The organism is Rheinheimera lutimaris (assembly GCF_013283795.1).
GTDB lineage: Bacteria > Pseudomonadota > Gammaproteobacteria > Enterobacterales > Alteromonadaceae > Alishewanella > Alishewanella lutimaris.
This window is the reverse complement of sequence record NZ_JABSOD010000008.1, coordinates 57,672-114,759: the sequence shown is the minus strand read 5'-3', so window position 1 is coordinate 114,759 and position 57,088 is coordinate 57,672. Positions and strand designations below refer to the sequence as shown.

The window sequence follows — 57,088 nt, the reverse complement described above, 5'->3', positions numbered from 1 at the left end:
CGTACTAACAACGATTTATCTGTAGCGCTGGAGCGTTTAGGTTCTGGCTTCAAAATTAACTCTGCTAAAGATGATGCTGCCGGTCTGCAAATTGCAAACCGTCTGAACGCCCAGGTGCGTGGTCAGGAAGCGGCTATCTATAACGCGAACAATGCTCAGTCTATGATGCAAACCGCTGAAGGCGCGTTTGAAGAGATGACTAACATTGCTTACCGCATGAAAGAGCTGGCAACGCAAGGCGCCAACGGCACGAACAACACTTCTGAATACACTGCGTTAAGCGGCGAATTCGAAGCACTGTCTGCTGAATTAACCAACATTATGGATAACACTTCTTACGGTTCAGGTACAACGCTGTTAGATGCTGCCGGTAAGTTCGGTGCCGGTGCGGTGACGTTCCAAATCGGTTCTTCAGCTGCTGAAACCTTAGACGTGAATATCTCTGCTGATTTAACTGCAGTAACTACTGCTATTACTGCTTTTGCCGGTGGTTTAGCTGACCAGGCCGGTTCGTCTACTGCGATGGGTGACGTAGATACCCTGATCGATTCTATCGGTGCCGCCCGTGCTAACCTGGGTGCCAGCATGAACCGTTTGGATCACACTATCAACAACGTGACCAACATGGCTGAAAACACTCAGGCTTCTGCTTCTCAGTTAATGGATGCTGATTTCGCTAAAGAAACCTCAAACATGACTAAGCAACAGTTACTGATGAACTCAGGTATTTCTGTACTGAGCGCATCTAACAGCACTACACAAATGATTGGTTCACTGCTGCGTTAATAAACAGCAAGGCAATCGTGTCATAACCCTGCCGGCCTTGGCCGGCAGGGTATTTTCAAAGCGTCATTAACTGGCAGAAGGTAAGCATTATGTCGTCGTATTTAAGTATTGATCCGCAGTATCTGGCCAGCCAATACACGCAAATTGAACGTGCGGGGAAAGATAAATTGTTATCGACTAAAGCCAATCAATTTACCAGCCAGCTTAATGCCATTAAAAAGCTACAAACGTCACTGAAAGACTTTTCTACTCAGATTAAAGATTTCCGTAGCGGCGACAACAGCATTTTGGCTAATACGGCCAGTAGTAGCAGTGAGTCGACGCTCAGCGTTAAAGCCGGCGGCAATGCCGTAGCCGGTAGTTATGAGATTTTTGTTGAACAGTTGGCACAAAGCCATCAGTTGGCCATGTCGTTTGACCCCAATGCTGCGTTGGCTACCGACGGCGAGTTTACTATTGATTTGGCCGGCAACAGTTTTTCTGTTGACATGGCAAGCCTGCCGGCCAATGCCAAATTAAGCGATTTGGCCGCCGCCATTAATAACCACGCTGATAATGACGGTGTTAAAGCCACCTTAATGCGCAGTGGCAGCGAAACCTTCCTGGTAATTTCCAGCGAGGAAAGTGGTGCAGCTAACCAGCTTACACTGGGCTTTACCCCGGGGGGCGATGCAGCCGGTGCTGATATCACTGCCGCCCTGGCCGCAAAGCAAGAGCTTAAAGTTGCTCAGGACGCCATAGTGCGCCTGGGTAGCGATACCGCTATTAGCGTGACCAGCGCCAGCAATACCCTGACCGATGTTATCGAAGGCGTGACTATCGACTTGCTGAAAGTGCAAACCGGCACTGACAGCCCGGTAAGCGTTAAAATTGGCCAGGATGAGCAGGCGATAAAAGACAACCTGAAGAAATTTATTGATGGCTATAACAGTGTGGTGGGCAGCATCAGTAAAGATGCCAACCTGAAAAACGACAGCATGGCGCGCAGTGTGCAAAATCAGTTCCGTGCTGTGTTTCAGGGTACCTTTGAAGGCAGCACCCTGTATAGCGTGGGTATAGAATTCGACCGTAACGGCGTACTGAGCATTAACGACAAACGTTTTGAGCAGGCGTTAGCGGAAGACCCTGCCAAACTCGAAGCGATGTTATCAGGCGATGCCGGTATGCTGGCTAAGCTGGAAACGACTATAGAACCTTACAGCAAAAACTTTGGTTTATTGGGCGATAAGCAAAAAACCATTCAGGCCAGCCTGGATTTAGTCACCGAAAAGCAAAAGCGGCACGATTATTCCATGGAATTAACCTACAAACGTTATCTGGGCCAATTTACCCAGATGCAGGTTACGATAGCGCAGCTTGAAAGTTCTATGGGTCAGTTTTAATTAGTGAGAGACAGCTTATGTTAGATTTTGCCAACGGTTACCAGGCATACCAGAATACGTCAGTGGAAGGCAAAGCCGCCGGTGCCGATATTCATAAACTGGTGCTGATGTTGTTCGACGGTTTTCTTGATGAATTGGCCCGGGTGGAAGGCCATATTCAGGCGAAACGTTTTGATAAGAAAGCCGCCGGTATTGAACGTATGCTAAAGATCCTTGGAGGCTTAGATGCCTCGCTGGACCAGCAAAATGGCGGCGAAGTGGCAGCTAACATGCAAAAGCTGTATCAGCACTGCGGCCAGGCATTACTTAATGCCAGCCTGAAAAATGATTTAAGCGAACTGGACACCGTTCGCGTAATTATGACCAATTTACAAGAAGGCTGGCAGGGCCTGGCGCAACACGCCGCCTGAGTCAGTTGAGTTAAACATGTTCCTGCAATGTTGCATTTGTACCCTGATGTGACCTTTTGCCGCTGCTTTTGCAGCGGCTTTTTTATTTAACCTCCCGGTACCTGTTGGCCGGCCCGGCGTTGCGGGCAGCGGCAAGCGGCACGGCTATCGCTTCCGATCTGCGGAAGTAACACTTCCGCATTTTACTTCCACATCATTAAAAATCCTTATAAATCATAAGTATAATATGTGGCCCGCGATTTGCTAAATCATATTAGTGAACAACGTTAATCAACAAAATTGAACCGGGGCTGAATGTGGCATTAAACCATCTACAGGCAACAGATATCGCAAAACAGTTATCGCTGTTGCAGCACAACTTATTGCTGACGGCGCGGGCTCAGGATTGGCAGCAGCTGCGTGGCCTGGACCGGCAACTGTTGGCTCTGGTGCAGCAACTGGAGCAAGCCGGCGCGAAGGAGCAATTTGCCTCACAGCTTAATGCGTTGCGGCAGAATTATCAGCACGTGTTAAAGCTGGCTAAAAGTGAGCTAAACCGGACTGAAATACAGATGAAACAGTTTAATCAGAAACGTGAGGGTGCAGTGGCATACCGGCAAACCACAGAAGGAAAAACACTGTGACGCAAGCATTGCCGGCTCTTAACAAAGCGCAGCCACAGACAAAAACAGCCGCTGTACAAAGTAATTACGCCGCCACGCCCAATCAGGATGCGGCCGCCGATAGCTATGCCGATTTGCTGGCCGGCGTCACGCAGCAAAGTGAGCAACAAAATGAACAGTCGGCCGCAGTAGATACCACATTGCCGGCAGAGACAGCTGCAATTGAAATCGCACTAACCGAAACCGTACTAAACGGCATCGTTGACGCTGACCTCGCTACTGTGACGTCGCCAATGCAGTTAGCGGACAGCGCCACAGCGCAGCAAAGCCGCAGTGACAGCCAAACCAGTACTGTCGCCGCATTGAATCTGTCTTATAGCTTTGCGGCAGAGCGCAGTGTGTTTTACAGCAATATGCAAACGGACACCGCCACCAACCTGAATGGCGTGGCGCAAAATAACAGTGCAGTGGCGACCGGACAAACCGCAGCTATGGCGGCGCTTGCGGCTTCTGCTGCTGCGGCTACTGCAACAGAAGCACAACGTCAGGCGGCAACAGAACAAACGTTGTTGACGCAACAGGCGCAGCAAAACAGCGCCGCACAGCAAACCGGCTTAAGCCAGCAAACTGCATTACCGCTGCAAGGTACCAGTTTGCAGCAATTTATCCGCCAGGCGCAGGGGGCAGTGCAGCAGCAGGATAGCAGCGCAGCCGTCAGCAACACTGCCGCTGCAACCCCGGCTGGCACGGCCAGCGGTACTGAAGCCGCACTGAGTTTTAAAGCTGATTTAGCCGGGCTGCAAAGCAGCCAATGGGGCCAGAAGTTGGTGCATTTATTGTCAGATAAAATCAACTTACAGCTGGGGCAACAAATTCAACGTGCACAAATCCGCCTTGATCCGCCGCAACTGGGTGTTATTGAACTGAGTGTCAGCGTTGATGGCGATCGCACTACTGTGCAGTTATATGCCGCCAACAGCCAGGTACGTGAAGCAATGCAGCAAAACCTTGATCAGCTGCGCCAGCAATTGGCCCAGCGTCTCGGTTCAGAGCAAAGCCTGCAGCTGGACGTACGCGACCAGACACAGCAACAAAGTAAACAACAAGGTGCAGTTACGCAGCATATTGCTGCGCAATATGCCGATGATGCAGCTGAATTAAGCAGCGCTGCTGCAATGCAGCAGACAACAGGCTGGCTTGACCGGCTGGTATAGGAGAAACAGTACAGATGAAAGCCATAGTAATAATAGTAATAGCTGCGTTGTTAGTTGCTGCCGGTGTTGGGGGTAGTTATTGGTACGGCCAGAAAAACCCACCGGTAGTGGAGCAAGCCAAGCCACTGTTTTATCCGTTAGATCGTTTTGTTATCAGCGTAGACAGCCCGCAGCATTCACGCTATCTGGTATTAGAGCTGACCCTGGTCAGTCATGATCAGATGGTGTTGGCGATGTTGCAGGATGCCGCGCCTTTGTTGCGTAATACCCTGGTGCAGCATTTTTCCAACAGCAACCATGTTGATGTGAAAACCGGCTTTAAAGATATTCCGCAGGTGCAAGAGCAGTTGCTGGAGAAATTTAATCTTACTTTACGCCAGCATAAGTTCAGTCATCAGATTGAGCAGGTGCTGGTGACTAACGTGTTTATTCAGTAGGACCTTGATGATGCTGGCAACCAAACAGTGGGCAGACCCGGAACAACCAGGCAGCTTTAAGCTGACCCCTGCGCAGGAGACCGCTGCGCTAAATCGCTACAGCCATTTGGTAAAACGCGCTGCAGCGCATTTACGCAGCCTGGTCGGCAGTATGGTAGATAAAGACGATTTGCAGCAAATAGGCCTGATGGGCTTGTTAAGTGCGCTACGCCGTTACGGCCGCGAAGCCGATGAGCAGTTTGAGTCTTATGCCTTTAAACGGATTCGCGGTGCCATGCTGGATGAGTTTCGCCGCACCGACTGGCGCCCGCGTCAATTACGTCAACAATCGCATCAGTTGCGTGATAAAACCCGCGAGCTTACGCGGCAGCTGGGGCGTATTCCTACTGATGACGAGTTATGTGAAGCGCTGGATATCGATCTGAAAACCCTGCTGGAGCTGCAATATGTTGGCCAGGCTGAGGCGATGGAAAGCCTGGATCTGATTATGGAGCAGCAGTCCGAGGCGCAACTGGGCAGCAGTAACCTGAGCCAGTTTGAACTGAAATTGTCACTGAAAAAGGCCATGTCGACACTGCCGGATCGCAACAAATTGTTGCTGCAGTTGTATTACAGCCATGAGCTGAATATGAAGGAAATTGCACTGGTACTGGAGCTGACTGAGTCCAGAGTGTGCCAGTTGCATAAACAATCGGTGGAAATGCTCAGCAAAAAGCTGGCGCAATGGTAACGGTACAGGAAGCAGAATAATGCAGAGAATTTTAGGTTTCGCCATAGTGCTGGGCGCAGTGGTTGGCGGTTATATGTTTGCCGGCGGTAATCCCGCTACTTTATGGCAACCGGCTGAGTTTTTGATTATTTTCGGCGCCGGTTTCGGTGCCCTGATAGTGGGTAACTCCGGCTATGTATTAAAAGAAATGTGGGCCCAGGTGCGGTCACAGTTTGTGAAGCAAAAAGACAGCACAGAGCTGTACCGCGAGTTGTTGTTGCTAATGCACACCTTGCTGGATCTTGCCAAAAGCAAAGGCCTGCGCGAGTTGGACGATCATGTGGAAAACCCGCATACCAGTTCGGTGTTTCTGGCTTATCCGCTGGTGCTGGAGCATGAAGCGCTGGTGGTATTTGTTTGCGATAACCTGCGTTTGATGAGCATGGGCAAGCTCAGTGCGCACGATTTTGACAGCTTGCTGGAGCAGGAAATTTACACTATCGAGCAGCAAAAGCTGAAGCCGTCGTCTGCCATGGCAGTAATCGCCGAAGCTATGCCCGGTTTTGGTATTTTGGCAGCGGTAGGCGGCATTATTATTACCATGCAGCATTTAGACGGGCCGCTGAGCAATATCGGTTACCACGTGGCAGCCGCCTTAGTAGGTACTTTTATCGGTATCTTTGGTTGTTATTGCTTTATGGCACCGCTGAGTTCGGCGATGGAACAGTATGTGAAAAAGCAGGTTGCCTTGTTGGAATGTGTACGCGCTATTTTGGTGGCACACGCCAAAGGTCATGTTGCCATAGTGGCAACCGACTCAGGCCGGCGCGTGATCAATGAAGAACAAAAGCCATCTTTTACCACGATGGAACAGTGGATTAACGACAGGGCCGCCTGATGAACAGCATGCCGATAATAGTTAAGCGCGGCCGGCGCGCTGCCGGCAAAACCAAAGCCGGTGGTGCCTGGAAAGTTGCCTTTGCCGATTTTACTCTGGCGATGATGGCATTTTTTATGGTGCTATGGATTTTAGAAGTCTCCAACGTAAAAGAGCGCACCGAAATTGCCAACTATATGCGCACCCATTCTATTTTTGATGGCAGCCCGCATCCGTTTGACCCGGAAAACAGCCCGTTTCCGGTTAACTTAGGTGGTACGCCGTCAGTAGTGGATAAAAACTCGGCCAATATGTTGCCGCCGGATAACCCCTTGCCCGGCATGTCGGAATATCTGCGGGTGCCGTCCGGCGATGAGCGGCCGCTGGCCGGTAAAGGCGATAAGCTGAATTCGTTAGTTGATGGCCAGTTTGATACGCCGGAGCAACTGAGTTTGTTGCTGCAGGCGTTTGAACAACTGGCAGCGGAACAGATGGCGCAGGGCCATATTCAGCTGGACATAGTGCCGTCCGGCTTAAGGGTTATTATCCGTGACAGTAAAGACCGGCAAATGTTTGTGCGTGGCCAAATCCGCATGACACCGTTTTTTGAAGACTTGTTGCTAAGCCTGGGGCCGGTATTCGTTAAAGTGCAAAATAAACTGATTATTTCCGGCCATACCGATATTACCGCCTTTAGCGGCAGCCAATACAGTAACTGGGAGTTGTCCGGTGACCGTGCGCTGCAAGCGCGTCAGGTGCTGGCGGCAGGTGGTATGCCGGTGCAGCGCGTCGCTCAGGTGGCAGCGTTTTCTGCTACCCGGCCACTGAACGAAGCTGACCAGGGCAGCAGTGAAAATCGCCGCATTGAATTGCTGATTTTAACCAGTGCTGCCGAAGCAGAATTAAACCAACTGTTTTCTCCCGACAATAATAATAACGCCGTACAGCAGGCCGCCCGCGAAGCACAACGCAATCAACCGGTCGGTCGTTCAGGCGTACAGGTGCAAGATGCCGTTAACTAAGCCGGAGATTTCGCGCAAGTATTTGCGTTGGTATTTCTGTACCGCCAATGAGCCACATGAAAGCCAAACCAAAGGCGTGCCGGTAAAGCTGCTGCAAAGCGGTTTGTTTGGCAGCCAGATTTGTCTGGCGGTGGTAAAGGATATGAGTTTGGGCGGCGCCGGCCTGCTGGCTCCGGTTAGCAAAACGGTGCCGGATCTGATCGTGGTGCAATACGACGGTCAAACGCGGATTAAAGCCGAGGTGGTTTACCGGCGTCAGGTTAGCGACAAGCTGGTGTTTCTCGGCCTGAGCTGGTTAGACGCCAAGCGCGAGCTGCGGCTGAATTTACTTCGCCGTTTAAGTAAAAAAGCTTACCGCGTGTCGAGAGACAGCGGTACGACAGAGCAAGCAACAGCAGATGAATAATATGACGACATGTTCAAGCATTATCCCTGCGGCGTTAGCCTCAGCGTGTCAGCCGTTTGCGCTGACGCTGGACCAACGCCGTTTTAGCAAAGCCCTGCTGGTGGCAAAGCAGCGGTTGCCGGAGTTGGCTCAGGCAGTAGAAATTGAGCTGGGCCGGCTGCTGCACGATGTCGAGTTCAGTATTGACATGAACTTATGCCACGGCACCGGGCTGGACAGCTGGCTGGCAGAACCCGGTCGTTTGTTACTGCAATGCCCGGTACTGGTACCCACCGACAGTTACTGCTTTTTCGCGCTGGACTTCACCGGTGTGCATCACCTGGCTGATCTGGCGCTGGGCGGTCAGCTGAGCAAGGTAGTGCAGTTGGAAGATAAAACCGAGCTCAGTGCATCTGAGTTGCGGGTGTGCAGCCGGGTGGCACAGCGGCAGTTGCTGGCGATGCAGCAATTGTTGTTTAAAGAACAATCGGTATTGCCGGCCTCGGCGGTGAAGCAACAGCTGGAACCCGCACAGTTTCAGTACCTGCCTGTAAAGGTACGGATGTTACTCGATAGCGACGCGATCAGCTGGTATCTGTGGTTGCCGCTGAGCTTTTTTGTCGACCAGGATGACAGCAACAGCAGTGTGGCTGTGCCGGCTGCCAATGTGGCGCAATGGCCGCAGGTACCGGTGCTGTGCCGCATTGAAATGGCCCGCAAAAAGGTGAGCCTGCGTCAGTTACGGGAATGCCTGAACGGTGCCGTGCTGCCGATTGAATTACACAGCGCCATGTCGCTGCAACTGAATAAAGAACGGCTGTTTTTCGGCAAAGTAGCAGAAGAAGCCAACAGCCTGGTTTTCCAAATCACTGATATCGTCACCCGGGAGTAATGACAATGAGCGACAACCTGAACAACACAAATGGCCTGGATGCAGCCCTGGCCGGGCTTGATATGATGGATATGGACGATATTTTTGAGCAGGAAGGCCAGGCGGCAGCCACCAAAGCCGATGGTTTATCGATGTTTCGCGATGTGCCGCTTACCGTGACGTTGGAAGTGGCCAGTGCTGAGGTGACGCTGGGTGAGTTGAGCCGCGCCAGCGTAGGCGATGTGTTGCCGCTGGAAAAAGCTGTCGGTGAGCCGCTGGATGTGAAAGTAAACGGTGTACTGTTTGCTAAAGCCGAAGTGGTAATGATGGACGGCAAGTACGGCCTGAAGTTTGTAAACCGGAAAGTGACGGCGGAGCATCATGAGTAACACCCTGCTGCGCGGGCTGAAATGGCTGTTGCCGTTATGTGCGCTGCTGATGCCGGCACTGGCGTTTGGCGATGACCTGACCTTGCTGTCGGTGCGCGATGCCGACGGCGGCCAGGATTACAGCGTTAAGCTGCAAATTTTGCTGCTGATGACGGCACTGAGTTTGATCCCGGGCATGCTGATGGTGCTGACCTCTTTTACCCGTATCATTATTGTACTGGCGATATTGCGCCAGGCGCTGGGTTTGCAACAAAGCCCGCCAAACCGCGTATTAATTGGTATCTCACTGATGTTGACCTTATTAATTATGCGACCGGTATGGCAGGACGTGTACCAAAATGCGTTTAAGCCTTACCAGGCTGAAGAAATGACGCTGGAGCAAGCTTTAGCGCGGGCAGAGCAGCCGATACGGCAGTTTATGTTAGCGCAAACGCGCGAAAACGAACTGCATCAGGTGCTGCTGATTGCCAAAGAGCCGACCACTATGGCAGCAGCAGATGTGCCGCTGGAAGTGTTAATGCCGGCTTTTGTGTTAAGCGAGCTGACCACCGCCTTTCAAATTGGCTTTATGTTGTTTATTCCGTTTTTAATTATCGATCTGGTGGTGGCCAGTGTGCTGATGTCGATGGGTATGATGATGCTATCCCCACTGATCATCAGTTTACCGTTTAAGTTAATGATTTTTGTACTGGCCGACGGCTGGTCTATGGTGGCCGGCACCCTGGCGGCCACGTTCGGAGCTGCACCATGAGTCCGGAACAGGCAACAGAGCTTATCGCTCAGGCGGTATATACCATTATTCAAATGCTGCTGGTGCTGATTGTGCCGGGCTTAATTCTGGGCATAGTGGTTGCAGTGTTTCAGGCGGCGACGTCTATTCAGGAACAAACGCTGACGTTTTTACCGCGTATGTTGCTGACACTGTTAATGGTGGTATTTGCCGGCCATTGGTTAATTAAAACGCTGCTGACCTGGTTTGCCAACCTGGCGCAGATTATCCCGGGAGTTTTCGGGTGAATTCGCTGATATCGCTAAGCAGTGGTGAACTGATGAGCTGGATAGGCACCGTGTGGTGGCCTTTCGTGCGGCTGTCGGCGCTGCTGTGGGCGATGCCGGTATTTGATAACCCTGCAGTAACACCGCGCTCGCGCATTATTCTGGCGATGTTTTTAAGCTTTCTGGTGGGCCCGACGTTGCCGGCCATGCCACAGGTAGACCCGTTCTCACTCGATGCCATCGTCATCACCTTCGAACAAATCGGCTTTGGCATTATGATGGGGCTGGCGGTGCGTATTTTGTTTGAAGTGCTGGCACTGACGGGGCTTATTTTGTCAATGCAGATGGGCTTGTCGATGGCGATGATGATGGACCCCGGCAGCGGTGATTCTACCTCCTTGCTGGGCCATCTGTTCTGGATTATGTCGGCGTTGTTGTTTTTCTCACTTAACGGTCATCTGATCACGCTGGCGATTCTGGTCGACAGCTTTACGCTGTGGCCGGTAGGCAGTGGCCTGTATCAGCTGAATATTACTGTGTTGCTGCAATTGTTTGGCTGGATGTTTGGTGCCGCTCTGTTAGTAGCGTTGCCGGCGGTGATTGCCATGCTGCTGGTTAACCTGACGTTTGGTGTGGCCACACGCTCGGCACCCTCGTTAAACCTGTTTGTATTGGGTTTTCCGATGACGTTATTGCTGGGCTTTGTCTGTGTATTTTTAACCTTAAGCCAAACCGGCTTGCAGTTTGCTTCGTTGGCCAGCCATGTGCTGGACAATATGCGTCTGGTAATGGAGTAAACCATGTCAGAGCAGAACAGTTCGCAGGAAAAAACCGAACAGCCCACCGAGAAACGGCTGAAAAAAGCCCGTAAAGATGGCCAGGTAGCCCGCTCGAAAGAGCTTAATACGGCGGTGTTGTTAATGTTGGGCGTCGGCGGTTTGCTGTGGTTTGCCCAATTGCTGTTCACCTTGTTTATGCAACTGATGCAAAGCAGCATGCAGCTGAATAAAGAAATGCTGGCAAACAATAAGTTGATGCCACTGGCTATCGGCCAGGCGTTTCTCGATATGCTTGGCGCCATGATGCCGTTTCTGCTGTTGTTGTTTGTAGCGATGTGGATTGTCGGCACTTTGCCCGGTGGCTTTACCTTCTCAGCCTCTTTGGCTGCGCCGAAGTTTAATAAGTTAAACCCGTTAACCGGACTGGCGCGGATGTTCAGTGCCAATGCCCTGGTCGAGTTGGTTAAGTCGATTATTAAAGTGCTGCTGCTCGGTGGTTGTTTGTACGGCTTTCTCAGCCAGCTCTGGACGCGGATGCTGTTTTTGCAGCGGCTGGATTTAGCCACTGCACTGCAGGAAGGTTTTGCCCTGCTGGCACTGAGTTTGATGATCACCGTGACCTTGTTGTTGTTAGTGGCGGCGATAGATGTGCCGTATCAGCAATATACGATTTCCTCGAAAGTAAAGATGACCAAACAGGAAGTAAAAGAAGAACGTAAATCGTCTGACGGCAGCCCTGAAATCAAAGGCCGCATTCGTCAAATTCAGTTTCAGATGGCAAACCGCAAAATTGAAGAGCGGGTACCGAAAGCCGATGTCATTGTGATGAACCCGACGCACTATGCGGTGGCTATTCGTTACAGTGAAAAAGACGCCAGAGCACCCTATATCGTGGCAAAAGGCATCGATGAAATGGCGCTACGCATTAAAGCCGTAGGCCAGCGCCATCAGATAGAAATACTGGAAGTACCGGTACTGGCGCGGGCTATTTATTACTCCACCCGTGTTGATCAGGAAGTACCCAAAGGGTTGTATACGGCGGTAGCGTACGTGCTGACTTATGTTATGCAGCTGAAAGCTTACAAAAATGGCCGTGGCCAGCAACCGGCACCTTTGCCGGCGTTGGAAATTCCGAAAAATTTATTAGACCAAGCTAATGTCCGAGGTAGTTAAACAGTGAACTGGCGTACTCTTACCCAACCTTATACCGCTATACCCGTATTACTGCTGGCCATTTTGGCGATGGTGGTATTGCCGCTGCCGGCCTGGATGCTGGATGCGTTGTTTACTTTTAACATAGTACTGTCGGTGATTGTGCTGCTGGTGGCGGTATCGAGTAAAAAGCCATTGGACTTCTCGGTGTTTCCTACGGTGTTGCTGGTAGCCACCTTAATGCGCTTAACACTGAATATTGCCTCTACCCGGGTGGTGTTGTTGCACGGTCATGAAGGCTCAGACGTAGCCGGACGTGTGATCCAGGCCTTCGGTGAAGTGGTCATCGGCGGCAACTATGTGGTCGGTATGGTGGTGTTTGTTATTCTGATGGTTATCAACTTTGTGGTGATCACCAAAGGTGGCGAACGTATTTCTGAAGTAGCTGCCCGGTTTACGTTGGATGCTTTGCCCGGCAAACAGATGGCAATCGATGCCGATTTAAATGCCGGCTTAATTGGCCCGGAACAGGCAAAAGATCGCCGTAACGAGGTGGCGCGGGAAGCCGACTTTTATGGTTCGATGGATGGTGCCTCGAAATTTGTGCGTGGTGATGCCATTGCCGGGTTAATTATTCTGGTAATTAACTTACTCGGTGGTATCAGCATCGGCGTGTTCCAACACGGCCTGAGCATGGGCGAAGCTTTTCAGCGTTTTGCGTTGCTAACCATAGGTGATGGCCTGGTAGCGCAAATTCCGTCGCTGCTGCTGGCTGTAGCTGCCGCCATTATCGTGACGCGCATGAACGACGAAGGCGAGATGTCGGATGAAGTAGGCCGGCAGTTACTGGCCTCGCCCAGGGTGCTGCTGACTACCGGTGGTATTATGCTGATCCTCGGCGTGGTGCCGGGCATGCCGGCACTGGCGTTTATCGGCTTTGGTTTACCACTGATTTATGTCGCCTGGCGCCTGCAGCAGCGGGTAGACAAAGGCGATTTAGCCGAAGCGGAGTTATTGACGGAAAGCATAGTGCAAACGCCGTCGGCGCTGCGCTGGGAAGACATTCCGCACGTTGACCGTATTTCTATCGAGCTGGGTTTCCGGCTGGTGTATCTGGCTGATAAAGACAAAGGTGAAGAGCTGGTGCAAACCTTGCGCGGTATTCGTAAAACCTTGTCAGAGCAAAGTGGCTTTTTATTACCGGAAGTGCGGGTGCGCGATAATTTGCAGCTTAACCCGCAAGAATACCGCATTAAGTTAGCCGGGGTGCCGCTGGCGACCGGCCGGTTAAACCCGCAGCAATTGTTGGCGCTGAATACCGGCGATATTTATGGTCAGTTGGACGGTGAGATCACCCGCGATCCGGCGTACGGCCTGGAGGCGGTGTGGATAGATAACAACACCCGCGCTAAAGCATTAAATTTAGGTTATTCGGTGGTGGATCTGGCCACGGTGATTGCTACCCATGCCGGTAAAGTGATTAAAGAGAATTTATCTGAGCTGTTTGTTTATGAAGATGTAAAACAGCTGAACAAGCGCTTGGCAGCAGTGGCGCCGGTATTGGCTGAAGCCCTGGATAAAGCGCTTACGGCGACAATACAGCTGAAAGTGTACCGCTTGTTGCTGCGTGAACAGGTTAGCCTGGGCGATATTCTCAGCATTGCCAGCACCTTGCTCGACAGCAGTGAAGTTACCAAGGATCCTATTTTACTCACCTCTGATGTGCGCTGTGCGCTGCAACGGGCCCTGGTACGGCAAATCAGTGGCGATAAAGACGAGTTGAGTGCTTTTACGCTGGATGAGAAGCTGGAGCAAACCTTACAAAGTGCGCTGAACCAGGCGATGCAAGCCGGTAAAGTTGCACTGGACAGTTTCCCGGTGGCGCCGAACTTGCTAAGCCAATTCCAACGCAATATGCCGCTGATCAGCAGCCAGATGCAGCAACAGGGTTTAACTCCGGCATTGGTGGTAGTGCCGCAACTGCGGCCGCTGCTGGCACGCTATGCCCGCACGTTTACCCAGAACTCGCTGGCGGTGTTGTCTTATAACGAAATTCCGGAAACGGTGCGGGTTAATGTGATAGGTGCGCTTGGCTAACGGCAGCTGACGGCCTGGCTGAGTGTTAGCGGATCCTGTTCCGGCTGTCATGTTGGTGTAATAAGTGGCAGCTAATATACCGCTGATATACGGGGCTCTGTTTAGATAGTTGTGCAGTTATTCGCACATAGTTAGTCAAAAACCGACCCTGCTGGTCAGAGTAGTTGTAAGCCTAATGTAACAATTGGCGAAAAAACATACTGACACAAATACATGATCCTAAAGATCTAATAAGATCTTGTGAAAAAAGATGCTTGCCTTGCAGTGCTAAATTAGTTATCTTTTAATTTATTCAGTTTTAGTTCATAAATAGCATAGCTTTTTGTGAACCAGTTAAGACAATTAAAAGGCAAACTGCACCGAAAGGGCAGGACGCAAAGCCTCCGGTCTACGACGTTTTGATAAAAAACGCTACGATAGCGGGGTTGCATTAGCTTAGCGGCATCCTTCGGGTATGCCTCTGGCTGCACGGCTGCCCGTGACAGAACAGAGCGCTTTCTATGCGGTTTTCCTTTTATTTTCTTCAACTTTTGGTGTTGCTGCCTTGCGGTAACGGTTGTGGTTAATTAAAAGGATATTAATGTGTCATTGTTATCTCTGAGTCTCTGGCTTAGTGCCTCTGCCACCGGCGGTGCATTAGCGGCTGCGTTACTGGTGCAACCGGCAGAACAGGCAGACTGGCAGTTGCACAGCAGCGCTTTTCATTGTCGGTTACAGCAAGTAGTTAACGGCGTAGGTGATGTCAGCTTTCTGGCAGAACCCGGCCACTCACTGCGGCTGGATCTGGCATTAGCTCAACCTTACTATGCGTTGGCCCAAGCCAGTGTGGTGGCGCGGCCGGCTGATTGGCAGAACACCACAGCAGCGACCCTACCTTTACCCTATCAGGCCGAGTTATATCATGATGCGCGGGTTAGTTTTATCGCCGGCGCCTTACCATTGTTACAGCAAATTCAGTTTGGTAACTGGCTGCAGTTTGAACTGAGCGACCCACAGCATAAACAGCAAATACTGTTAACCAGTGTCAGCGGTGCTGATGCGGTTGAGCAGTTTCGTGGCTGTGTAGCGCAAATGTCACCGTTATCCTGGCAGCAGGCCCGCGATACTGAAATTCAGTTTGCTGACGGTCAGCGTACTTTGACCCGGCAACAACTGCCGGCACTGCAAAAGCTGGCCCGCTACCTGCAGCTGGACCGTTCTGTTAACAAAATTCTGATTGACGGTCACACCGACGATGTGGGCTCGGTGTTGGCTAACCGCGTGTTATCACAAGAAAGGGCTGATGAAGTGGCGGCGCAGCTCATTGAGTTGGGTGTAGCGGCATCGAAGTTGGAAATTCGGGCGCATGGCAACCGTTATCCGCAGCTGAACAGCCACGGCAAGGCAGAGCAGGCTAATCGTCGTGTTACGGTACGGCTGATACGCCCGGCGGCTGCACAACAGGAGGCCGGAGAATGAGCCAGGCGAATTATGTGCTGTGGATAGCACAGCAGCAACCGGATGCTGAAGTACAGCAATGTATCCGTAGCGAGGGTTACCAACTGCTGCATACGGCTGAGGTTACTGAAATTGTTGGCCTGTGCCAGGACTATCAACCCGCACTGGCGTTTATTGATTGTGACTTGCCACAAATGGCCTTGCCGGATCTGGTAAGCCTGGTGTGTCGCAAGCTGCCGGCAGCGCAAATCATCAGTATGGTCGGTAACGATCAAAGCGAGTTAGCGTCCGATACCTTACAAAGCGGCGCAATTGATTATTTACTAAAGCCTTTTTTCTGTTCGCAGTTAAAAACATCCATCCGCAACGCGACGGCTATGAGCCGTGGCTTAAAGGATCTGGTGGCGGTATCGCATGCCAGCCGGCAGATCTTGCAATTGGCAAACCGCGCGGCACAAACCGAAGCCAGTGTGTTGATACTGGGTGAGTCCGGTACCGGTAAAGAACGCCTGGCGCAATTTATTCATCAGGCATCAGACCGTGCCGACAAACCGTTTATTGCGGTGAACTGTGCTGCGATTCCGGAGCATATGCTGGAGGCCATGTTATTCGGTTACAACAAAGGTGCCTTTACCGGTGCGGTAAACCAGCAAATTGGTAAGTTTGAAGCGGCCAACGGCGGCACTATTTTGCTGGATGAAATATCAGAGCTGCCACTGGCGCTGCAGGCCAAGTTGCTGCGTGTATTGCAGGAGCGCGAAGTAGAGCGCCTGGGCAGTAACAGCCGCATTAAGCTGGATATTCGTGTTATTGCCGCCAGTAACAAAAACCTGCGCAGCCAGGTAGAGCAAGGCCTGTTTCGTGAAGATTTATTTTACCGGCTGGATGTGTTGCCACTGAGCTGGCCGGCACTGCGCGAACGGCGTGATGATATTTTACCCTTGGCAGAGTTCTTTATTAATAAATACGGCAACGGTAAATACCGTTTAAGCCGTGGCGCGGCCGATGTGATGCTGCAATACAACTGGCCGGGCAATGTGCGCGAGCTGGAAAACATTATGCAGCGCGCCTTAGTAATGGCACGGGGTATCGAGCTGCAAATTGCTGATTTGAATTTACCGCAATGTCACCCGCAAGCGGCTGCTATCTGTGCCAGCTTGCTGAAACAAAGTAAGAAAGACGCCGAATTTGATTACATTTTAAATGTACTGAATAAGTTTAACGGCCACCGTACCCGTACGGCGCAGGCGTTGGGTGTCAGCACTCGTGCCCTGCGCTACAAAATAGCTGCCATGCGCGAGCATGGTGTCGACATAGACGCATTAGCTTCTTAAGGATACCCAGGATGATTTCACCGATAGACAGTCAAAGCCAGATGCTGCAAATGATGACCCGGATGCAACAGGTTGCCGGCAGCGAAAACATTGCCCCGGCCAGTAACGACAGCGGCATCAGTACTGATTTTACGCAGGTTATTCGTGCGGTAAACCAACAGCAGAATATTTCTGCCGATCTGATGACTGCAGTCGACACCGGCCGTAGTGACGACGTGGTTGGCGCTATGGTTGCCAGCCAAAAAGCCGATTTAAGTTTTTCGATGCTGTTACAGGTACGTAATAAAGTACTGAGCGGCATTGATGACGTGATGCGAATGTCACTGTAAGGACAATGTAATGAAAGGTGAAGTTGTTAAAACTATGCCCCCGGTCAGTATTGAGGGCAACTTTCGTGAGAAAGTCATTAATTTGTCCAACCGGTTCAGTTGGTTACCGGGTGGTGACCGCAGTATAGCGTCTATTGCACTGCTGGCGACCCTGGTGGCGGCGACGATAGTGCTGATTTTATGGACCTCGGCAAAAAATTATGTACCGCTGTATGGTAATCAGGAGCATTACGATAAAGCCGGTATTCTGGAAATCCTCGATAAAGAAAAGGTGGCGTTTCGTATCGACACCGACAGCGGCAATATTATGGTGCCGCAAGACCGTTTAGCGGATGCGCGTATTACGCTGGCAGCACGCGGCATTAAAGCGGCGATGCCGGAAGGGCTGTCAACCATAGGTGAAAAAGTCACTATGGGTACCAGCCAGTTTATGGAATCGATGCAGTATCAGCATGCGTTGGAAGGCGAGCTGGCCCGTACCATTATTACTATGGACGGCATTCGCAACAGCCGCGTGCATTTAGCTGTGCCTAAGCGCAATTTATTCGTCGGCCGCCAGGAAGAAAAATCGGCTGCGTCGGTAATGGTCGATTTAGCGCCGGGTTACGAGTTAAAGTCAAACCAGGTTGAAGCCATTGTCAGCCTGATCGCCGGTAGTGTGCCCGGGCTGGATCCGCGCAAAATATCGGTGGTGGATCAACGCGGTAAGCTACTGACCGGTGAGTTGTACGACGAAACCCCGGTAGGTAAAGAAACCGATAAAAAACTGGCTTTTGTACAAAAGCTGGAGCGCAATATTGAACAGCGTGCCTCTATTATGTTGTTGCCGATTCTGGGTGATGGTAACTACCGTATTCAGGTATCGTCAGATGTCGATTTCAGTGTGGTAGAAGAAACCCGCGAAGCAATAGACCCGGCTTCTGTGGTGCGGTCTGAATCGGTAAAAACCGACACTATGCTGGACCAACTGGCGATGGGCATTCCGGGCTCACTGGCAAACCAGCCGCCGTTACCGGCAGATCAACAAGCCGAAGACAATAACCAGCGTACTTCAGAGCGCAATGAAAGCAGCCGCCAGTTCGATAACGGCCGCGCCGTCACCCATACACGGTTTGAAGTAGGCAGGTTAAAGTCTATGAGCGTATCGGTATTGGTTAATGATGCTGCTGCCGCAGATGCCGGCTGGACACAAGCACAACTGCAACAATTGGGCGAGATGGTAAAAACCGCTACCGGCTTTCAGGCCGAGCGTGGCGATCAGTTTAATATTACCAGTTTTGGCTTTGTTGCCGCTGCCCCGGTAAGTGCGCCGCTGGCTGGCTTACCCTGGTGGCAACTACCTGAAATAAAAGAATATGCACGGTATTTGTTCGCCAGTTTAATTGCATTGGCACTGATCCTGTTTGGCGTGCGGCCATTGGTTAATCATCTTATCAGCGGTAAAAAACAGCGTACCACAGAGCCGGATGCCCTGTATGGCGAAGCAGACGACAACGCTATAGCGGCCTTATCGGCGCAGAGCAGTGCCAAGCGCAACAGCGACACTGATGACAGCATGGCCGCCGACAACAGCGATATGCCGCAACCGGGCTTTAATGCCATCAGTCTGCCGCAGGTAGGGTCTGAGTTTGCTGAACAAATTACACATATGCAGCTGTTGGCCAGCAAAGAGTCTGAGCGGGTAACGGCTGTGATCAAATATTGGGTAGAGCGGGGAGTCAGCATTGAATCAACTAAGATCTGAAGCCGGCCGCACCATTACCGACTTGGATCGGGCGGCCATTTTATTGCTGAGCATGGGCGAAGAAAACGCCGCCGGCATTATCAAAAAACTGAACCGGCATGAAGTGCAAGCCTTGTCTGAGCGGATGGCAAAAATTGCCAATGTTACCCAAGACGATGTTGCGCTGATCCTGCAGGACTTTTTTGACTGCTACCGCAACGAAAGCGGCGTTAGCGGCGCTTCAAGGGTGTATCTGGAGCGGGCCTTAGACAGAGCCGTAGGCCGCAAGTTAGCCCGCGGCATGCTGGACGACATCTACGGCGGTGCCCTGGCCGATGATATCCGCCGGCTGGAATGGGTGCCGGCTGAACTGTTGGCGCGCTTTTTAGAGCAGGAGCATATGCAAATGCAGGCGCTGCTGCTGGCATTTTTACCGGCCGAGCAGGCATCAGCGGTTATTTCGCTGTTCCCGAAGCAAAAGCATGACGACATTTTGTACCGTATTGCCAGCCTGCGCGAAGTTAGCGAACACGTGATGGACGATTTACGCCACACGTTGGAAGCCTGTATTGCCTTTGTTGGTGAACAGGTAGGCGCGCGGGTTAACGGCGTGGAAAAAGTGGCGGAAATAATGAACCGTTACAGCGGCAATAAAGCCGAGATCATGGATTTATTAAAGCAGCACAATGCGGTAACGGCCGAAGCGGTACAGGACAAAATGTACGATTTTGGCTCACTGGCACGGCAAAGCGAAGATGTATTGGCGTACTTGCTGAACGAAATTCCGGACGAGCTGTGGGTAGTGGCATTAAAAGGCTGCGAGCCGGAACTGCTGAACAATATTATGGCGGCATTACCAAAACGTTTAGCCCAGGTCTACCGCCAGCAAATTGAAGGCACCAAAGCACAAACAGTGACCAAAGTGGAAGCGTCACGTGCAGAGATTATGCAGATGATCCGTCAGATGATGGCCAAAGGTGAAGTGGACTACCGCTTATACGAAGAGGCGACCCTGGGGTAAGTTATGGCTGACGTGTATCGTTTTCCCGGTGTACAGCGTGATATGTCGCAACAGAGCATTGAGCAGCAACTGCAGTTGGCCTATGAACGTGGCCTGACAGAAGGTAAGCGGCTGGGTGCAGAAGAGGGCAAACAACAGGCACAACAACTGGCACAGCAGCAAGCGCAGGCTGAAGCCGGCGAACAGTTAAAGCAGGCCGTGCGCGCGCTACGTCAGCAGTTTGAACAGCAGCTGGCGCAGTTAGAGCAACAACTGGCCGGCCAACAGCAGCAACACGAACAGCAGTTAGCCCTTGGCATATTTGAACTGGTAAGCAAACTGGCTGAAAGTACACTGGAGGCTGAATTAAGCTTACAACCGGCGCATTTGCAGCAAGCGGTGCATAGCTTGTTACCATTGCTGCAGGTTAATGAGCACATCAGCGCAGTGCGCTTAGCGCCGCAAGATTTAGCCATATGGCAACAGTTGGATGTCAGCGCGCTGGGGCCGGTATTACTGCAGGCCGATCACAGTCTGGCACCCGGCAGCGCCGCCTTTGTCGGCACGGCGCAATTGCATCTGGTGGATTTTCGCCAGCGTTTAGCCGCCATGTTGCCGCAGGTGCAACAACAATTACAGGCTGCAGACGATGTCACTGCTTAAGCGTTTGCAACACGCCACGCAAGAGCTGGAGCCCGGCCCGCTGCATCAGAGTTTTGGTACCCTGGTGCGGGTAAACGGCATGATCCTTACCGTGGCCGGCGGCCAGTATACGCTGGGCCAGCGTTATCAGGTAGAAGGCCAGCACGGCCGGTGGATTGAAGCCGAAGTGGTCGGCTTCGACCGCGATCAGGCATTTTTAATGCCGTTAACCGACGCCAGCGCGTTAACCACCGGCGCCAGAGTGCGGCCGCTAACACATGATCAGGCATTAACAGTGAGCCATGCCTTACTTGGCCGCGTGGTAGATGGCTTAATGCAGCCGCTGGACGGTGGCCCCGCGCTAACCAAAGGCGAGCATATCAGCAGCCAGCTGGCGGCAGTAAACCCGATGCAGAAAAAAGGCGTTACTACGCCGCTGGATGTCGGCATTAAAGCCATTAATGGCTTGTTTACCGTAGGCCAGGGCCAGCGCTTGGGGCTGTTTGCCGGCTCCGGCGTGGGTAAAAGTAAATTGCTTGGCATGATGACACGCTTTACCGCAGCAGACGTGGTGATTGTCGGTTTGGTGGGCGAGCGTGGCTGGGAAGTAAAAGATTTTATTGAACACAGCCTGGGTGCCGATGGCATGAAAAAAGCCATAGTGGTGGCAGCCCCGGCCGACCAATCGCCGTTACTGCGTATGCGCAGTGCCGAGCTGGCACACCGTTTAGCCGCCTGGTTTCGTGACCAGGGCCTGCATGTCTTGTTGTTAGTCGATTCGTTAACCCGCTATGCCCAGGCACAACGTGAAATTGCGTTGTCGGTGGGGGAGCCGCCGGCCACCCGCGGTTATCCGCCGTCGGTGTTCAGCAAGCTGACCCAATTGGTAGAGCGTGCCGGTAACAGCAGTGACAGCACCGGTAGCATGACAGCCATTTATACCGTGTTGGCCGAAGGTGACGATCAACAAGATCCAATAGCCGACGCGGCACGCGCTATTTTAGACGGCCACGTGGTATTAAGCCGCGAGCTGGCCGAGCGTGGCCATTATCCGGCCATTGATATCGGTGCTTCTATCAGCCGCGTTATGCCGAATATTGTGTCGGAGCAACAACTGAAAAGCTGTTACAGCTTAAAGCGCTTGTACAGCCGCTATCAGCAGGTGCAGGAGCTGATCCCGCTGGGCGCTTATCAGGCCGGCCGTGATACCGAGCTGGACAGGGCGGTAGCGCTGTACCCTAAAATTGAACAATTTCTCTGTCAGGGCTTAAATCAACAAGTTGATTTTGCCGAAACCGAACAACAGCTAGCAACTTTGGTGACGCAGCATGCTTAAAAAATATCTGCAAACACAACAAGATAACTTCGATGCGATGCGCAGCCGCCACAGCCGGCTGCAACAGCTGGCCGGCCAGGAACAACAGCGCGGTAATTTGCTGGCGCAACATATCGGCAGCCTGGAAAATAATCAGCAAATGCTCTGCAGTTTAAGCCTGCAGAATTTATCCGGCTTAAAGCACATTATGCATGACCTGGCAGCAGAGCAGCAGCAGCGCAGCGCGCTGGCCGAGCAGGAAGCCGCCACGCAGCAGCAAGCCTGTAATAAGCAGGCGGCGTACAATTTAGCCATAGAGCAGTTGCTGCAACAACGGCAGCAGCGTCAGCAACTGCAGCAGCAGCGGCGTGAACAAAAGCAGCAGGATGAACTGGCGATGCAAATGTACCAGCGCCAGCGGATGTCTGGCTAAGGCTTGCTTCACGATAAAATTTAGTCCCCCACTATTATATAGCCGCATTGCGGCTTATTTTTGCCTCCCTCCCCATATTGAGCATTTTTACCGCGACTTTTATTTTACTACGGTACGTTTTATAACTTTACTGTACCAACTGGACGGTATACAATTTATTTTACTGTACCAACCAGACGGTTTGTTGTTGGCGTAAAGCGATAAAAGCAGAACGGAGAGACTTAAATTGAGCAAAAAATCTCAGATCACCACAGCGCAGATCCTCTCTGCCGCATTGAATGTCGCCGCTGATCAAGGCGCCGGTAAGGTCACGCTTGATGCGGTAGCTAAAGTCAGCGGCCTGAGCAAAGGGGGTTTGTTGTATCACTTTCCTACTAAAGAAGCGCTGATCACCGCCATGGTACAACAGCTGATAGATGAGACAGAGACAAGCCGCCAGGCGCTGATACTGCAAGGGGACAATGTATTAGCCGCGGTGATAAAGGCACATGCTAATTTCAGTTCTCAGGTCAAAGGCAATACCGCCATGGCGATACTGGCTGCAGCGGCAGAACAGCCGGCATTATTAGGCCCCGTGCAACAGGTTAGCCGTAAAGTTATGCATGAAATTGCTGAGGCCAGTGGCGACAACGCTGAAGCGCTAATGTTGCTGTTAGCCAGTGAGGCGATGATTTTTCAAGAGTTACTGCACATATCCCCGCTCAGTAGCGAGCAAAAAGCCAATTTGGAGCACTATATGCTTGGCCGTGCACAGGAGCTGATGAAATGAACCTTACGCCTGTCAGATATTTACTGCCAAGCTTGGCGATACTGCTGACGTTAACGTCCTGTACCGAAGCGCCCACTGAAGCGCAAGCGGTAACGCCTGCTACGGTGAAGCTTTACACTGTTACTGATGATGAGCAGCTAAACAGCCGGCATTTTGTTGGCCGGGTTGATGCAGTCAGTACCGTTGACCTGGCTTTTCAGGTGGGTGGCCGGGTAACCGACTTAGCCGTGCAACAAGGCCAGATAGTGCCTGCCGGAGAGCTATTGGTCGCGTTGGACCCGACCGACTATCAGCTGGCATTACAGCAGACTACTGTGCAGTTAGAGCAAGCCAAACGTGATTTGGCAAGAGGCCTGCCACTGCGTGAACAGGGTATTTTAACGCCGTCTGATTTTGACCAACTGCAAACCAGTTACGATATAGCCAAAGTGGCGCAGGAAAATGCCAAACGTAATGCCGGTTACACCCGGCTTAACGCGCCTTTTGATGCGCTGGTTACCCGACGGTTGATTGAACGTTATGCCACAGTAGCTGGCGGAACCCCGGTACTCCGGGTGCAGAATATCAGTGAGCTGCGGGTGCATATTAATGTGCCGGAGCAAATTATGCGGCTGGTGAGCGACAGCAACGATTATCAGGTGTATGTGCGGCTATCTGACAAAGCCACAGAGCGTTATCCGCTGGTATATCGTGAACACGCCACAGAGGCAGATCCGTTTACGCAAACTTACCAAGTGTCTTTTGCCTTGCCCCGGATGCCTGATGTCAATTTATTACCCGGTATGACAGTCAATGTCGTCACACAAAAGCAGCAGGCGTCGGGCAAGGTGTCGGTGCCGGTTTCTGCACTGGATACATCTACACCTGAGCAGTTTTTTGTCTGGCAATACGATACAGATAGCCAGAGGGTGCAGCGCATACCGGTGCAGGTAGGCACTGTGCACGAGCAACAGGTTGAGATTTTAAGCGGCCTGAATCAGGGCGCGCAGGTTGTCTCTGCCGGTATCTATCAATTGCAAAATGGCCAGCTGGTGCGGCCCTTTAGCGCTTACTAAGCAGGAGCTGTGCTATGCGAATTGCCAGTTATGCGATTGATAAACAGGTAAATACCTGGCTGCTGATCATGTTGTGTTTGCTTGGTGGTTTATGGGCGTTAATCACTATTGGCCGTTTGGAAGACCCATCCTTTACGTTAAAAGAAGCCATCGTTATGACAGCTTACCCCGGCGCGACTGCTGCTGAGGTGGAAACTGAAGTCACTGAAAAGCTGGAGTCGGCTATCCAGCAGTTACCGCAGTTAAAGCGTGTTACGTCTAAATCGATGCCGGGCATGTCGGAAATTCGGGTAGAGATACAAGACAGATACGACGGTAGCGCCATGCCGCAAATTTGGGATGAATTGCGCCGTAAAGTTAACGATGCCCGGACAAGTTTGCCATCAGGTGCACAACAATCTGTGGTGAATGATGATTTTGGCGATGTTTTCGGTATTTTTTATGCCGTCACGGCCGGGGGATACAGCGACCGGGAGCTATTGGAATTAGCGACGTTTTTGCGCCGCGAAATGCTTACTGTACCTGGCGTAGCGAAAGTGCAAACCGCCGGTGAGCCGGAAGAAGCTATCTATGTTGAAATTTCGCATCAGCGCATGCTTGGCCTTGGCTTATCGCCGCAGTCAATCGTTGACACTCTGCAATCAGAAAATACTGTAACAGCCGCAGGCTCGCTGCAGGTTGATGACAAAAGAATACGGCTGGTGAGCCGGCCCGGCCTCGATTCCGTAAAGGCGATTGAAAATGTCCGTATTGGTAACCCGGGATCTACCGAGCAACTGAGTATCTTTGATGTTGCTACTGTCAGTCGTGAAAGAGCAGAAACGCCATCCATGTTGATCCGCTTTAACGGCGAACCGGCATTTACGCTGGCGGTGGCAGGCCAGAGCGATGCCAATATTGTTGACGTGGGCAATGCGGTAGATAAACATCTTGCCGGTTTGCAGCAGCAGATCCCGCTTGGTGTCACCCTGCATCCGGTGTATCAGCAGCATATTGTGGTTGATCAGTCGATTAATGATTTTATTGTCAATCTGCTGTTATCGGTGGTTATCGTGATTGCCGTACTATGTGTGGCAATGGGTTGGCGGGTTGGTATTGTCGTTGGTGTTACCTTATTACTCACAGTACTGGGTACTGTGTTCTTTATGCGGCTGTGGCAAATTGAAATGGAGCGGATTTCACTTGGTGCGCTAATTATTGCCATGGGTATGCTGGTCGATAACGCCATTGTTGTGGCAGAAACTATGTTGATCAATATGCAGCGTGGAATGCGTTCACGCCAGGCAGCCGGTGAGGCTGCGGCGCGGACACAAATTCCGCTGTTAGGTGCTACCGTGATTGGTATTATGGCCTTTGCCGGTATAGGTTTGTCGCCGGATGCCACCGGTGAGTTTTTATTCTCGCTGTTTGCGGTGATCGGCATATCGCTGTTGTTAAGTTGGGTATTGGCCATTACGGTCACACCGCTGTTTGGCCATTATTTGTTTAAAGTTAACGCGACAAACGCTGATACCGACCCTTATGCCGCCGGCTTTTATCAGCGTTATGCCGACTTGCTCCGGTTGGTGTTAAAACACCGGCTACTAACATTAAGTCTGTTGGTGGCGTTTACTGTCAGTAGTGTTATTGGTTTTGGTCAGCTTAAGCAGGTATTTTTTCCTGCTTCGAATACGCCCATTTTCTATTTAAATTATCATTTACCGCAGGGCTCGGATATTAATGCGACATCGCGTGATATCGCGCAAATTGAACAATTTGTGCAGCAGCAGCCTGAAGTAGTGTCGGTGAGCAGTTTTATCGGCGGTGGCGCCAGCCGTTTTATGCTGACTTACGCGCCGGAGCAGCCAAGTGCGGCTTATGGCCAGATGATTATCCGCACCCAACAGCGCGACGATATTCCGTTGCTGATGCAACGCTTAAGACAACATTTACCGGCACAACTGCCGGACGCTGAAATTTATACTGAGCAATTGATGTTTGGTCCGGGCTCTGGTGCCAAGTTGCAAGCCAGAGTGTCGGGTGCCGACGAAGCAGTACTGCGGCAGTTGGGCCGGCAAATTGCTAACATTATGCGTGAAAACAGCAATATTACAGATGTCAGGCAGAACTGGCGCCAGCGCGAGGTGGTGATAGCGCCCGATTTCAACGAAGAGCGGGCCAGAGTTGCCGGGGTTAGCCGTACAGATCTGGCGCAAGCGTTACAATTTGCCAGCAGCGGCATGCAAAGTGGTGTGTACCGTGAAAACGACCGGCAGATCCCGATAGTGGTGCGGCCACCTGCCAGCGAGCGTTTTGATGTAGACCGTTTAAATGACCGGATGATCTGGAGCGCCGCAGACAATACTTATGTCCCGATCACCCAGGTGATAGATGGCCTGATTACGCAAACCGAAGAAGCAAAGATCCAGCGCCGCAACCGGGTGCGGACCCTTACGGTCGAAGCTGAACCGGTAACAGGCGTAACTGCCGATCAAGCGTTAAAGCAAGTTCGGGCCAGTATAGAGCAATTGCCGTTGCCCGCAGGATATAAACTAAGCTGGGGCGGCGAATATGAAAGCTCAGCCGAGGCGCAGGCTTCGTTGGCCGGGCAATTACCGCTCAGCTTTATTGTGATGCTAATTATCAGTATTTTGTTGTTTGGCTCGTTAAAGCAACCGTTGGTGATCTGGTTAATTGTACCGATGTCTATTTGTGGTGTTACGGCTGGCTTAATGTTGTCTGGCTTGCCATTTGGTTTTACGTCGTTACTGGGCTTTTTAAGCTTGTCGGGTATGTTGATGAAAAACGCTATCGTGCTGGTAGATGAAATTGACCTGCAAATACAACAAGTGCCGGATAAAATTCAGGCCATAGTGCAGGCCAGCATGAGCCGGATCCGGCCGGTAATTCTGGCGGCACTGACCACTATTTTAGGTATGCTGCCACTGCTGTGGGATGCGTTCTTTAATAGTATGGCTGTTACCATTATGGGCGGTCTGGCGTTTGCCACCATACTGACGCTGGTGGCGGTACCGCTGCTTTATGCGATAGTGTTCCGTATTCGCAGCCAGTAATAACAGCCAGACCCGCTAACATAGCAAAGCCACCTGCGGGTGGCTTTGCTTTAGCCGCTGTCGGCGGTTATTGCACAATAAAATCAAAATAGCGGTCGGTGTATACCGGCGGCTGGTGGGTAAAGTGCCACCACTCCATGCTATATACTTTAAATCCCGCCGCCTGCATCAGGTCTTCCAGCAATTGCCGGTTGGCCTGCTGCGCAGCGCTGATGCCCGCTGCCCCCACATTAGATATCGGGTCAAACATATCAAAGGCTGAGCCCATATCAATTGGCCGCCAGTTGCCGCTGTTATCTTTCGCTGCCAGGGTTAAATCTATGGTGCTGCCACGGCTGTGGCCGGATTTTTCAGCAATATATTCACCCACCAGTTTATCTTTATCCAGATTGGGGTAATACCGCGCTTTAGTGGCGGTATCGTTTAAGTCACCGGCCCAGCGCATAAAGTGGTTTACCGCCCGTTGTGGCCGGTAGCAGTCAAATATCCACAGTGTGTAGCCTTTAGCCTCAGCGGCTTGCTGCACCTGCACCAGTGCCTGCGCGGCCGATTGCTGCAGGTAGCATTTATTGGCTTCGTAGCCGTCTACCTTAGTACCAACAAAGTTATTGCTGCCAAGGTAGGCCATACGTACCTGTGCCTGCGGCACCAGGGTGGCAATATCAAGAAAGTCGGCCGGTACTTCAGATTGTGGTTGTGTCACCGGTGTCGGCAAGATTGTGGCGCAGCCGGTTAGCAGTAACGCAGTGAGCGAGAGTGTTTTCATATCATAACCACTCCGGCCAGTAAGAAGGCTAACAATGCCAGTACACCGCAAAACAGTGCATACGGCAGCTGGGTTTTCACGTGTTCGAGTAAGTCGCAGCCGGAGGCTACCGAGCTTACCGCTGTGCTGTCGGAGATGGGTGAGCAGTGATCGCCAAACACCCCGCCGCTTAAAATGGCCGCCAGCACCAGCGATGGCGGCAGGCCGAGCAGCTCTACCATCGGCATGCCGATGGGGATTAAAATGGCAAAGGTGCCCCAACTGGTGCCGGTGGTAAACGAAATTAACCCGCCGGCCAGAAACAGCAGACATGGGATCAGTACCAGCGGCAGACTGTCGTTAACAATAGACGCAATAAAAGTACCGGTGCCCAGTAGTTTTAAACTGCTGCCCAGTGCCAGCGACAACAACACTATGGTAACCAATGGCAGCAGCTCGCTCATGCCTTTAAAGCCGATATCCACCAATTGCTGATGCTTAAAGCGTTTGCTGAACAACATCATGCAATAAGCCACCAAACAGGCCAGCGTAGTGGCGTACAGTACCGACTGAGAGCCAGAGCCCGACACCAGCCGGCCGTTACCGGTCATCAGCATAAAGCCCAGCATCGACGCCACCAGCGTAAGCAGCGGTACCAGCATAAAAGACGGGTGGCTGGGTTTAACATCAATTTCGCTATGCGCTGCCAGTGTGTGCAGCTCTTGCTCGGATTTACGCATCGGGCCATACACCTTGCCGGTAATAATGGTGTACAGCACCACTGTCAGGGTAAACAGCGCATAAAAATTCAGTGGTATAGTGCCAATTAACACGCTTACCGCGTTATCGCCCAGCGAATAGGTGCTGAGCAGGCCGAGGATATAAGCACCCCAGCCGTTTAGCAGAATAATAATACAAATCGGCGCACTGGTACTGTCGATAATGTAAGCCAGCCGTGCACGGCTCATCTTAAACTTGTCGAACAAGCCACGCGAGCTGATACCGGCGGTAAGTGAGCTGAGGTTAGACTCGATAAAGGTCACCGAACTGATAAAGAAGGTGAGTAAGCCGGCCTGACGCGGCGTTTTGGCAATGCCTTTTTCTACCAGCATTTTCACTGTAGCCGACACGCCACCGGAGTCACGCATATAAGCCAGCAAGCCACCGACCAACAAAGAGAACATTAAAATGCGGGCGTTATCGCCATCTTTGGTTACCGCGACAATACGTTCCAGCGTCTGAATACTGCCATCGAGCAATAACCCGGGGCCTGCGCCACCGGCCTGCATAAAAATCAGTAATTCGGCACTGCACAATGATAGCAACAGCGCGAGGATCACTTCTTTACGCCACAGTACAACGATAATGGCGACCAGCGCCGGAACTAAAGTTAACCAATCAGCCAAAATGGCCTCCTGTTATTATTATTGTGATTTGCGTTGCTGCTGAATAATTTATACCGGTTGTCCGGTTGGCCCGCAAGCCTTGCTGTGGCTTTTGCGATAAAACGGTGCTTGCGGCGGATGTGGCTTGCAATAGGTTTGACCGTTGGCAGATAACTTGCTTTTGTTAACAAAACTGCGCCATGCTTAGCCACACAAGATGTTACGTTACAGGTGTAATATGCCGCGCATAGTAATCTGGCTTCTGGCCGCGTTATTCAGTTTAACCACGGTGGTACAAGCAATGACATTCAGCAGTTTATCAGCACAGCAGTACAATGAGTTCAAACAAGCGGGGCTGGATAAACAACAACTGGTGCATAGCGATATTGCACCGCTGCTGGCACAGCATCAGCAAAATCCGCTATTCCGCTTTGCGCAAGCCGGTGAGTCGGCGCAGGGCACGCCTATATGGCAAATTGATATTGGTAGCGGACCGGTAAAAATACTGGCCTGGTCGCAGATGCACGGCGATGAGTCTACCGCAACCGCTGCGCTGATGGACTTACTGAACTTTATTGCCGCAGAGCAAAACAGCAACTGGCGCGCACAGTGGTTAAGCAAGGTAACGCTGCGGCTGCTGCCAATGGTAAACCCCGATGGCGCCTTGGCCGGCTCACGTTTTAACAGCATGGGTATTGATATTAACCGCGACGCCAAAGCCTTGCAGACGCCGGAAGGCCGTGTGCTGATGCAGGTGGCCAAAGCATTTAAACCGGATTTTGGCTTAAACCTGCACGACCAAAACAGGTTCTACGCGGTGGGGGACAGCAACAAGCCGGCGACTATTTCACTGCTGGCGCCGGCATTTAATGACGCAAAAGATATCGATGCCGCGCGCAAAAAAGCCATGCAGTTGATTGGTGATATGGCTGATTTGCTGGCCCGCGAACTGCCGGGCCATCTGGCCAAATACGATGATACCTTCTCCTGGCGCTCCTTTGGCGACACCTTCGCCGGTATGGGGATCAGCACCGTGCTGATTGAATCCGGCGGCTACCCGGTTGATGATACCCGCCAGGTCGCACGGCAGCTCAATACGCAGTTACTGCTGATGAGCATTGAAAGTATTGGCAGTGGCGCTTATCAGCAGCAGCCACTCAGCGCCTATCAGACCATACCCTTTAACCGTGACGGCGGTATTAAAGATGTGCTTATCGACAACATTACGCTGAAAGTAAATGGCCATAATGCACTGATTGACCTGGCGCTGGATCTGGATATCGACGGCAGCCGCCATGCACGTATCCGTGATATCGGTGATTTGTCTATATACGGCAGTTACCATCAGTTCGACGCTACAGGCCTTGAATACCGCGCACCCAAAGCCTACCCGCTAAGCAAGCCGTTAACGCTGGATAACGCCGGCTACCTGGCACTGCTGCGCGAAGGCTACAGCCACTTCAGTGGTGACAAAAGCTTATTAACCAACCACAGCGATTTGCCGCTGCTGGTTAATCCGCAAGGATTAGCCGGAGCAACACCGGCCAGACACCGCGCCGCCACCTTTTTACTGGTGAACGACAAAGGTGTGCAAATAGCGGTATTAAACGGCCAACTGCTGGCGCTCAGCAGCGGTAAGCTGCAGTAGCAAAAATGTTTGCTATACTGAGCAAGCTTTACACTAACACTTTGGAGAACAACATGAAATTTGCTGCATTGTTGCTAACGGTACTGCCATTTTCGCTGCTGGCAGCGGGCAACCAGGTAATACATTGCCAATCAGGCGAAGCGGTACGGGTAATCGAAGTCGCTTATCCGCAAGGTACAGAACTACCGTGCGAAGTACAGTACACCAAAGACGGTGAAACCCGGGTATTGTGGCGCGCCAGCACAGAAGCCGGTTACTGTGAAGATAAAGCGGCACAGTTTGCCGAAAAACAGCGTGGCTGGGGTTGGCAATGTGTTGCCACTGCCGGGAAAGCTCAAGCTGATGAGATAGAGCAGCCTGAGGCAGAAGAGCAGCCGCAGAACTAAGCGGCTGTCAGCTTACCGCGGCGGCTGCATCAAAGCGTTTTAACGGTAAAACGCTTCAACAGTACCTTTTACGGTCATTAACAATGGCTGGCCACGGCGGTCCAGCGCTTTAGGCGCGGCCGCTTTCACCCAACCTTCGCTGATGCAATATTCTTCCACATCAAACCGCTCTTTGCCGTTTAGTTTAATACCAATATCGTGTTCGAAAATTTCTGCCACATAGTGCGGGCTGCGCGGGTTAACAGAAAGGCGATCCGGTAACGCCGGGCGTGCGGCAGTGTCGTTTTTTGTTGTGTCGTTCATGGCTTAGCTCTGTAATAAATAAAACGTGCATCATTGTAGGCAAAGCCGGCATGCTGCTCAAGTGCGGTGGCAAGAAACAAACAAAAACGCACAGCAGGGCAGAAAATCATCTTTACCTGTGACATCTTTTGCTAATCCGCACAATCTGACTTTGGCTATTGCTTTTACGCAGCTTGCAACCGTTTCTTAGCAATCCATGTTTTATAATGCGCATCATAGTTAAATAACGCATCTACCGGGATGTCAAAAGTTCTGCTGATACGAACAGCCATATCCACTGTTAAATCAGAATCACCTTTAATTAATCTTGAAACAGTAGATTGTGAACAATCCATTTTCGCTGCTGCTTTACTGGCTGACAATTCGAGCTTCTCCAGATGTTTTGCCAGATAAGCGCCTGCTGATAACGGCTCTATTCCTGCTTTATCCATCAGCGACGTCAGGTTGAGTTTATGTTTCATATTTTCCTCCGTTATTGTTGCGTTTGCAGGCATCAAACTATCGTTACATTTAGCTGAATAGTGTTATTTCAGCATGGATGTCACCATCGTCATCCAGACTAACTTTCAAACAACCAAGAACTGCCTGAAAATTATCACGGATTAAAAAGGTGAACCCCTCTGCTGTTGCTGCTTCCAAGTCACCGTCCAACGATTTCATCAGACTGGACATGGTCGGATAATTCTCGATCTGTTCCAAAATCCGTAAAACTGATTCCACCGCAGGAGTAGGTAAGCTAAACAGTACACCCTCAAAAGAGTCATCAATGAATAGATCCATTGCGCTACGCCTTTGGCTGTTAAGTCAACCGGAGCTCTTGGTTAACGGATATCCGGTTTATTGATGGTTAGTGTATATGCGCATTGCGCATTATGCAATGCTTGATGCGCATTGATTTCAGCTGCATGACAACTGGCAGGAACGTCTTTATATCCATGCAGCCTTGGCGGTTTGGTCGCAGGCTAACGGCTCAGTTGTTGTTGCCACTTTGCCAGTGCATCCAGCTGCTTGCGCACCATGCCTTGGATTTTCTCGTCAATTAAATTGCCGTCGGTGTCAAAGCTGCCGGTAAAGGCATTGGCAAACACTTCCGGCTGGTTTAGCGGGTGCAGGTTTAAAAATACACATACCTGGCGCAGATGATACTGGGCACGGCTGGTACCCATGCCGCCGCCGGCACCCATAATGGCTACCGGTTTGCCGGTAAGCAGGTGGTTGTCGGGTTCACGCGAAGCCCAGTCCAGGGCGTTTTTCAGTGCCGGTGCCAGCGAGTAGTTATATTCCGGACAGCCGAATATCAGCGCATCGGCTTCTGCCATTTGCTTCAGCAATTGCTTTACCGCCGCCGGCTTTTCGGCCAAATCGGCATTATAAAACGGCACTTCTAACAGATCAGCCTGGTGAATTTTCATGCCATCCGGCGCATGGGCCTGCGCATAGCGCAGCAGGCCGCGGTTGGTCGATTTAGCGCGTAAGCTGCCGCAGATGGCCAGTACATTAATGCTCATTGTTTGCTCCGTGGTTTGCTTGAAAAGACTGTTCAGTGTAGTTGAGGTCGTGGCATTTATCATTGGTTCAAATTATTTGAATATTGAGCGCAAATTATTCCGCTTTTTCTGCTGTAACGCCGGCGCTATGCTGCCTGCGTAATGTGAACTTAATTCAGGAGCAACCAGATGTTTGATATCAGATATGCAGCAGATCGCGGTAAAGCCGATTTTGGTTGGTTACAAAGCCGCCATACTTTTTCCTTTGCCAGCTACTATGATCCGGCGCAAATGGGCTTTTCGGCGCTGCGGGTGATTAACGATGACAGAGTCGCGCCGGGTGCCGGCTTTGATACCCACGGCCATAAAGATATGGAAATTTTAAGCCTGGTGCTGAGCGGCAAAATTGCCCATAAAGACTCAGCCGGCAATACCGAGATATTACCTGCGGGTGAGTTTCAGTTAATGAGTGCCGGTCGCGGTATTTACCACAGCGAGTTTAATGCCAGTGAGCAGGATGAGCTGACCTTTTTGCAAATTTGGCTGCAGCCGAACCAACAGGGTGGCGAGCCGGGTTATCAGCAAAAAGACTTTGGCCAGCGCGACGGCTTAACCTTGATATTGTCGCCGGATGGCCGCGACGGCAGTTTAACGCTGCGCCAGGATGCGTTGCTGTATCAGTTGCTGCTGCCACAGGCACAGCAACAGACATATAGCATTGCAGCCGGTCGTAAACTGTATATTCACTTGATCAGCGGTGAGCTGGACGTAGCCGGCAATCAATTGCAGCCGGGTGATGGCATAAAAATCAGCAATGAAACCGCGCTGACATTAACAGCCGGCACGGCGGCCAAAGCGTTGATTTTTGATTTGCCATAACGGCAGTTGTCTTGCTGCTAAGCCGTGGCCGCTGTTATTCAGCTGCTATAAAGCCACTGCACACCAGTATAGCAATCAGATACTGCCGGCTGGCGCTGCAACTGCAGCCTTACCGGCGGTAAATTGCGCTAAGGAGACAAAACATGAACACCCGTTTAAGTATTATGGCCGTAACCGCATTACTGCTGTTGGCCGCTTGTGACAACACTACGCCAGGCAAAGTGCCGGCTAACACCCCGACTGCTGATGCTGCACCGGCAAATACCGGCGGCGCTATGGCCGATAGTGAACACAATGCGCGTATCAGCCTGGATTGGGCCGGTACGTACCAGGGCATGTTGCCCTGTGCCGACTGCGAGGGTATCAGTACCACTGTGGTGTTAAGTGGCGATGGCAGTTATCAGCTGAGCCAGGTGTATATCGGTAAGTCAGATCAACAGTTTAACAGCAGCGGTAAGTTTAACTGGAATGAAGCCGGTAATACGGTATTGCTGGAGGCGGATCAGCCGGTGCAGTTCTTTGTTGGGGAAAACCGGCTGTTTATGTTGGATCAACAAGGCAAACGCATAGCAGGTGAGTTGGCAGCGCGCTATAGCCTGAGCAAGCAGGAACCATCGGTACCTGCAGCTAATCAGGGATAAAGCAAATAAGGTTGACGTTGGCGGCGGAACTGTTTCAGTTCTGCCTGCCAGCCGGCACGGATCTCACTTTCGCTTAACCCTTGCTCTATCTGCAGGCGCAACCGGTCGGTGCCGGCCAATTTATCCATAAAACCGGCTGAACTAAACAATGTCTCGCCCTGCGCCTTAAATAACACCTGCCAACGCAGCAGGTATTGCAGGCTCAGCCCCTGTGCTTTTACCTGGCGTAAATCTTCACCCAGCAGCACTTTATCCATTAACGGCGGCGTTAAGGCGGCGCCCGGTGTCGATACCGGCATAAACTGAAAATTACCCGTGCTGAACTTGTCATAGCCGATAACCTGAAACGGAAAAGTTGTACCACGGCCGACACTAAGCGGCGTGGCTTCAAAAAAGCCCAGTGACGGATACAGTGCCACCGCCTGAGCATTGGGTAAGTTAGGGCTGGGTTTTACCGGCAGTGAATACGGCTGGCTGCGCTGATAACCGCTTAGCGGCACTACACTCAGCTGCAGTTGCTCAGCATTGTTTATCCAGCCTTCGCCTTTAATCATTTGCGCCAGCTCGCCTACTGTCATGCCGTGCAGCAGCGGAATAGGATGCATGCCAACAAAAGATTGGAATTTCATATCCAGTACCGGGCCGTCGACATAGGCACCGTTCGGGTTAGGGCGGTCCAGTACCAGCATGCTGACGCCGTGAGTTGCAGCAGCCTGCATCATATAGTGCATGGAGCTGATGTAGGTGTAGTAACGTACGCCTACATCCTGAATATCAAAAATAACCACATCCAGTTGCTGCATTTGCTCTGCGGCAGGCTGCTTATTGGCGCCATACAATGACCAGAGCGGCAGGCCGGTTTTGCTGTCGATGCCTGATTTTACGCTGGCACCGGCGTCATGATCGCCGCGAAAGCCATGCTCGGGCGCAAAAATACTCACCACATTAACGCCGTTGGCCAGCAACAGATCTACCAGATGTTGCTCACCCACCATCGACGTTTGATTTACCAGCAAGCCTACCCGCTTACCGGCTAACAGCGGCAGGTACAGGGCAGTTTGCTCTGCGCCGGTTTGCAGCGCCGGCGTAGTAGCAGGCTGTTGGCAGCCCGACAGCAACGCCAGGTAAATGCAGCATAACAATATGTAACGCATAGTGTCAGGCTTCCAATACTTTGCGGATAAAGCCCTGCTGCTGCGCCAACTGCTGCTTGCAGTGCGCGATGCTCTGGCCGCTGAGTAAATGCAAAATCGCCAGTTTGGCATTCATGCCGGCGGCATGCAGTGCCTGCTGTGCACTGTCGGCATCGCAATCGGTGGCTTGCATCACAATGCGCACGGCGCGGGCGACCAGTTTTTCATTGCTGGCGTGTAAATCGACCATCAGGTTCTGGTATACCTTGCCACTTCTGATCATGGCCGTGGTGGTCAGCATATTTAAAATCAGTTTTTGTGCGCTGCCGGCTTTCATGCGCGTTGAACCGGTAAGTACTTCCGGGCCTACTTCAGCACAGATACCGATATCGGCAGCACTGAGAATAGGCGCATTAGCGTTGCAGCTGATAGCCGCGGTTACGCAGCCGATACTGCGGGCATACGCCAGGCCGCCCAATACGTAGGGCGTGCGGCCGCTGGCGGCAATACCTACCAGAATATCTTTGGCGTTTAAACTGATGCGTTGTAAATCATCCACGGCCAGTTGCGGGTTGTCTTCGGCACCTTCTACTGCCTTATACACAGCACCGTCGCCACCGGCTATCAGTGCCACAACCTGTGAGGATGGCACGCTAAAAGTGGGCGGGCATTCTACCGCATCCAGAATCCCCAGCCGGCCACTGGTGCCGGCGCCTAAATACACCAAACGGCCACCGGCAGCGAAGGCGGTAACAATATGTTCTGCTACAGTTGCCACTTGCTCCAGACAGTTTGCTACGCTGTGCGCTACGGTTTGGTCGGCGGCATTAATGCGCTTTACTATTTCCAGTGCGGGTAGCAAATCTATGTCCATACTGTCCGGGCTGCGTGCTTCAGAGCTCATGTTATCCAGTTGCTGCAGCAGGTTGTCGCGTTGTTTATCCGTCATAGCGTGTTTCCGCAGTTGTGTGGTGTTAAGTGGTGTTGTGTTGCCAGAATAAAGGCTCCGTCCAGCGCACTGCCGCGTGCCGGTTGCAGCTGTGCCCGCAGGGCGTCCGGTAACAGCGGCATAGTGTCGCCGGCCAGACCGCCGAGCAATACCACCGGTAAGCGGTAATGTGCCAGGCCTTGTGTAATAAGCTGTGTTACAGCAGCGATTTGTTGTTGCAGCAGCTCAGCGGCCACAGCGCATTGCCGGCGGTATTGAAATACCAGCGGCGCTAAGGCTGCGAAATCATTGGGTTCCGCGCTTTTCAGCCAGGGTAATAACTGTGCCGCAGTGCTGCCGATTTTACCGGCAATCGCTTGCAGCAGCGGGCTTTGTATCCCGTCCAGGCTATCCACCTGCCACAGCAATTGCCGTACCGCCAGCTTGCCCAACCAGGCACCACCGGCTTCGTCACCGATATTAAAGCCCCAGCCGCCGATCTGTTGTTCCGTGCCATCCGGTAATAGACGCATTGCAACTGAGCCGGTGCCCAGAGCGACGACCAGTACCGGCTGGCCGAGGTTAGCGCCATACAGCGACGTATGGGCGTCGGTGGTAACAAATAAGCTGTGGTATAGCGGCGCCAGTTGCGCATGCGCCTGTTGCTGTTGTTGCGGGTTGCCGGCGCCGGCCAGTCCCATGACGACCCGCAGTTGTTTGCTGTCGACACCGGCCTCGCGGCACAGTGCGCTGCTTAATTGCATAATATTTTGCAATGCCAGGGCAAAATCATTGGTTAATGATGCCGGCCCGGCCTGCTGTTGCCATTGCTTGCCGGTGCTGGTATCGGTAAGCCGTGCTGCGGTTTTACTGCCGCCGCCATCAACGGTGAGGATCCACATAATTACTGCTCCCTTGTCGCAGGGCTGAGTTGTGCCGGACGGCCGCTAAGGCATACCAGGGTAGCGACGAGGCAACCCAGGCAAAGTTGCCAGGTAAAGCCTAAATCTATCGCGGCCAGTGTCGGGCTGAATTGCTGCAGAATATAGGGTTGCATGCACAGTGTCACGGCAAAGCCACTTAACAAGGCGGCAGTAACGGAATAGCGGTTACCGCGGCGGCTGAACAGGGCGGTAAAAAATACCCCTAATAAACCACTGTAGGAAAACACCATTACACTAAGCGCAAAGGCCAGTAGCGGCATGGCAGAATATTGTTGCCAGTAAAAACACAGAATAGCCATGGCTGACAGGACCACGGCCGTCAACAGCATACCGGCCTGGCCGGCGCGGACAAAATGCAGCTCTGAGGTGGCAGGGGCGCGGCGCATTTTCCACGGCTTGTACATATCGGCTACCAGCACCGATGACATAGAATTTAAGCCGGAGGTAATAGTGGATAAGGCCGCCGCTATCACGCCTACCACCACTAAACCACGCAGGCCGGAGGGCATTTCCTGCAGCACGTAATACATAAATACGGTAACTTTTTCCCCGCTGACACTGTCAGCAAAACCCTGCAGCGGTTGATACAAATCGGGACGCTGATAAAAGATATGCAGTAAAAAGCCAATTAAAATAAACACCAGCATTACCGGAATAACCAGCAGTGCAGAGCTTAATAAGGCGCGGGCGCCGGCTTTGCTGTCTTTGCAGGTTAGCACCCGTTGTGTCATGTCCTGGTCTAAGCCAAAGGCGGCGATATTTAACAGCACAAAACCGGTTAACGCCGACCACATATTAAACACGCCGCCGGAGCTGATATCTAAACGCCAGTCGAACAGCAGCAGCTTTGATTCTCCCTGCAGCGGATTGCTCAGCGCCTGTTGTATAGTGGCAAAATCCAGCCCCAGGCTGTTATACAGGTACCCCAGCACTAATAACGCAGCCAATACGTACACCGCGCATTGCAGGGCGTCGGTGTAAATTACCGAACGGATGCCGCCCATGACGGTACAGGCTAACCCGACTAAGGCCAGCAATATCACCGCTGTTACCACACTGCCGGCCTCAATATTGTTAAACAGCAACATGGCGACAGCCAGCGCGGCCATATATAGCCTGGCGCCGCTGGCAAATACGCGGCCGAACAAATACATTTTGCCGGCATGGTCTTTGGCGCTGGCACCAAAGCGCTGTTCCAACAGTTCATATACCGTGGTAACTTTTAACTGGTAATAGCGTGGCAGCAGAAATTTAATCACAATAAAGGTAGCGATTAAGGCACCGATATTGGTTGCCAGGTAGCTTAAATTGCCGCGAAAGCCCATGTCCGGCCCGCCGAGAAAGGTGGCAGCAGATTGCGATGTCGCCAGTACGGATATCGCCACAACCCACACCGGCATACTGTTAGCAGCAAGAAAATAGTCGTTGCTGCTGCCGGCTTTGCGTTGGTTAAAGTACCAACCGGCAAATGTCAGCACGATAAAGTAACCGCAGAATACGCTCCAATCGGCAAGGGTTAACTGCATTGTTGGCTTCCCGCAAGAAAATAATAACTTAACATAACACAGAGTTTAGCCTTCTGAGTAAATTATACATATAAAAAAATGTTGAACGAATAAATTATTTTTGTTGTACTGAGGCCTGCTTAGCTCAAAATAACAGGATGCCGCTGTGGCCTTGCTAAAATTCAGGATCAGTATGTTATGTATAACCCGTGCTTGCTCAGTGCTGTTGGCGGTGTTTGCTTTATCGTTACCGGCGGTAGCTATGGCAGTTAACCCGGCGGTAAAAGAACCCAACGTACGGCAGATGTTGGGGCAAAAGCTGATGCTGGACCTGCGCTATTACTGCGAACAGGCCCCGGTTAACGGCCAGTGTCGCACACCGATGACGCAACTGCCGCCGCAACTGGCCGCGCTGATCCGCGATTACGATATCGGTGGTGTGATCCTGTTTGCTGAAAACCTGCACAGCGTTGCGCAAATTGTGCAGTTGAACCGTGATTTACAAGCTGCCGCCGCTGCGGCCCCGCTTAAGTTACCGTTGTTTATCAGTATTGACCAGGAAGGCGGCCGTGTGGCCCGTTTGCCGCGTGGTTTAGCCACCTCTTTTGCCGGCAATATGGCCATAGGCGCCACCTATGCGGAACACGGCACTGCCTTTGCCGGCGAAGTGGGCAAAGTGTTGGCAGATGAATTATTAAGCCTTGGCATAAATTTGAATTTTGCCCCTACCATTGATGTGAACGTAAACCCGCAAAACCCGGTAATTAATGTGCGTGCTTTTGGCGAGTCAGCACAGCAGGTCGCTGAGCTGGGCGGTGCCATGACCGCCGCAATGCAGCAGCGCGGTATGATAGCGGCACTGAAACATTTTCCGGGCCACGGCGACACTGAGGTCGACAGCCATTTAGGCTTGCCACGGGTAGAGCACAGCATTGAGCAAATCCGCAATGTCGATTTACTGCCGTTTGCACAGATCATTAAGCAGCATCAGCCCGGCATGATCATGACAGCGCATATTCAGTATCCGGCGCTGGACAGCAGTACCTTTGTATCTAAAGCGGGGGAAACCATGCTGAAACCGGCCACGCTGTCACGCAAAATTCTGCATGGCGTGCTGCGTGAAGAGCTGGGCTACAGCGGTGTAATAGTAACCGATGCATTGGATATGGCCGGTATCAGTAAATTTTTTACGCATACCGAAGCGGTAGTGCAAACCTTTGCCGCCGGGGCTGATATAGCCTTAATGCCGGTGAAACTGCAACACCCGGGTGAGTTGAGTGCGCTGGCATCATTACTCAATGCACTGGAAACAGTAGTAAACAACGGCGCGATCGCTAAAGCGGAACTGAGAGATTCTTATCAACGCATAGTGGCATTGAAACAGCAATATCCGCTGTTGCCGGCACAGACGTCGATGGCCAAACAGATACAGCAGGCGCAGCAGACACTGGGCAATGCCGCGCATCGTCAAACTGAACTGGCATTGGCCAAAGCGGCAATAACTCAGGTAAAACCCGCTACGCCGGGCTGGCCGTTTAAACTTCGCGACAGCAAAAAGCTGCTGTTGATTATGCCGGATCAAATGAAAGTGCAGGCGCTGGCGGCAGCCTTGCAGCATTATAGTAACAACCATTTTGTTATTGACAGTATAAGCCTGCAACAAACCGATTTAACTCAGGCCGCAGCGCAAATTACAGCGGCAGATGTGGTGATCAGTGGCTTTATATCACCGATGCAAAGCCTGGCTGATATCGGCGGTATGGATGATTTAACCGGCGTAACCAATATTGCGGCCGCCTACCAGCGGCAAATGCTGCAGTACGAAGCCTTACTGCCGCAAATTAACGCACAGCAAAAACCGCATGTATTTTTAAGCTTGCGTGCTCCGTACGATATCAGCCGTTATGGCCAAGATGCCGATGTTGTGCTGGCAGCGTATGGCTATAACACGGCAGAGGACCCGGCCGCGATGGCGGCCGGTAACGCGGTTTACGAAGCGCTGGCGCAGGCCCTGTTGGGGCAGTACCGCTTAAGCGGTAAATTGCCGGTAACCGTTGCCGGCTATAACGACTAATGCTAAGCCTGTACCGGCGCTATGCCGATGCCATCTTAGCGGTATTACCCGGCAACCGCTTGCTGGCGCTGGATGCACTGCGTGGTTTAACCATCACAGCGATGATCCTGGTGAATAACCCGGGCAGTTGGAGCTATGTGTATGGCCCGTTACGTCATGCTGACTGGCATGGCTGGACACTAACCGACCTTATTTTCCCGTTTTTTATCGTTATTGTCGGCATGTCATTGCAGCTTAGCCTGCAGCGGCAAAGTGCTGTCGCCAACGCGGTGGTGATAAAGCAGGCCGCAATTCGCAGTATTAAACTGTTTGCGCTGGGGGTATTTTTAGCGCTGTTTTACTACAATTTCCGTGACCCGGCCTACAGTTATATTGAGCAAAAATTGCTGACGCTGCGCTGGTTGGGCGTGTTGCAACGCATTGGTTTAGTATACTTTTTCAGCGTGCTTATCGTGTTGTACTGCGGCACACGCGGTCGTATCGGCTGGCTGGTGGGGCTGTGTGCACTGTATCTGGCGGCTATGTGGTATTTACCGTACGCCGATGCGCAGGCTAATCAGTTCAGCGGCTTGTTGCTGTTTGGCAACAGCTTCGCTGCCTGGCTGGATCATAGCGTGTTGGGGGCCAGCCATGTGTACTACCGCAGTGCTACGCCGTTTGCCTTTGACCCGGAAGGCCTGTGGTCTACCTTGCCGGCGATAGCCAGTTGCTTAAGTGGTGTATTAATAGCGCAGTGGCTGCAAACTGAGCGCAGCCTGGTGCAGAAAATCCGCGGTTTGCTGCTGTGCGGCGTCATCGCCGTGTGGTTGGCCGAGCTGTGGCATTTTAGTTTACCGATTAATAAAAGCCTGTGGACGCCATCTTTTGTGCTGCTAAGCAGTGGTTACTGCGCCATTGCGCTGGCTGCCTGCTTGTGGCTGTGCGATGTAAAACGCTGGCGGCGCTGGAGTGCGCCCTTTGTTGTTTTCGGCGCCAACGCCATTTTATTTTTTATGTTTGCCGGGCTGGCCGCCCGCGCGCTGATGATGCTGTCGGTCGGTGATACTTCGCTGCACAGCTGGTTGTTCAGCGCGCTGTATCAGCCGCTGTTTGGCGACTACAACGGCTCACTGGCGTTTGCCTTAAGCTTTTTACTGCTGTCTTACCTGCTGATGCACTGGTGCTATAAGCGCGGTTATATTTTTAAAGTCTGAGTTTACGGCGCAGGATTTTCTGTTCTGCGTCGGCTTGTAATTTCCGGTGTAACCGGTTACAGTTATTTCTGTTGTGGATAAAAAGTATGCTAACCATCAGAGTTAGCTGCCACTAATGACAATAAAATCAACAGGAAAAACACCGCCATGCTTATCAGTATCCGGCTTAAGCTGTCGCTAATGATGTTTCTGCAGTTTTTTATCTGGGGTGCCTGGTTTGTCACTATGGGCACCTATCTGTCGCAGCGTTTTTCCGCCTCCGGTGCCCAAATGGGCATGGCGTATGAAACGCAGTCTATCGGTGCCATTATTGCGCCCTTTATTATCGGCCTGATTGCCGACCGCTACTTTGCTGCGCAGAAAATTCTGGCGTTGTTGCATTTGGCGGGTGCAGCCTTGTTATTCAGCGCAGCTTACAGCGGCGCCTTCAGCAGTTTTTACCCGTATATTTTGTTGTATATGGTGGTGTATATGCCGACGCTGGCGCTGGTTAATGCGATTAGTTTTCGTCAGTTGGCAGAAAAAACCGCGCAATTTGCCCATATCCGCGTGTTAGGTACCGTTGGCTGGATCACGGCTGGCTTGTTAATTGGCTGGTTTGGTTGGGAAGGCAGCCAGCAGTTACAGTTTACCTTTGTACTGGCTGCTGCTGCGTCTTTTGCTCTGGGTGTATTTAGCCTGGCGCTGCCGGACACTCCGCCGCAGGCGTCACAGCCGCGGCCAACTTTGCGGCAACTATTAGGCCTGGATGCACTGGCGTTGCTGAAAGATCGGGCTTATCTGGTGTTTTTTCTGGCCTCGGTGCTTATTTGTATTCCGTTGGCATTTTATTATCAGAACGCCAACCTGTACCTGAATGATTTGGGCATCAGCGGCGCCGCAGCAAAAATGTCGCTGGGGCAGATGTCTGAAATTGCCTTTATGCTGCTGTTGCCATTGTTTCTGCGTCGCTACGGCATTAAAGCTACCTTGTTAGTGGGTATGCTGGCCTGGGTGCTACGCTATGTATTGTTTGCTTACGGCAACAGCGGCGAACAGTTGTGGATGCTGTTTTTTGGTATTTTGCTGCACGGTATTTGTTATGATTTTTTCTTTGTCAGCGGTCAGATTTACACCGAACAAAAAGCCGGCCGTGAAATAAAAGCCGCAGCCCAGGGCCTGATCACCCTGGCGACTTATGGCGTAGGTATGTTGCTGGGATTCCGGCTGGCCGGTTATATCACCGATGTGCATCACAGCGACAGCGCTTATCAATGGTGGCAAATCTGGTTGATTCCGGCTGGAATAGCGGCGCTGGTCTTAGTGGTATTTGTATTAAGCTTTCCAAAGCAGCGCCGGGTGCAGGTTTAACAGCAGCGCAGCTACAGTAAGACAGAGCTATATTTTTTTTCGGTGTTGTAACCGGTTACAGCCACAAGTAGGGTTAAGAGGTGCTGATGGCACAAACAAAAGTCAGAATGGCAATGGTAGGCGGTGGTGAAGGGGCCTTTATCGGCGCCATCCATCGCATAGCCGCCAGGTTGGATAATCAGATTGAGCTGGTCGCCGGCTGCTTCAGCAGTAAGGTTGAGCGTAGCAAAGCGATGGCGGCACAGTTGGGCATCAGTGCCGCGCGTTGCTACGATTCTTATCAACAGCTGTTTGCTGCAGAAGCACAGCTACCGCCACAGCAGCGCATAGAGTTTGTCGCTATTGTTACACCAAATCATCTGCATTTCCCGGTGGCTAAAGCGGCATTGCAGGCCGGCTTTCATGTGTTGTCAGACAAGCCTGCTACCTTATCGCTGGCCGAAGCACAGCAATTACAGGCATTGGTGCAGCAAAGCGGTTTGCGTTATGGCTTAACTCATACTTATGCGGCTTACCCTATGGTGCAACAGGCAAGATTATTGGTGCAACAGGGCAGGTTAGGTACGGTGCGTCGGGTTGCGGTCAGCTATCCGCAGGGCTGGCTGGCGGATAAAGCCGACAGCGATGGCAGTGCTCAGGCACAGTGGCGGCTCGACCCCGCCCGCGCCGGCAGTAGTGGCTGTTTTGCTGATATTGGCAGCCATGCGTTTCAACTGGCGGAGTTTATCAGTGATTTACAGGTAACTGAGTTGTGTGCGGATTTGGCGACGGTGGTAGAAGGCCGGCTGTTGGATGATGATGGCAGCGCCTTGCTACGTTTTAATAACGGTGCGCGCGGTACGCTGCTGGCCAGCCAGGTCTGTGCCGGCATGGGAAATGCCTTACAAATTAGTGTTTATGGCGAGCTGGGCTCACTCAGTTGGCAACAGGAGCAGCCGAATCAGCTGTCACTGCAATTACGCGACCAGCCGCAGCAAATCTGGCAGGCCGGCAGCGACAATGCCTATCTGGCTGAACAGGTACGGACCTGGTGCCGCACTCCGGCGGGACACCCCGAGGGTTATCTGGAAGCTTTCGCTAATATTTATCGTGACTTTGCGCTGGCGTTACGCCAACCCGGTGCCGGCAGCCTGGCCGCAGGCATTACAGAGGCGGTGCGTGGCATGGCCTTTTTGCAGGCGGCTGTAGAAAGCAGCAAGCAAAATGCGGCCTGGGTAGCGATAGCAGAGCAACACACTTTTACAGGACAATAAACCGATGCTGACAAGCAAAATTAACGGGCCGGCTATATTTCTGGCGCAGTACCTGCCACCTGCTACTGAGGCATGTTCGGTGGAGGCTTTATTACGCTGGGCGGCAGAGCTGGGCTATAAAGGCGTGCAACTGCCGACCTGGGATAAACGCATTTTCGATCTGCAGCAGGCGGCGCAGAGCCAGCAATACTGCGACCAGTTGCTGGCATTATGTCAGCGCTATCAGTTACAAATCACCGAGTTATCTACCCATTTGCAGGGCCAGTTAATGGCGGTGCATCCGGCTTATAATGAGCTGTATCAGGGCTTTGCCCCGGCTGAGCTGCAAACTGAAGCACAGAAACAGCAGTGGGCGACAGAGCAGTTATTACTGGCGGCTCAGGCATCAAAGCGGCTGGGCCTGAACAGCCATGTTACCTTCTCCGGCGCTTTGCTGTGGCATACGGTATATCCCTGGCCGCAGCGTCCGGCCGGGCTGGTAGAGCAGGGCTTTGCTGAACTGGCGCGGCGTTGGCTGCCGGTGCTGGATGCTTTTGATGCGGTGGGCATTGATGTTTGCTTTGAGCTGCATCCGGGTGAAGATTTACACGATGGTTTGTCGTTTGAGCGTTTTCTTAACGCTGCCAACCAGCATCCGCGCGCCTGCATTTTGTATGACCCGAGCCACTTTTTGCTGCAGCAGATGGATTACCTGCAGTTTATTGATTTTTATCATCAACGTATCCGTGCTTTTCATGTTAAAGATGCTGAGTTCCGGCCGTCGGGTAAAGCCGGAGTTTATGGTGGTTACAGCAGTTGGCTGGAGCGGCCGGGCCGGTTTCGCTCCTTGGGCGATGGCCAGATCGATTTTACGGCTATTTTCAGTAAGCTCACGCAGTACGGCTACAGCGGCTGGGCTGTGTTGGAGTGGGAATGTTGTTTAAAACATCCGCAGCAAGGGGCGGCAGAAGGTGCGCCTTTTATCAGCAAGCATTTAATCTGCGTAGCAGAGCGGCCTTTTGACGACTTTGCCGGTGGCAGCAGCGATGCCGGTCGTAACCGGCGCATTCTTGGTTTAAGCGACTGAGATCTGGCAATTTATCTCAGTGCAGATTAAGGTACCACTAACACAGGATAAGACGACAGTAACATGACCACCATCAGGATTGTTTCCAAACTCGCCGGCGTGTCTACAGCGACCGTGTCGCGCACGCTGAAAAATCCTCAGCTGGTATCGCCTGATACGCGACTGCGGGTAATGCAGGCGGTACAAACTGCCGGCTACCGGCCAAACCAGTTAGCGCGTAATTTCAGCTCGGGCAAGGCCTATGCCGTGGTGGTACTGGTGCCTAACGTGGCTAACCCGTTTTTTTCCCGCGTTATTCGCGGTATCGAGCAGGAAGCCCAGGCCTGCGGCTATGCCGTGCTGCTGGGCGATACCCAGGGCAGTGTCAGCCGTGAGCAAGAATACGCCCGCATGGGCTTAACCAGTCAGGCTGATGGTTTAATTCAGCTCGACAGCCGCTACCCGTTTTCAGATGAAGACAGTCAACTGGCCAGCACAGTGCCCTTTGTAAATGCTTGTGAACGCATCACTGAGCCTGCCGGTTATCCGGTAGTGGAACTGGATAACAGGGGCGCTGCGCGGGCGTTGACGCAACATCTGCTTGATTTAAACCTGAAGCGGCTGGCTGTGATTACCGGCCCGGCCCGCAGCCCGATAGTACGCGACCGGCTGGCCGGCACCCAAGATGCGCTGCTCGGTGCCGGTTTAACGTTAAACCCCGCCGCGGTGGTTGCAGGTGATTTCAGTATGCAATCCGGTCATGATGCGGCGGCGCAGCTATTGCAGCAGCCAGAGCGGCCGCAGGCCATTTTTTGTATGAATGACGAAATGGCCATCGGTGCCATGAGCTGTATTCGTAAGCACGGCTTACGTATTCCGCAAGATATTGCTATCGCCGGTTTTGATAATATTGAATACGCCGGCTTTACCGAACCCGGCCTGACAACGATTGATCAACCGGCAGAGCAGCTGGGACGTCAGGCTATGCGTGCGCTGTACCAGCTGATGCAAGGCACGCCTTTGGCACAACAACATATGATGCTGCCATACCGGCTGGTGGTGCGCGACAGCACCGCGGCAATAACAGACAAAAAATAACCAATCCGGCTTGACAAAATTCTGAGCGGGATTTAAGTTTAGTGATGTAACCGGTTTCATTGGCAGTGATCAAAGAATTGCGCCAATACGCTCAAGATAGCGCAATAAATATAACAAGCGGTACCAGCCGGCAACAGTGCCGGCATCAACAAGGGGAGAGTAAGTGTGAACAGAGTTAACTCGGGTACGTATTTCCGTACAGCCGCGGCAGCCATGCTGCTGTTAGCCACTATTACCGGCTGTAAACCTGCAGCAACCACCACCGAAGTCGCAGCGAATGTTGCTGCTACCACTGAAACTACTGCAGCATCATCTGATAACTGGCAGTGGCTGTTTAATGGTGAATCTGTCGACGCCTGGACCGGCAACGGCGGTAAAGCACCGGGCGAACAGTGGCAAATTATCGACAATGCCCTGGTACTTACCAGCGGCGGTGGTGGTGATATCGTCAGCAAACAAAGCTTTACCAATTTTGAACTGGAACTGGAATGGCAAATTGCCGCGTCCGGCAACAGTGGTATCTTCTATAAGGTTGCCGGTGCCGACGGCGCAGTTTGGTCCAGTGGTCTGGAATATCAGCTGTTAGACGATGACAACTACCCGGGCCACGATAAACCTATTCACTTCAGCGCCTCATTATTTGATATTTACGCGCCGCAAGTTGATGCCCATTTGCCAGCAGGTAGCTGGAATACGACCCGCATAGTAGTGCGCCACCCGCAAGTAGAGCACTGGCTCAACGGCAAGCTGGTACTGCAGTTTGAGCTGGGTTCAGCCGACTGGCAACAGCGCACTGCCAACAGCAAGTTTGCCAGCATGGACGCCTTTGCCAAAACCGAGCGCGGCCATATTGCGCTGCAAGACCATGGTGATAAGGTAGCCTTTCGTCAGATCCGTATCCGTGCGTTATAACAGGAGCATGTTATGGGATTCAGTGGTATTGGGATCTGGCAGCTGACGATAGTACTGCTGATTATATTGTTAGTGTTTGGCAGTAAAAAACTGCGCCATCTGGGCGCCGATTTAGGTGCCGCTGTGTCCGGTTTACGCCGTGGTTTAACGGCAGAACCGGAACAACAATCGCAGCCAACAACAGTGCAGGAGCAACGCCATGAGCCTTAACCGCCGTCGGTTTCTTTCCGCTGCTGCCGTTGCCGGGCTGGCCAGTCAGTTACCGCTAAGCTGGTCGTTGTTTGCCGCCGGCCCGGTACAACCGAAAATTTCGCTGGCGCAGTGGTCCTTGCATCGCCAGCTGCGTTCCGGTCAGCTTAAAGTGCTGGATTTTGCTGTGAAAACCCAGCGTGATTTTCAGCTCGACGCAGTCGAATACGTGAATCAGTTTTTTGCCGACAAAGCGCAAGACCAGCTGTTTTTACGTCAGTTAAAACAGCGCGCCGATGACAGCGGTGTCCGCAGCTTATTGATCATGGTTGACGCTGAAGGCGATCTGGCCGCAGTGGATGCAAAGCAACGCCTGCAGGCGGTGGAAAATCACTATAAATGGGTTGAAGCCGCTGCCTTTTTAGGCTGCCATGCTATCCGCGTCAGTATCGCAGACCATGCCAAAACCGATGCTCTGCAGATGCAACAAGCAGCAGTGTCCGGCCTGCAACAATTGGCAGCTTTTGCTGCGCCCTTTGGTATCAACATTATCGTCGAAAATCACATGGGCCACTCAATGGATGCCAACTGGTTGGCTACAGTACTGCAGCAGGCCGGTAATGTTGGCAGCCTGCCCGATTTTGGTAACTTTAGTGGTGATAAATATCAGGGCATGCAATTGCTGCTGCCTTATGCCAAAGGGGTCAGTGCCAAAAGTTATGCTTTTGATGACAGCGGCGCCGAGCGCAGTATCGATTATCAACGCATGTGGCAACTGATCCAAAACGCCGGCTATCAGGGCTATATCGGCATTGAATACGAAGGCCCAAATGCTGACGAAGACGCCGGCATCCGTGCTACCAGAGATTTACTGCTGGCCGTCGCCAGCCACGCCGGACGTTAAGGCTAAGCCTGAGGTCCGGTATTTTTGCGGTTGCAGTGTAACCGGTTACAAATTGCGGTTAGAACACGACTAATGCCATAGCGGCAAACAATATTATAACAAGGCGCACTGGTACAAAGTGTGCAGACGAGGAGAGTGCAAGATGTCAGGACCATCCGGACAACAGGAATATGATGTAATAGTGGTCGGCTCCGGTGCCGGCGGTGGTATGTCGGCGCTGATACTCAGTATTGCCGGCTTAAAGGTGTTGATGCTCGAAGCAGGGCGGCATTATGACCCGGTAACCGAAACGCCGATGTTTAACCTGCCAAAAGATGCACCACTGCGCGGTGCCAGTACACCGGACAAACCCTTTGGCTTTTATGATGCCACCATCGACGGTGGCTGGCAGGTACCGGGTGAACCCTATACTCAGGCCAGCCACGAGCCACAGCAACGCTTTGACTGGTGGCGGGCCCGTATGTTGGGCGGCCGTACCAACCATTGGGGGCGTATTTCACTGCGTAACGGCGAGTACGACTTTAAACCCTATAGTCGCGATGGGCTGGGGCTTGACTGGCCGATAAGCTATGCCGATTTAGCGCCTTACTACGATAAAACCGAAATGCTGATAGGTGTGTACGGTGAAACCGGCCACGGGTTAGAAAACACCCCAGACTCGCCGGAAGGCATTTTACAACCGGCACCAAAGCCGCGTGCTTACGAGCTATTGGCAAAGAAATCCTGTGATGAGTTGAAAATCCCGGTGATCCCGGCGCATTTGGCCATTTTAAGCCAGCGCCAGGACCATACCCGGTTACCGGCGAAACTGTTTCCACACAGTGCTTTGGGGCAAAAAGTGGTGGCAGACTCTATGCAATCCCGTGCGGCCTGCTTTTGGGCCACACCGTGTGGCCGTGGTTGCTCTATTAAAGCCAATTTCCAGTCAACCACGGTGCTGATCCCGCCGGCGCTTGCTACCGGCAACCTGACCATTATTACCGATGCTATGGTGCGCGAAGTTACGCTGAACAAAGCCGGTAAAGCCGATGGCGTGATCTACATCGATAAAAACAGCCGCCAGGAAGTGAAAGTTAAAGGCCGCGCAGTCGTGGTGGCGGCCAGTGCCGCTGAAACAGCGCGAATTTTCCTCAATTCACGCAGCCCGTTGTTTCCGGACGGCATTGCTAACAGCTCAGGTTTGGTCGGTAAATACCTTATGGACACTGTCGGCGCTGGTGTCAGCGGCCAAATTCCGGCGCTGGAAGGCCTGCCGCCGATGAATGAAGACGGCGCATCCGGTATGCATTTGTACCAGCCCTGGTGGCTGTACAAGCAGCAAAAGGCCGGCAAGCTGAATTTCGCCCGCGGTTACCATATTGAAATGAGCGGTGGTCGCGGGATGCCGGGGGCCGGTGCCTTTGGCGGTTTGCAGAGCTTTACCGAAGGCGCTTACGGTGCTGACTTTAAGCAAGCGTGCCGACGCTACTACGGTACCTTTGTCCATTTTGCCGGCCGCGGTGAAATGATCCCGAATGAAAACAGCTATGCCGAACTGGATCCGACGGTGGTAGATCAATGGGGCATACCGGTGCTGAAGTTTCACTGGCAGTGGTCAGAGCATGAGATAAATCAGGCCGCGCATATGCATAAAACCTTTGCCGATATTATTACCGGCATGGGCGGCAAGGTAACCAGCAGCATTGAAACCGATGGCCGTAAGGCTATCGCCAGTGGCGGTTCTATTATCCATGAAGTGGGCGGCACCATTATGGGGGCTGACCGCAAAAAATCCGTGCTGAATCAGCATTGTCAGGCGTGGGATGTACCTAACTTGTTTGTCGCCGACGGCGCGCCTTTTGCGTCGAACGCCGATAAAAACCCAACCCTGACTATTCTGGCGCTTGCCTGGCGCACCAGTGATTACATTGTTGAGCAGTTCAAGCAAAGGAATATTTAATATGGCACACGACAACCAAGACCATAACACCAATTTAAAACGCCGTGATGCGCTAAAGCTGCTGGCAACGGCTGCCGTGGCGATACCGGTAATTAGCATGGCCGGCCACGCGGCGGCGGTAACGGCGAAAACCAAAGGCGCTGAACTGATTTACCGGCCCACCGATCCGGATATGCTTAAACCGATAGTGCCGTGGTCTATGACACTGACTCAGGCTGAGCTGGATGATTTGGCGGTGCTGGCTGACATCATTATTCCGGAAGATGCGCAGTCGCCTTCTGCCGCCAGCTTGGGGGCACAACACTTTATTAATGAATGGGTCAGCGCGCCTTATCCGCAGCAAAAGGCTGATTTAATCCTGGTGCGCGGTGGTTTGGTTTGGTTAAACGGTGAAGCAAAAAAACGCTTCGGCAAAGCCTTTGCCGAGCTGAATGCCGACCAACAGCAGCAAATTTGTGACGATATCTGTTATGAGCCCAAAGCGGCGGACAACCTGAAACACGGTGCGCGTTTCTTTGCCAAAGTGCGGGACTTAACTGCTACAGCGTTTTACACCACTGACCCCGGCATGGCAGACATTGGCTATATCGGCAACAAACCAACAGCCAGTTTTGATGGCCCCTCTGACGAGGTACTGCGCAAGCTGAAACTGAAAAGTTAAACCAGGGCCCTCGCGCTAGAGGGCACCTCAATCTGACACAAGTGATAACAACAGGGTTCTGACTGCGTTTAGGCGGTAAGAGAAACTCATTGCTCAGAACAATAGCTAAAACTAAAAAAATGAGAGCAACACACTATGTCCTATAACAATAGCTACAGTAAAACGGGGAACACCACGCAGCCTGCGCGGCTGCGAAAACACCGGCTGGCGCAGGCAGTCAGCCTGAGCTTGTTATTATCAGCGGCTAATACTGCATTGGCGCAACAAGCTGAGCCGGCAACAGACAACAAAGAAGAAGTAGAAATTGAAGTGGTGCAGGTGCGCGGCATTCGCGCCAGCATGGCCGAAAATATGGCTATTAAGCGGCTGTCCAGCGCAGTGGTGGATGCTATTACCGCAGAAGATATCGGTAAGTTTCCGGATAAAAACATCGCTGACTCGCTGCAGCGCGTGCCGGGCGTGGTGATCCAGCGCGATGGCGGCGAGGGATCAACGGTGAGTATCCGTGGTTTGTCGTCTGATCTGACGTTTACTCAATTAAACGGTAACTTTATTGCATCGTCGCCGGGCGAACCATCGCGTTCGTTTGATTACACCCTGCTGCCCTCGGCCATGATCCAGAAGGTAGAGGTATTTAAATCACCTGAAGCCCGGTTAGATGCGGGTGGTGTTGGTGGTACCGTACTGCTGCACACGCGCAAACCGTTTGATATGGAAGCTAATTCCGGCGTATTAAATATCGAATCTACCTACGCCGATGTTACCGACAAATACGAGCCGCAGTTTACCGGGGTGTATTCGTGGAAAAACGAGGCTGAGAGTGTTGGTCTGCTGGTTGGCTATACCCGGCAAAACCGTACCAGCCGCGTGCTGTCTGGCGGCACAGATTCAAGTATCTGGCGCTGGAGTGGCGTAGCGGATACCGCTGTAGATGTTAACGGCAACCCGGTAGATAACAATAACAACTGGGCAGAGCTGACGGATGCACAGGGCAATGTTTATAACGGTGTCTGGTTTCCGCAGGTGGCGCGGGTTGGCATTACCAAAGAAGAGCGCGAGCGTGAGGGCTTGCAGTTAACCGGACAATGGCGGCCAACTGACCGGCTGGAACTGGGGTTTAACTATTTTGGCTTTACCCTGGGTCAGGACAGAACCCGCTCAGGGGTGTCGATGCCGGAGTGGTCATTAAACCCTAATTTTCTTACCGGCGTAACGCTGGATGATTCCGGTACCGTTATTACCGGCATGGACTATACCGTCGGCGCCGGTGGTGCTGAAAACGACTTGCAGTTTCCGTGGATGAATGGCAGCTATGTCAGAGAAGAATCTACCTCTGATACTTTCGATTTTAACCTCAGCTACGAGGGTGACACTTACCGGCTGAAACTGGTTGCCGGTAACACAGAGGCTAAAGGCGGGCCTACAGAAAGCTGGGATGTGGCGTATAAGAGTTCAAACTGGGGCGAAAACCAACCCTTTATTGAGAATGCTGCTCAATATGCCGGCTGGGCGCTGGGCGATCGTATGTCGATGTATATGGATCCAAGCACGCTAACCAACTTGTTAAGTGGTGTCGGCGGAGGTCGGGATCCCGGCTCGTCTAACTCCAGCTTTGTACGCAGCACGTTAGAAGAGCGCTACTATCAGTTTGATCTTGATTTTGATGTTGATTGGGGGATTTTTACCCTGGTTCGTACCGGCCTGAAATTCCGTGATGCCAAGTTACACCGCGAAACCGGCAATAACTTTTTCCTGGCGCCGGATTTTGACATTGAAGGTGCGCTGGCCAGTGGCCGGGGGATTGACCAGTTTGACAGCTATCAGTGGAATGGTGGTATGCCACTGGCAAAAGACGTATTAAAACAGCAAGGTGAAGGTAATATTGCCGGTGGCTTTGATATTAACCTGATGCCGGTTATTGACTGGGACAAGTATCGCGACATTATTTTAAGCAACTACAAGCCTTATACCCGGATCGAAGATAATTTTGTCTATAACATCCGTGAGCAAGGTAAAGCATTTTACCTGCAGGGCGATTTCAGCTTTGGTGATTTTCGCGGTAACACCGGTGTGCGGGTAGTAAAAACCAAAACCACCGGCGAATCGACTGATTTGTATACCTACTTTCTTGATCATACCGACGATGTAACCGGTTTACCTGTTACCGGTGACGCCCGTTTTGTCGAAAATTGGCAGCTGATATCGCAAACCAGCGAGGAAACCTATGTATTGCCCAGCCTGAACCTGGTGTGGGACGCTGGTGATAACCTGGTGGTACGTAGTGCGCTGGCCAAAGTGATGTCGCCGCCGGGCTACGGTGATTTGGGTAGCCAGGAGCGTATAAGCTTTGTTTCAGATGAATGGGCAGATGACCGCGCCGCTTTTAACACTCAACCGGGTTTTAGCGGCAGTGGTGGTAATAAAAACCTGAAACCGTTTGAATCGATGCAGGCCGATGTGTCCATCGAGTACTACTACGGCACCGGCTCAGCAGTGGGTATGGCGCTGTTTTATAAAGACGTTGACAACTTTGTTGTGCCGCTGATCATTGATTCGGTGCGCGATTTTGCCGGCGAGCCGGGTGTGGTTGAGCCGGGCCAAATCACTGTTAGCCCGTACAGCACTGTAGGTAATGGCTCTAATGCCAAGTCGCAGGGCGTGGAGCTGTTTATTCAGCACGCTTTTGCCAACGGATTTGGCCTGAATGCCAACTATACCTACAACAAAACCAACCAGGCTGATGTGAATGTCGATGGCGAAAAATTTGGCGAATCGCCGCTGGTAGGTAGCGCTAAGTACCAATACAACCTGTCGGCGTTTTACGAAACGGACGATTACAGCATCCGAGCCTCTTACAACAAGCGTGGCGAAACCGTGCTGGGTATTAACAGTGGTTTAAACGTGTACCAGGACCCGTACGATCAGGTCGATGTAAATGCCTCCTACGCCCTGACCGAGCGCTGGCTACTAAGTGCTTCGGTAATCAACCTGACTAAATCTGAGTCAACCTCCAGGTTAGGTAATGACACCGATGCGCGCTTTTTAAGCAATAGCTACTCTGGCCGGCGTTACTACGCGGGTATTACGTTTAATTTCTGAACCAGGCAGACAAGAGGCAGAACATATAATGAAAACAATACAACAACGTCAGCTGCTGTGTGCCATGGCAGCGGCATTAGCGGTGCTAACCGGCTGCGACAGTGGTGAAACGCCGGATGTGAATAATGCACCTACACCGGTATCAACCTCAGCTGATCTAAGCGCCAGTGCAGTAAAAGGTATTTTAACCGGCGCCGCTGTTAGTGTGAGCGCCCTAAACGGCACAGCGGTAACCAGCACTGCTACGCAAACTGACAGCAGCGGTATGGCCGCTACCACCCTGACATCAGCACCTGGCTATGCTTTTAGCGCAGTGCACAAGCTGGTGGTTACCACTACCGCCGGTAGCAGCATGCTGTGTGATCTTAACCTGTGCGGCGAAGCAGCCTTAGGTGCTGCAGTCGGCGCAGACGCGCTGGGAGAGGTAACCCTAAGCAACCTGTTTTGGTTAAAAACGCCGCTTGGTGCAACTGCCGATGGCACCGCAGATGCCACGGTGCAGGTTAATGCCCTAACCACTTTTGCCAGCCAGTTGCTGGAGGCCGCCATTACCGGAGGGCGTAATGTGTCGGCACTGGCTACGCTGGAGCCGGCGCAACTGGAGTATTCCGCGCAGCTGCTACGCATTCTTGGCGTAGACATGCCGGCAATAAACCTGATGCAGCAACCACTGCTCAGCGCCGACAACGCGGAGAACTTCGCCCAAAGCAGCAACCAGTTAATTCGGTTGTCCTTTGTTAATGCTGCCTTTGCCTACATTGGTGCTGGGGCAACCCTGGCCGATACGTTCGCCGCCGCAGCAGCACAGGTTGCGCTGGCCGCAGAAGGTGATGAGGCAGCAGCCACAGCACTGCGCCAACAGTTGCTTGATGCATTGCAGGGCCATCCGGTGCTGGCAGAGTTGGGTTTAACCCCGGACAGCATTATTGATGTTGAACTGCCGCTGGTAGTGGCTAAAAACAGCAGCGGGCCGATCCGTGAATACACCACTGCGGCTTACTTAACCGGTGCGCAAATCAGTTTCCGCGGTGCTATCAGCGATGGCGAAAGTGGTGACCAGGCCTTTGATGGCAGTGCCGATACTAAATGGCTGGATAATACTGCGGTGCCAACTGCAGATGCGCCGGCTTGGCTAACGCTGCGGTATGCCCAGCCGCAAGCTATCAGTGTGTTATCTATCACCAGCGCTAACGATGCACCGGATCGCGATCCGGAAAACTTTAACCTGCAAGCCTCTAACGATGGTGAAAGCTGGTTTACGTTGGGGCAGTGGGCTGGTATCAGCTTTGAGCAGCGCTTAACCGCGCAGGATTTTGCTTTTAGCAACAGCCTGCCGTACAGCTATTACCGGCTCAACATCACTAAAAATAAAGGCGATACTAACTTAATGCAACTGGCCGAAGTACAGTTGTTTGGCCCGGTGTATCCCGACCAAATTCAGCAAGGCGGCAGTATCAGTGCCAGTGGCGCCATTGGCGATGCAGAAAGCGCCGATATGGCATTTGATGGCTTGCTAAACACAAAATGGCTGGATAATACTGCGGTGCCAACGGCTGAGCAACCTTCCTGGGTACAGGTGCAGTTTAGCGAAGCAAAAGCGGTTAGCAACATTGCTATCAGCAGCGCTAATGATGCGCCCGAGCGTGACCCGGAAAACTTTAACCTGCAGGCCTCTAACGATGGCGTCAGTTGGCTGACATTAGGCGAGTGGGCCGGTGAGAGTTTTGATAGTCGCGGCCAACGCCGTTTGTTCAGCACCAGTAATAGCCTGGCGTATAACTACTACCGGCTGAATATCACAAAGAACAAAGGTGATAGCAGCTTAATGCAAATTGCTGAAATTGAGCTTGTCGGGCCGGCAATGCCAGCGCTTAATCATGCTTTAACCGCTACTGCGGTAACCTCCAGCGGTGCCATCAGTGAAGCCGAAGCGGCCGACTATGCCTTTGATGGTGACAGCCAGACTAAGTGGCTGGATAACACAGCAGTGCCAACTGTTGAGGCCCCGGCCTGGGTCAGTGTTGTTCTGGCAGAGCCGCAAGCGGTGAATATGCTGGCGCTGGTTAGTGCTAATGATGCACCGGATCGCGATCCGGAGAATTTCAGCCTGTTAGCCTCGAATGATGGCGAATCCTGGCTAACGCTGGGCCAATGGGCCGGTATAAGTTTTAGCGAGCGCGCCGGGCGGC

At 52.2% G+C, this 57,088-nt stretch carries 54 protein-coding genes, 1 pseudogene and 1 riboswitch (2 of these 56 only partly in view); of the genes and pseudogenes, 45 read left to right on the top strand and 10 right to left on the bottom strand.

The window, feature by feature from the left end; translation table 11 throughout:
- From HRH59_RS10160 to HRH59_RS10025, 28 genes are all read left to right on the top strand, one after another.
- Nucleotides 1-786, top strand: partial view of a flagellin N-terminal helical domain-containing protein gene (locus tag HRH59_RS10160; protein WP_173501158.1) — the 3' portion only. The gene continues 57 nt to the left of window position 1, outside the view; only the last 786 of its 843 coding nucleotides appear in the window; the start codon falls outside the window, past its left edge; it ends in the stop codon at nt 784-786.
- Nucleotides 787-875: 89 nt separating this feature from the next.
- The gene (fliD, locus tag HRH59_RS10155) at nt 876-2,168 is read left to right on the top strand and encodes a flagellar filament capping protein FliD (protein WP_173501157.1); all 1,293 of its coding nucleotides are present in this window, start codon (nt 876-878) and stop codon (nt 2,166-2,168) included.
- Between the two features lie 17 nt (nt 2,169-2,185).
- Nucleotides 2,186-2,578, top strand: coding sequence for a flagellar export chaperone FliS (gene fliS / locus HRH59_RS10150; protein WP_173501156.1), 393 nt, complete (start codon nt 2,186-2,188; stop codon nt 2,576-2,578).
- A 296-nt stretch (nt 2,579-2,874) separates the two neighbouring features.
- Nucleotides 2,875-3,201, top strand: a complete 327-nt coding sequence (locus HRH59_RS10145) for a hypothetical protein (RefSeq protein ID WP_173501155.1) — start codon at nt 2,875-2,877, stop codon at nt 3,199-3,201.
- Complete coding sequence (locus HRH59_RS19550) at nt 3,198-4,394, top strand: flagellar hook-length control protein FliK (RefSeq protein WP_173501154.1); 1,197 nt, start codon at nt 3,198-3,200, stop codon at nt 4,392-4,394. The genes HRH59_RS10145 and HRH59_RS19550 overlap by 4 nt, the downstream gene beginning before the upstream one ends.
- A gap of 14 nt (nt 4,395-4,408) precedes the next feature.
- The gene (locus HRH59_RS10135) at nt 4,409-4,831 is read left to right on the top strand and encodes a flagellar basal body-associated FliL family protein (RefSeq protein WP_173501153.1); all 423 of its coding nucleotides are present in this window, start codon (nt 4,409-4,411) and stop codon (nt 4,829-4,831) included.
- A 7-nt stretch (nt 4,832-4,838) separates the two neighbouring features.
- Nucleotides 4,839-5,561: a FliA/WhiG family RNA polymerase sigma factor gene (locus HRH59_RS10130; RefSeq protein WP_269435446.1), complete on the top strand. Its 723-nt coding sequence runs from the start codon at nt 4,839-4,841 to the stop codon at nt 5,559-5,561.
- Nucleotides 5,562-5,580: 19 nt separating this feature from the next.
- A complete protein-coding gene (gene motA, locus HRH59_RS10125; protein WP_173501152.1) occupies nt 5,581-6,438 on the top strand; it encodes a flagellar motor stator protein MotA in 858 nt (285 codons plus the stop codon).
- A gap of 8 nt (nt 6,439-6,446) precedes the next feature.
- Complete coding sequence (locus HRH59_RS10120; protein ID WP_218573495.1) at nt 6,447-7,439, top strand: flagellar motor protein MotB; 993 nt, start codon at nt 6,447-6,449, stop codon at nt 7,437-7,439.
- Nucleotides 7,426-7,845: a PilZ domain-containing protein gene (locus HRH59_RS10115; protein WP_173501150.1), complete on the top strand. Its 420-nt coding sequence runs from the start codon at nt 7,426-7,428 to the stop codon at nt 7,843-7,845. The genes HRH59_RS10120 and HRH59_RS10115 overlap by 14 nt, the downstream gene beginning before the upstream one ends.
- Before the next feature lies 1 nt (nt 7,846).
- Nucleotides 7,847-8,716, top strand: coding sequence for a FliM/FliN family flagellar motor switch protein (locus HRH59_RS10110; protein ID WP_173501149.1), 870 nt, complete (start codon nt 7,847-7,849; stop codon nt 8,714-8,716).
- A gap of 5 nt (nt 8,717-8,721) precedes the next feature.
- Entirely contained in the window at nt 8,722-9,084 is a 363-nt protein-coding gene (locus tag HRH59_RS10105) for a FliM/FliN family flagellar motor switch protein (protein WP_173501148.1), read from the top strand.
- Nucleotides 9,077-9,835 carry a flagellar type III secretion system pore protein FliP gene (gene fliP / locus HRH59_RS10100; RefSeq protein ID WP_173501147.1) on the top strand — a complete coding sequence of 253 codons (759 nt, stop codon included), beginning with the start codon at nt 9,077-9,079 and terminating at the stop codon, nt 9,833-9,835. The genes HRH59_RS10105 and fliP overlap by 8 nt, the downstream gene beginning before the upstream one ends.
- Nucleotides 9,832-10,101, top strand: a complete 270-nt coding sequence (locus tag HRH59_RS10095) for a flagellar biosynthetic protein FliQ (protein WP_173501146.1) — start codon at nt 9,832-9,834, stop codon at nt 10,099-10,101. The genes fliP and HRH59_RS10095 overlap by 4 nt, the downstream gene beginning before the upstream one ends.
- On the top strand, nt 10,098-10,877 hold the full coding sequence (fliR, locus tag HRH59_RS10090; protein WP_173501145.1) for a flagellar biosynthetic protein FliR: 780 nt from the start codon (nt 10,098-10,100) through the stop codon (nt 10,875-10,877). Before HRH59_RS10095 ends, fliR begins: the two co-directional genes overlap by 4 nt.
- Nucleotides 10,878-10,880: 3 nt before the next feature.
- Nucleotides 10,881-12,032: a flagellar biosynthesis protein FlhB gene (flhB, locus tag HRH59_RS10085; protein ID WP_173501144.1), complete on the top strand. Its 1,152-nt coding sequence runs from the start codon at nt 10,881-10,883 to the stop codon at nt 12,030-12,032.
- 3 nt (nt 12,033-12,035) lie between these two features.
- Nucleotides 12,036-14,108 carry a flagellar biosynthesis protein FlhA gene (gene flhA / locus HRH59_RS10080; protein WP_173501143.1) on the top strand — a complete coding sequence of 691 codons (2,073 nt, stop codon included), beginning with the start codon at nt 12,036-12,038 and terminating at the stop codon, nt 14,106-14,108.
- 338 nt (nt 14,109-14,446) lie between these two features.
- A riboswitch (cyclic di-GMP riboswitch) is annotated at nt 14,447-14,541 on the top strand.
- Nucleotides 14,542-14,690: 149 nt separating this feature from the next.
- A complete protein-coding gene (locus HRH59_RS10075) occupies nt 14,691-15,566 on the top strand; it encodes an OmpA family protein (RefSeq protein ID WP_173501142.1) in 876 nt (291 codons plus the stop codon).
- Nucleotides 15,563-16,879: a sigma-54-dependent transcriptional regulator gene (locus HRH59_RS10070; protein ID WP_173501141.1), complete on the top strand. Its 1,317-nt coding sequence runs from the start codon at nt 15,563-15,565 to the stop codon at nt 16,877-16,879. The genes HRH59_RS10075 and HRH59_RS10070 overlap by 4 nt, the downstream gene beginning before the upstream one ends.
- Before the next feature lie 11 nt (nt 16,880-16,890).
- Nucleotides 16,891-17,208, top strand: a complete 318-nt coding sequence (locus tag HRH59_RS10065; RefSeq protein WP_173501140.1) for a flagellar hook-basal body complex protein FliE — start codon at nt 16,891-16,893, stop codon at nt 17,206-17,208.
- Between the two features lie 10 nt (nt 17,209-17,218).
- Nucleotides 17,219-18,952 carry a flagellar basal-body MS-ring/collar protein FliF gene (gene fliF / locus HRH59_RS10060; RefSeq protein WP_173501139.1) on the top strand — a complete coding sequence of 578 codons (1,734 nt, stop codon included), beginning with the start codon at nt 17,219-17,221 and terminating at the stop codon, nt 18,950-18,952.
- Nucleotides 18,933-19,952 (top strand): FliG C-terminal domain-containing protein, encoded by a 1,020-nt coding sequence (locus tag HRH59_RS10055; RefSeq protein ID WP_173501138.1) that lies wholly within the window; start codon nt 18,933-18,935, stop codon nt 19,950-19,952. The genes fliF and HRH59_RS10055 overlap by 20 nt, the downstream gene beginning before the upstream one ends.
- Nucleotides 19,953-19,955: 3 nt before the next feature.
- A complete protein-coding gene (locus HRH59_RS10050) occupies nt 19,956-20,594 on the top strand; it encodes a FliH/SctL family protein (RefSeq protein WP_173501137.1) in 639 nt (212 codons plus the stop codon).
- Entirely contained in the window at nt 20,581-21,909 is a 1,329-nt protein-coding gene (locus HRH59_RS10045) for a FliI/YscN family ATPase (protein ID WP_173501136.1), read from the top strand. Before HRH59_RS10050 ends, HRH59_RS10045 begins: the two co-directional genes overlap by 14 nt.
- Nucleotides 21,902-22,321 (top strand): hypothetical protein, encoded by a 420-nt coding sequence (locus HRH59_RS10040; protein ID WP_173501135.1) that lies wholly within the window; start codon nt 21,902-21,904, stop codon nt 22,319-22,321. Before HRH59_RS10045 ends, HRH59_RS10040 begins: the two co-directional genes overlap by 8 nt.
- A 226-nt stretch (nt 22,322-22,547) precedes the next feature.
- A complete protein-coding gene (locus HRH59_RS10035; protein WP_173501134.1) occupies nt 22,548-23,090 on the top strand; it encodes a TetR/AcrR family transcriptional regulator in 543 nt (180 codons plus the stop codon).
- Nucleotides 23,087-24,145 (top strand): efflux RND transporter periplasmic adaptor subunit, encoded by a 1,059-nt coding sequence (locus HRH59_RS10030; protein WP_173501133.1) that lies wholly within the window; start codon nt 23,087-23,089, stop codon nt 24,143-24,145. Before HRH59_RS10035 ends, HRH59_RS10030 begins: the two co-directional genes overlap by 4 nt.
- A gap of 14 nt (nt 24,146-24,159) precedes the next feature.
- Nucleotides 24,160-27,198, top strand: a complete 3,039-nt coding sequence (locus HRH59_RS10025) for an efflux RND transporter permease subunit (protein WP_173501132.1) — start codon at nt 24,160-24,162, stop codon at nt 27,196-27,198.
- Nucleotides 27,199-27,265: 67 nt separating this feature from the next.
- On the opposite strand, the gene HRH59_RS10020 is transcribed toward HRH59_RS10025, so the two are convergent.
- Both HRH59_RS10020 and HRH59_RS10015 read right to left on the bottom strand, forming a co-directional pair.
- The gene (locus HRH59_RS10020) at nt 27,266-27,964 is read right to left on the bottom strand and encodes a M15 family metallopeptidase (RefSeq protein ID WP_173501131.1); all 699 of its coding nucleotides are present in this window, start codon (nt 27,962-27,964) and stop codon (nt 27,266-27,268) included.
- The gene (locus HRH59_RS10015) at nt 27,961-29,349 is read right to left on the bottom strand and encodes a Na+/H+ antiporter NhaC family protein (RefSeq protein WP_173501130.1); all 1,389 of its coding nucleotides are present in this window, start codon (nt 29,347-29,349) and stop codon (nt 27,961-27,963) included. The genes HRH59_RS10020 and HRH59_RS10015 overlap by 4 nt, the downstream gene beginning before the upstream one ends.
- A gap of 217 nt (nt 29,350-29,566) precedes the next feature.
- Between HRH59_RS10015 and HRH59_RS10010 the strand changes: the two genes are divergently transcribed.
- Both HRH59_RS10010 and HRH59_RS10005 read left to right on the top strand, forming a co-directional pair.
- Nucleotides 29,567-30,976, top strand: coding sequence for a M14 family zinc carboxypeptidase (locus HRH59_RS10010; protein WP_231702451.1), 1,410 nt, complete (start codon nt 29,567-29,569; stop codon nt 30,974-30,976).
- A gap of 53 nt (nt 30,977-31,029) precedes the next feature.
- Nucleotides 31,030-31,362 carry a hypothetical protein gene (locus HRH59_RS10005; protein WP_173501128.1) on the top strand — a complete coding sequence of 111 codons (333 nt, stop codon included), beginning with the start codon at nt 31,030-31,032 and terminating at the stop codon, nt 31,360-31,362.
- A gap of 39 nt (nt 31,363-31,401) precedes the next feature.
- Here the strand turns inward: HRH59_RS10005 and HRH59_RS10000 are convergent, their stop codons facing one another.
- From HRH59_RS10000 to HRH59_RS09985, 4 genes are all read right to left on the bottom strand, one after another.
- Nucleotides 31,402-31,665: a DUF3297 family protein gene (locus HRH59_RS10000; RefSeq protein ID WP_173501127.1), complete on the bottom strand. Its 264-nt coding sequence runs from the start codon at nt 31,663-31,665 to the stop codon at nt 31,402-31,404.
- Between the two features lie 164 nt (nt 31,666-31,829).
- Complete coding sequence (locus tag HRH59_RS09995; protein WP_173501126.1) at nt 31,830-32,126, bottom strand: HigA family addiction module antitoxin; 297 nt, start codon at nt 32,124-32,126, stop codon at nt 31,830-31,832.
- 49 nt (nt 32,127-32,175) lie between these two features.
- Nucleotides 32,176-32,445, bottom strand: a complete 270-nt coding sequence (locus HRH59_RS09990) for a hypothetical protein (RefSeq protein WP_173501125.1) — start codon at nt 32,443-32,445, stop codon at nt 32,176-32,178.
- 182 nt (nt 32,446-32,627) lie between these two features.
- The gene (locus tag HRH59_RS09985; RefSeq protein ID WP_173501124.1) at nt 32,628-33,173 is read right to left on the bottom strand and encodes an NADPH-dependent FMN reductase; all 546 of its coding nucleotides are present in this window, start codon (nt 33,171-33,173) and stop codon (nt 32,628-32,630) included.
- 168 nt (nt 33,174-33,341) lie between these two features.
- On the opposite strand from HRH59_RS09985, the gene HRH59_RS09980 reads away from it, so the two are divergent.
- Together HRH59_RS09980 and HRH59_RS09975 are read left to right on the top strand one after the other, a co-directional pair.
- Nucleotides 33,342-34,031, top strand: a complete 690-nt coding sequence (locus HRH59_RS09980; protein ID WP_173501123.1) for a pirin family protein — start codon at nt 33,342-33,344, stop codon at nt 34,029-34,031.
- A 143-nt stretch (nt 34,032-34,174) separates the two neighbouring features.
- Nucleotides 34,175-34,672 carry a copper resistance protein NlpE gene (locus tag HRH59_RS09975; RefSeq protein ID WP_173501122.1) on the top strand — a complete coding sequence of 166 codons (498 nt, stop codon included), beginning with the start codon at nt 34,175-34,177 and terminating at the stop codon, nt 34,670-34,672.
- Here the strand turns inward: HRH59_RS09975 and HRH59_RS09970 are convergent.
- From HRH59_RS09970 to HRH59_RS09955, 4 genes are read right to left on the bottom strand one after another with little or no spacing between them, the layout of a single operon-like run.
- Nucleotides 34,663-35,826, bottom strand: coding sequence for an exo-beta-N-acetylmuramidase NamZ family protein (locus tag HRH59_RS09970; RefSeq protein WP_173501121.1), 1,164 nt, complete (start codon nt 35,824-35,826; stop codon nt 34,663-34,665). The two genes, HRH59_RS09975 and HRH59_RS09970, sit on opposite strands and share 10 nt — an antisense overlap.
- A gap of 4 nt (nt 35,827-35,830) precedes the next feature.
- A complete protein-coding gene (murQ, locus tag HRH59_RS09965) occupies nt 35,831-36,754 on the bottom strand; it encodes an N-acetylmuramic acid 6-phosphate etherase (RefSeq protein WP_173501120.1) in 924 nt (307 codons plus the stop codon).
- Entirely contained in the window at nt 36,751-37,635 is an 885-nt protein-coding gene (locus HRH59_RS09960) for a BadF/BadG/BcrA/BcrD ATPase family protein (RefSeq protein ID WP_173501119.1), read from the bottom strand. Before HRH59_RS09960 ends, murQ begins: the two co-directional genes overlap by 4 nt.
- Before the next feature lie 2 nt (nt 37,636-37,637).
- Nucleotides 37,638-39,203, bottom strand: a complete 1,566-nt coding sequence (locus HRH59_RS09955; RefSeq protein ID WP_173501118.1) for a sodium:solute symporter — start codon at nt 39,201-39,203, stop codon at nt 37,638-37,640.
- Between the two features lie 172 nt (nt 39,204-39,375).
- On the opposite strand from HRH59_RS09955, the gene HRH59_RS09950 reads away from it, so the two are divergent.
- The 13 genes and pseudogenes from HRH59_RS09950 to HRH59_RS09890 all read left to right on the top strand — a co-directional run.
- Nucleotides 39,376-41,256, top strand: a complete 1,881-nt coding sequence (locus HRH59_RS09950; protein ID WP_218573494.1) for a glycoside hydrolase family 3 N-terminal domain-containing protein — start codon at nt 39,376-39,378, stop codon at nt 41,254-41,256.
- Nucleotides 41,256-42,449: an acyltransferase family protein gene (locus HRH59_RS09945; protein ID WP_173501117.1), complete on the top strand. Its 1,194-nt coding sequence runs from the start codon at nt 41,256-41,258 to the stop codon at nt 42,447-42,449. Before HRH59_RS09950 ends, HRH59_RS09945 begins: the two co-directional genes overlap by 1 nt.
- A 147-nt stretch (nt 42,450-42,596) precedes the next feature.
- The gene (locus tag HRH59_RS09940; protein ID WP_173501116.1) at nt 42,597-43,799 is read left to right on the top strand and encodes an MFS transporter; all 1,203 of its coding nucleotides are present in this window, start codon (nt 42,597-42,599) and stop codon (nt 43,797-43,799) included.
- An 86-nt stretch (nt 43,800-43,885) separates the two neighbouring features.
- On the top strand, nt 43,886-45,052 hold the full coding sequence (locus HRH59_RS09935; RefSeq protein ID WP_173501115.1) for a Gfo/Idh/MocA family protein: 1,167 nt from the start codon (nt 43,886-43,888) through the stop codon (nt 45,050-45,052).
- A 4-nt stretch (nt 45,053-45,056) separates the two neighbouring features.
- Nucleotides 45,057-46,118, top strand: a complete 1,062-nt coding sequence (locus tag HRH59_RS09930) for a sugar phosphate isomerase/epimerase family protein (protein WP_173501114.1) — start codon at nt 45,057-45,059, stop codon at nt 46,116-46,118.
- 63 nt (nt 46,119-46,181) lie between these two features.
- Nucleotides 46,182-47,195 carry a LacI family DNA-binding transcriptional regulator gene (locus HRH59_RS09925; RefSeq protein ID WP_173501113.1) on the top strand — a complete coding sequence of 338 codons (1,014 nt, stop codon included), beginning with the start codon at nt 46,182-46,184 and terminating at the stop codon, nt 47,193-47,195.
- Between the two features lie 165 nt (nt 47,196-47,360).
- Nucleotides 47,361-48,107: a 3-keto-disaccharide hydrolase gene (locus tag HRH59_RS09920; protein WP_173501112.1), complete on the top strand. Its 747-nt coding sequence runs from the start codon at nt 47,361-47,363 to the stop codon at nt 48,105-48,107.
- A 12-nt stretch (nt 48,108-48,119) separates the two neighbouring features.
- Nucleotides 48,120-48,240 (top strand): annotated as a pseudogene (locus HRH59_RS19580) (twin-arginine translocase TatA/TatE family subunit); the annotation flags it as partial.
- Nucleotides 48,241-48,306: 66 nt separating this feature from the next.
- Nucleotides 48,307-49,200 (top strand): sugar phosphate isomerase/epimerase family protein, encoded by an 894-nt coding sequence (locus tag HRH59_RS09910; protein ID WP_173501110.1) that lies wholly within the window; start codon nt 48,307-48,309, stop codon nt 49,198-49,200.
- Between the two features lie 142 nt (nt 49,201-49,342).
- Entirely contained in the window at nt 49,343-51,139 is a 1,797-nt protein-coding gene (locus HRH59_RS09905; RefSeq protein ID WP_173501109.1) for a GMC oxidoreductase, read from the top strand.
- 1 nt (nt 51,140) lies between these two features.
- On the top strand, nt 51,141-51,800 hold the full coding sequence (locus tag HRH59_RS09900) for a gluconate 2-dehydrogenase subunit 3 family protein (RefSeq protein WP_173501108.1): 660 nt from the start codon (nt 51,141-51,143) through the stop codon (nt 51,798-51,800).
- A gap of 135 nt (nt 51,801-51,935) precedes the next feature.
- Nucleotides 51,936-54,899 (top strand): TonB-dependent receptor, encoded by a 2,964-nt coding sequence (locus HRH59_RS09895; RefSeq protein ID WP_173501107.1) that lies wholly within the window; start codon nt 51,936-51,938, stop codon nt 54,897-54,899.
- Between the two features lie 28 nt (nt 54,900-54,927).
- Nucleotides 54,928-57,088: the 5' portion of a discoidin domain-containing protein gene (locus HRH59_RS09890; RefSeq protein WP_173501106.1), read on the top strand. It continues 569 nt past the right edge of the window; 2,161 of the gene's 2,730 nt are visible here — the first part of the coding sequence; it begins with the start codon at nt 54,928-54,930; its stop codon lies off the right edge, out of view.

What these genes read in the sequence shown, in the direction of transcription:
- fliD (WP_173501157.1), top strand. Translation starts at nt 876, where the DNA reads ATGTCGTCGTATTTAAGTATTGATCCGCAGTATCTGGCCAGCCAATAC.
- fliS (WP_173501156.1), top strand. Translation starts at nt 2,186, where the DNA reads ATGTTAGATTTTGCCAACGGTTACCAGGCATACCAGAATACGTCAGTG.
- HRH59_RS10135 (WP_173501153.1), top strand. Translation starts at nt 4,409, where the DNA reads ATGAAAGCCATAGTAATAATAGTAATAGCTGCGTTGTTAGTTGCTGCC.
- HRH59_RS10130 (WP_269435446.1), top strand. Translation starts at nt 4,839, where the DNA reads ATGATGCTGGCAACCAAACAGTGGGCAGACCCGGAACAACCAGGCAGC.
- motA (WP_173501152.1), top strand. Translation starts at nt 5,581, where the DNA reads ATGCAGAGAATTTTAGGTTTCGCCATAGTGCTGGGCGCAGTGGTTGGC.
- HRH59_RS10120 (WP_218573495.1), top strand. Translation starts at nt 6,447, where the DNA reads ATGCCGATAATAGTTAAGCGCGGCCGGCGCGCTGCCGGCAAAACCAAA.
- HRH59_RS10115 (WP_173501150.1), top strand. Translation starts at nt 7,426, where the DNA reads ATGCCGTTAACTAAGCCGGAGATTTCGCGCAAGTATTTGCGTTGGTAT.
- HRH59_RS10110 (WP_173501149.1), top strand. Translation starts at nt 7,847, where the DNA reads ATGACGACATGTTCAAGCATTATCCCTGCGGCGTTAGCCTCAGCGTGT.
- HRH59_RS10105 (WP_173501148.1), top strand. Translation starts at nt 8,722, where the DNA reads ATGAGCGACAACCTGAACAACACAAATGGCCTGGATGCAGCCCTGGCC.
- fliP (WP_173501147.1), top strand. Translation starts at nt 9,077, where the DNA reads ATGAGTAACACCCTGCTGCGCGGGCTGAAATGGCTGTTGCCGTTATGT.
- HRH59_RS10095 (WP_173501146.1), top strand. Translation starts at nt 9,832, where the DNA reads ATGAGTCCGGAACAGGCAACAGAGCTTATCGCTCAGGCGGTATATACC.
- flhB (WP_173501144.1), top strand. Translation starts at nt 10,881, where the DNA reads ATGTCAGAGCAGAACAGTTCGCAGGAAAAAACCGAACAGCCCACCGAG.
- HRH59_RS10070 (WP_173501141.1), top strand. Translation starts at nt 15,563, where the DNA reads ATGAGCCAGGCGAATTATGTGCTGTGGATAGCACAGCAGCAACCGGAT.
- HRH59_RS10065 (WP_173501140.1), top strand. Translation starts at nt 16,891, where the DNA reads ATGATTTCACCGATAGACAGTCAAAGCCAGATGCTGCAAATGATGACC.
- fliF (WP_173501139.1), top strand. Translation starts at nt 17,219, where the DNA reads ATGAAAGGTGAAGTTGTTAAAACTATGCCCCCGGTCAGTATTGAGGGC.
- HRH59_RS10050 (WP_173501137.1), top strand. Translation starts at nt 19,956, where the DNA reads ATGGCTGACGTGTATCGTTTTCCCGGTGTACAGCGTGATATGTCGCAA.
- HRH59_RS10045 (WP_173501136.1), top strand. Translation starts at nt 20,581, where the DNA reads ATGTCACTGCTTAAGCGTTTGCAACACGCCACGCAAGAGCTGGAGCCC.
- HRH59_RS10040 (WP_173501135.1), top strand. Translation starts at nt 21,902, where the DNA reads ATGCTTAAAAAATATCTGCAAACACAACAAGATAACTTCGATGCGATG.
- HRH59_RS10030 (WP_173501133.1), top strand. Translation starts at nt 23,087, where the DNA reads ATGAACCTTACGCCTGTCAGATATTTACTGCCAAGCTTGGCGATACTG.
- HRH59_RS10025 (WP_173501132.1), top strand. Translation starts at nt 24,160, where the DNA reads ATGCGAATTGCCAGTTATGCGATTGATAAACAGGTAAATACCTGGCTG.
- HRH59_RS10020 (WP_173501131.1), bottom strand. Translation starts at nt 27,964, where the DNA reads ATGAAAACACTCTCGCTCACTGCGTTACTGCTAACCGGCTGCGCCACA.
- HRH59_RS10010 (WP_231702451.1), top strand. Translation starts at nt 29,567, where the DNA reads ATGCCGCGCATAGTAATCTGGCTTCTGGCCGCGTTATTCAGTTTAACC.
- HRH59_RS10005 (WP_173501128.1), top strand. Translation starts at nt 31,030, where the DNA reads ATGAAATTTGCTGCATTGTTGCTAACGGTACTGCCATTTTCGCTGCTG.
- HRH59_RS10000 (WP_173501127.1), bottom strand. Translation starts at nt 31,665, where the DNA reads ATGAACGACACAACAAAAAACGACACTGCCGCACGCCCGGCGTTACCG.
- HRH59_RS09995 (WP_173501126.1), bottom strand. Translation starts at nt 32,126, where the DNA reads ATGAAACATAAACTCAACCTGACGTCGCTGATGGATAAAGCAGGAATA.
- HRH59_RS09990 (WP_173501125.1), bottom strand. Translation starts at nt 32,445, where the DNA reads ATGGATCTATTCATTGATGACTCTTTTGAGGGTGTACTGTTTAGCTTA.
- HRH59_RS09985 (WP_173501124.1), bottom strand. Translation starts at nt 33,173, where the DNA reads ATGAGCATTAATGTACTGGCCATCTGCGGCAGCTTACGCGCTAAATCG.
- HRH59_RS09980 (WP_173501123.1), top strand. Translation starts at nt 33,342, where the DNA reads ATGTTTGATATCAGATATGCAGCAGATCGCGGTAAAGCCGATTTTGGT.
- HRH59_RS09975 (WP_173501122.1), top strand. Translation starts at nt 34,175, where the DNA reads ATGAACACCCGTTTAAGTATTATGGCCGTAACCGCATTACTGCTGTTG.
- HRH59_RS09970 (WP_173501121.1), bottom strand. Translation starts at nt 35,826, where the DNA reads ATGCGTTACATATTGTTATGCTGCATTTACCTGGCGTTGCTGTCGGGC.
- murQ (WP_173501120.1), bottom strand. Translation starts at nt 36,754, where the DNA reads ATGACGGATAAACAACGCGACAACCTGCTGCAGCAACTGGATAACATG.
- HRH59_RS09960 (WP_173501119.1), bottom strand. Translation starts at nt 37,635, where the DNA reads ATGTGGATCCTCACCGTTGATGGCGGCGGCAGTAAAACCGCAGCACGG.
- HRH59_RS09955 (WP_173501118.1), bottom strand. Translation starts at nt 39,203, where the DNA reads ATGCAGTTAACCCTTGCCGATTGGAGCGTATTCTGCGGTTACTTTATC.
- HRH59_RS09950 (WP_218573494.1), top strand. Translation starts at nt 39,376, where the DNA reads ATGTTATGTATAACCCGTGCTTGCTCAGTGCTGTTGGCGGTGTTTGCT.
- HRH59_RS09945 (WP_173501117.1), top strand. Translation starts at nt 41,256, where the DNA reads ATGCTAAGCCTGTACCGGCGCTATGCCGATGCCATCTTAGCGGTATTA.
- HRH59_RS09940 (WP_173501116.1), top strand. Translation starts at nt 42,597, where the DNA reads ATGCTTATCAGTATCCGGCTTAAGCTGTCGCTAATGATGTTTCTGCAG.
- HRH59_RS09935 (WP_173501115.1), top strand. Translation starts at nt 43,886, where the DNA reads ATGGCACAAACAAAAGTCAGAATGGCAATGGTAGGCGGTGGTGAAGGG.
- HRH59_RS09930 (WP_173501114.1), top strand. Translation starts at nt 45,057, where the DNA reads ATGCTGACAAGCAAAATTAACGGGCCGGCTATATTTCTGGCGCAGTAC.
- HRH59_RS09925 (WP_173501113.1), top strand. Translation starts at nt 46,182, where the DNA reads ATGACCACCATCAGGATTGTTTCCAAACTCGCCGGCGTGTCTACAGCG.
- HRH59_RS09910 (WP_173501110.1), top strand. Translation starts at nt 48,307, where the DNA reads ATGAGCCTTAACCGCCGTCGGTTTCTTTCCGCTGCTGCCGTTGCCGGG.
- HRH59_RS09905 (WP_173501109.1), top strand. Translation starts at nt 49,343, where the DNA reads ATGTCAGGACCATCCGGACAACAGGAATATGATGTAATAGTGGTCGGC.
- HRH59_RS09900 (WP_173501108.1), top strand. Translation starts at nt 51,141, where the DNA reads ATGGCACACGACAACCAAGACCATAACACCAATTTAAAACGCCGTGAT.
- HRH59_RS09895 (WP_173501107.1), top strand. Translation starts at nt 51,936, where the DNA reads ATGTCCTATAACAATAGCTACAGTAAAACGGGGAACACCACGCAGCCT.